Genomic DNA, 57,671 nt, shown 5'->3' on the forward strand with positions numbered 1-57,671 from the left:
GTTTGAAAGTCCGTTCCGACGCTGATTCATGACTTCCTCCCGTACTATTAAGAATGGCTTACAACTCCCATTATATCTTGCCGATTCATAATGATAAACCGAAATATCATTGACAAAAATGTTAATAAGGACCCCAATTGATCAGGACGCCTATGCAGATAAACACGAGACCGATGACAAACCAAATCAGCGCCAGCGGAATCATGAAGCGAAGCCACTTTACGTACGGAATGCCGCTGGCAGCAAGTACGGCCATCAGCACGCCGGAAGTCGGATTGACACAGTTTACGACGCCTTCTCCGAGCATGACCGCTTCAACCGCGACCTGTCTCGTGATGCCCATCAGATCGGCAAGCGGCGCCAAGATCGGAATAAATACGACCGCCTCCCCTGAGCCCGATGAAATCAGAAAATGAAGCAGGGCGCTGGAAATATACATTCCGATGGCGCCTGCCATCGGGCTGAAACCGTGCAGCAGTGACGCTAGTCCATTGACTACCGTATCAAGCAGCTTTCCATGTTCCAGGATAACGGAAATGCTTCTCGCCATTCCGACGATCAGCGCACCGTAAACGAGCCCCTGACAGCCTGTAATAAACGTTTTTGCGATATCATTTGCCGCCATTCCCGCAATCAGGCCTGACACGATTGAGATAAAAATGAACACGGCGGCCATCTCTGAATCAGACCAGCCAAGAGTAAGCGCGCCGTATAAAAAGCCGGCAAGCGACAAAGCCGCAACAGCCAGAATCAATTTATGGCGGACGGTAAACGGGACATGCTTGTCCTCCGGCTCAGAAACCTGCGGGAGTGAACCTGCCGCCGGAAACCAATCGTTCCCCAGCAGACTGGCGTCCTTTGCTTTTCTGAGTTTTCTCGTATACCGATAAATATATAAAATAGATGATAACAGAAAACAAATGTAGACGGCAATCCGCAGGCCGATACCGGAAAACAGCGGCAGCTCCGCGATGCTTTGTGATAACCCGAGCGGTGAAGGTGATAAAATCGTCGCGTTAAACCCGGCATAGCAGCCGATATAAATGACGGCCGCTCCGGCCACGGCGTCCCATTTCAGCGAGCGGGCGACGATCAGGCCGATCGGAATAAAACCGATCACGGAATTAACGACGATGCCGGTTGTGCCGAGGATCGAAAATAGAGATCCGACAATCGCAATAAACAGCAGCTGTTTTGTGCGGAACGTACTGATGACATTACTGATCAATCCATTGATGGCGCCCGTTTTCTCCAAAATCGCAATGGTGCCGCCCGTAAACAGGATTAAAAAAATAATCGGCGCAGAACTTGTCATCCCTTCCTGAATCGCGGTAAAAAAAGCGATCGGGCTGACAGGAGACTGGTCTAAAGAATGATAGCTTCCCGGGACGGCGGACGTCACACTGCCCTTTGTCACCCTGTCAAATTCCCCCGCGGGAACGATGTACGACGCTATCGCGCATAGTAAAGCGACAATGAACAGCAGCACATAAGCATCAGGCATCACAAACAATTTCTTCTTTTTCAATACAGGTTCGGCCTTCGGCACAGCCATAACATCACCATCCCGCTTTAAATTTATAAACTATTCAGAAAATACAGATATGTGCTATATTATATACAGACCGATTGCCTGTTTTCAATATCAAAAATAAAAAACAGACAGCTTTTGAAGGAGGACTTACGGCATGAACAGACTCACAGCGCATGAAAAGCAAGTCATTATGGATATTTTTGACCACCTGCACGCCAATCCCGAAGTAAGCTGGAAAGAATATCAAACAACTGAATATCTGACTGAAAAACTGAAAGAGGCCGGCTGCCGAACCCGCACGTTTGATGATTGTACCGGTGTTGTCGGCGAAATCGGAGAAGGCTCGCCCGTTGTGGCTGTCCGGGCGGATATTGACGCGCTGTGGCAGGAAGTGGACGGTGTCTTTCAGGCGAACCATTCATGCGGACATGATTCACATATGACGATGGCGCTCGGCACGATGATGCTTTTAAAGAGTCAGCCGAAACTTCCGAAGGGCACCATCCGCTTTATTTTTCAGCCGGCTGAAGAAAAAGGCGGCGGAGCGCTGAAAATGATTGAAAAAGGCGTACTGGATGATGTTGACTTCTTATACGGCGTGCACGTGCGCCCCGTACAGGAAACGGCAAACGGCCGATGCGCACCGTCCATTCTGCATGGCTCAAGCCAGCATATAGAAGGCCTGATTATCGGAGAAGAAGCCCACGGCGCGAGACCGCATCTCGGCCTTAACAGTATCGAAATCGCCGCTCTTCTCGTCCAAAAACTCAGCTTCATTCATCTTGATCCCGGCATCCCGCATTCCGTGAAGATGACAAAGCTTCAGGCAGGCGGTGAGAGTTCCAATATCATTCCGGGAAAAGCATCGTTCAGCCTTGATCTCCGCGCACAAACCAATGCCGCCATGGAGAAATTAACCGCCGAAACCGAAAGAGCCTGTGAGGCGGCGGCTGCCGCATTCGGCGCAAAAATCGAACTGCAAAAAGAACACAGCCTCCCGGCAGCCGAGCGAAACAAAGAGGCGGAAGCCATCATGGCATCTGCGATAAGCGGCATTCTCGGAGAAGAACATGTGGATGAACCTCTTGTGACAACCGGAGGAGAGGATTTTCATTTTTACGGGTTAAAGGTGCCGAACTTAAAAACGACGATGCTCGGCCTAGGATGCGGTCTGGAGCCGGGGCTTCACCATCCCCAAATGACATTTGACCGAAGCGCCATCTTTACTGGCGTTGAGATATTAACGGCTGCCGTCCTCAAATCGTTTGAAGCATAAAAAAAGCAGCCCGTTACAGGGCTGCTTTTCTTCGTTATTTCTTCAAATCTTCAATTGAATTGACGTTTTTCATATACTGAGGAACGACCAGACCCATCTTGACGCCTGTCAGACTCGTTCCTACATCTTCATATTTGCCTTTATATTTAGACGCATATGCCTTATGGGTATTCGGAAGCCAAGCAGACAATGACGCATCCGCGCTGCCTGTCGCAATAGCAGTCCACATCGGTCCCGCCTCCACTTGCGTCAGCTTCACGTCATAGCCGAGGTCTTGAAATACTTTTCCGATTACATTCGTACTTGCGATTTCACTGTCCCACGCCACATAAGCCAGGTTGATTTTATCCCCTTTAACTTTATGGGCGCCTTTTGTCCATTGAGCCACTTGGTCTTTGTGTTTTTTCACATATTCAGCTGCGGCTTTGGCCGGCTTTTCGCCTTCCTCAACGGCAATCATGACTTCTCCCATATCGTCCTGCGTCCATTTGAACTGGCTGAGAACTTTGGCCGCGTTAGGCTGTTCCTTACTGAAGCCGGTTCTTGTAATTGTATGAATCTGCTCGGCAGTTCCGTACGTTTTTTTCGGATCATCAAGGAACTTCAGCTTGTATCTGGAGAACATCCAGTGCGGCGTCCAGCCCGTTACGATGATCGGCTTTTTCCGGTCATATGATTTCTTCAATGTCGCCGTCATGGCAGCACTTGACGCCGTGACGACATTCCAGTCTTTCAATCCGTAATCCTTCACGGCCTCATCCGTCAGGGCCATGATCCCCGATCCCGGATCAATACCGATAATGGTTTTGTTCACCTGGTCCGCAGCCGTTGCCTTACCATCAGTCTGCGAACCGCAGGCAGCCAAAGAAAGAGCCAGCGCAGCGGTAACGCCGACACCGATGATTTTCTTAAGCATCAGGCATTCCCCCTGCTCTTCTTCTTCACTTTAATGTTTTGCGTGATACGGTCGAGTGTAATCGCTACGATGACGATCGCGATACCCGCTTCCACTCCGACACCGGTTTTCAACTGTGTCACGGCGCTGTATACTTCAGAACCGAGGCCCGGCGCACCGACCATGGCCGCGATAACGACCATTGATAAAGCAAGCATGATGCTTTGGTTAATACCGGCAAGAATTGTTTTTGTGGCAAGCGGAAGCTGTACCTTGAACAGACGCTGAGACGTCGTTGAACCGAATGCTTCCGTAGCTTCGATCAAATCAGCCGGAACTTGTTTAATACCGAGAACCGTCATGCGGATCGTCGGAGGCATTGCGAAAATAACAGATGCCACGACGCCTGGCACAACCCCGATATTAAAGAAGAAAATCGCAGGCAGCAGGTACACGAAAGCCGGCATGGTCTGCATTAAATCCAGAATCGGTGTAACAATGCGGCGGACCGTTTCTTTCTGAGACGCCCATATGCCGATCGGAACCCCGATAATAATGGAAATCAAAACAGATGTGACGACAAGCGCCAACGTTTGCAGCATCGGCGACCAATAGCCCAAATAATCAATAACAAGGAATCCGATTAACGTAAAGAGTGCAATTCCTCTCGTACTGATCCACCAAGCGAGAGCTGCAAAAATAACAGTCAATAAAATAGACGGGATGAAACCCAAACCGCTCACAATCGCGTTTACGAAAGCGGCCAAACCGTTTGAGATTCCGTCAAAGAAACCTCCGAACGTCATGGTAAGCCAGTCAACAAACCGGTCAACGATATCTGCTAACGGAATTCTAGGCAATCTGTCCATTTACTTCACCCCCTGAACAGAAGAATCCTGAGCTTGTTCAGCAGAATCTTCAACATTTATATAATCGTTATTTCCTGAAAGCGCGCCGATTAATGCGCCTTTTACGACAATGCCTTTCATGCGGTCCTTATCGTCCGTGACGGCGATCGGAATATTCGCATCAGACACGACATCGAAAATTTCCGTCAAGTATGTGCTTTCGTGCACAGTCGTAAATTCAGTATTTAAAATATCCTGAAGCGATAAGTCGGATTCCACCGCTTTTTTCGCATCCGCCGCGTGAATGACGCCGAGAAGCTGTTTCTGTTTATCAACGGCGTAAATAGAAGAAATACCGAGATTCTTCATGAGCTGCAGCGCTACACGAGGCCCTTTGTCAATCCGCACGGTTTCAGCGCGCTTCATGATGTGGCCCGCTGTCAGAACTTTGGATAAATCAACGTCCTCAACGAATTTCTCAACGTATTCATTGGACGGGCTCATCAGAATTTCTTCAGGCGTCCCGATCTGAACGATGTTACCGTCTTTCATCAGCACGATTCTGTCGCCGATGCGCAATGCTTCATCAAGATCATGCGTGATGAAGATGATCGTCTTGCCGACAGAGTCATGAAGGTCTAAAAGCTCATCCTGCATGTCTTTGCGGATCAGCGGATCAAGCGCACTGAAAGCTTCATCCATCAGAAGAATGTCAGGATCATTCGTCAATGCGCGGGCAAGTCCGACACGCTGCTGCATTCCTCCGCTGAGCTGATCTGGGAATTGGTGTTCAAAGCCTTCAAGACCGACAAGTTTAAGCGAATCAAGCGCTTTTTGCTCACGCTCTTTTTTGTCGACGCCTTGAAGCTCCAGGCCGTATTCCGTATTTTCAAGAATCGTTCTGTGCGGAAACAGTGCAAATTTTTGAAAGACCATGCTGATTTTTTTCCGGCGCACTTCCCGGAGCTGGTCTTTTGACATATTTGTTATCATGTCACCATCAATATAAATATTCCCGGCAGTCGGTTCAATAAGCCGGTTTAACAGCCGAACTAAAGTTGATTTACCGCTCCCCGATAGACCCATGATGACAAATATCTCCCCATCATATACATCAAAGTTTGCTTGATTGACACCAACGGTTGATCCGGTTGCTTTCAGGATCTCTTTTTTGTTTTTTCCGCTGGACAGCATCTGAATGGCTTTTTTTGTCTGTTTTCCGAAAACCTTAGATACATTTTCGACTTTTATCTTAATTGGTTTCTCATCCAAATTCATATTTTCCCTCCATAATAAGCAATCTTTAATACCGTAACACGTTTGTAATAAGTCAAACAAACATCATAATCCCTTTTTATTTTGTATCATTACTTTAAAAACATCCCTGTGTCTTATTTTCCTCTGGTATGCTTCTAAATACTCTCTAATCCTCCTTATTGAGGATAAATTATAAAGGAAACCGGGCTTTTATCAGGCTTGAGAACGTTTCCACCGAATGTGCTGCAAACTGACTTCCTATCCTTTTTTTACAAAAACAAGAATTTTTTCGCGACATTGTCCTGAAAAAAGAAGTTTTCCCCTCCTAAAAATAAGGAATATTAAGGAAAAATATAGGTCTGTCAACAGACCGCTCACTAAAAAAAGCACCCCAAAAGGGTGCTCATTGCGCAAGCTCTGTCTGTTTCGTTTCTTTTCCGAGAATAATAATGGTGATGACGGCAATCAGGATGGCCGCACAAAAGACGGCGAAAATCACTGTAAACGAAACGTTCCGGGCTGCAAGCGATCCGACGAGAAGCGGACCGAAAATGCCGCCGATTCTGCCGACGGCCGCCGTTGTGCCGGAACCGGTCGCACGGATCGCCGCAGGATACTGCTCCGGTGTATAGGCGTAAAGCACGCCCCATGCGCCGAGATTGAAGAAGGACAGCAGCATGCCCGCTGTGAGCAGCATGGCCAATGAATCCGCGGCACCGAAGAAATAAGCGCTGCCCGCCGTTCCGAGCAAATAGATGACTAAGATGGTCTTCCGCCCCGCTTTTTCGATCAGCCACGCCGCAGAGAAATATCCGGGAAGCTGGGCAAGTGTCATCAGAAGGACGTATTCGAAGCTCTCAATCATGCTGTAGCCTTTCATCAGCATCACGCTCGGCAGCCATAAAAACATGCCGTAATATGAAAAGACGACGCAGAACCAAACGACAGACAGCAGCACCGTCGGCCGGATATACGGTTTCGTCCAGACACTTCCCGCCTGCCCGCGTATGCTTTTTTTCTGCGGCAATGCCTGATGCGCCGGTGATTCCGGAAGGCTTCTCCGCAAGTACAGCGCATAAAATGCGGCCAGCGCCGTTAAGAGCAGCGCGGCCTGCCAGCCGAATGACGGTATGACAAAGTAGGAAATCACCGCCGCAAGAAGCCAGCCCGCGGCCCAAAAGCTCTCAAGCAGCACGATGATCCGTCCCCGCTTTTCGGGAGCGGACGCTTCTGACACGAGCGTTGAGGCGACAGGCAGTTCCCCGCCAAGCCCCATTCCGATCAGAAAACGCAATATGAGAAAAACCGTCAATCCCGTTGCGAAAGCGGATATGCCGCTTCCGACAGAAAAGAATAACAGCGTGATCATAAACACTTTTTTCCGGCCGATCCTGTCGGCCAGCATTCCGAATACAAAGGCGCCCGCTGCCATACCGATGGAATTGACGCTTCCGATCCATTTCATTTGATCGGGTGTTAAATTCCAATCAGTGTGAAGCGCGGCGATAATAAACGATAAAATTCCGACATCCATCGCATCAAACAGCCAGCCCATTCCGGCAATCGCCAGAAGTTTTCGCGGAGTGACGGCAGGTTGTTTGTTCATAAGCAGCACCTCAAATCGAAAATGATTACCGTATAAGTTTACACCTGTCTTTACACATTGTCATTATCTTTTTCGAAAAAAATCCCGCTTGCCGTAAGCAAGCGGGGTGTGTTAATTCTTTAAGACTGCGTTTTTAATATTATCCTGAAGCTGTTGAATCCGTTTCGCGCCGTCTTCTCTGATACGTCTGTTCTCTTCTTCGATCTGTTTCGTTTCCTGCATACCGCTGACAATCGTATTCCAAGACGTTTCAATCGTCTCAATGTCAATACTCGGACGGCCTGCCATACGGGCAATTTCCACGCTTTGGTTTGAAATATTTTCAGCGTTTCGCTTCAGCATTTCATTCGTGCGGCGGTCCAGCTCGCTCATTGAATCAGCCACAAGCTTTTGCCGTTTGACTGTGACAGCCTGAATGATGCCGTTTTTGAAAATCGGAATCGTAATGACGAAAGCGGAATTGATTTTCCCGATGAGCTTCGTATTTCCGCGCTGAAGGAGGCGGATCTGCGGCGCCGTTTGCAGCGCTACCATCCGCGCCATATCTAAATCATAGACACGTTCCTCAAGCGCCTGAAGCCCGTCACGCAGCGTATCAAGCTGCATTTGCGCAAGCTGGTTTCCGCCGGCCGCTTTTTCTTCATAAGAAGGAATGAGCGCCTGCATTTCCTCAAGCTTCATCTGCCCGGCAACGACATACTTTTCAAGCTCCATGTAGTAGTTAATGTTGTTTTCATACATCTCTTCCAGCGTATGGTTCGTCTTTGCCATTTCATCTTTGTATTTTGAAATTTCGACGTGGATTTTTTCAATTTCTCCGCCCAGGGTGCGGTACTTTTGAAAAATCTTTTCAATCATGCTGTTGCCGCGTTTGAACATTTTAGCGAGAAATCCTTTTGGTTCATCGAAATCATTTTTGTCAAAACGGTCCATGATTTTTCCGAGCTGCGTCAGCATTGTGCCTGAATCCGTGACACTTGTTGTTTTCATCATATTTAAGATGCGGTCGGAGAACTTCGAGATTTCAACTGCCGGTTCTTTTCCGTACTCAAGCAGCTCCATTTGGTTTTTCACGTCAATCTGCTGTGAAATGCGCTGCACCTCAGGGTCTTGGCGCAGCTGCACCCTGATGTCATCTGCTTTTTGTTCAGAAATCTCTTCATTTTTATCAAGAACAAGCGGATTTTGATTTTCTGTCATGTTTATTTACTCTCCCTGCTTTTGCGTAATGGTTCTAAACAGCTTTCTTACGAGTGACGGCTCCTTATATTCCTGCCGAAATACCATGTCCTCCAGCCAATGGACATCAAATTGGCTTTCTTCAATATAATGCTCAATGTCTTGATGCCCCGGCGGATTATACAAGATGATATCGACGCCGAATTTATTTAAAAACAACAGAGCGGCGGCGTCAGAACGTGTGAGTTCGCCATTTTGTTCCGTATGATATAAAACGAGTTTCGGAACGGTTTGGGCGTAATCAAACGTCTGAATCAATTGCAGCAGCGAAGCGGGCAGGTTCGTCGCCTGGCGGAACAAATAGATTGCGGCATCCCTTGCCTGCTCCCCGGGCAAAGCCTTCAGCCCTGGGTTTCTGCACATGTCAGAAATCACATTGGCGATGGCGTTCTGCACGCCTGACGGGAGATGCTTGTACTGCCAGATGTTGCTTCTTTTCAGCCTGTCCGCGTCAATCGCTCCTTCTTCGTTCAAAACCTGACTGTAGTGATACTGGTAGTTGGCTTTCAGCTCTTCCGTAAACGGAAAACTGCGGATCATGTGTGTCTCCTGATAGTCTGCGGCGGTATGGAGTCTATTCCAATATTCTTTCGTATCTTTGGAAACCCCCATCACTTTCGCAAAAAGGTTCGGAACGGCCACCCGCTCCCTGTCCGCTTTAAATTGCGGCCGGATAAACGCCCGCTCCTTCGCAATGAGAAATAACTCATCATACGTCGTTTTTAATGTCACGGACTGCGGGGTATGATCCCTGAACTGCCAAGGCTTATACATCATAGATTCCTCATGGTTCAGCACATGCTCAATTTCTTTCGTTGACCGGTAGGCCGTCGTGGACGTTCTGTCCGGCTTTTCTTTCGGGAATGGCTCAAGGCCGCCTGTTGCGGGGAGCTTTATCACAAAGCTGAGTTCCTCATCCGGATCAATCAAGCTGAACGGATCTTCCGCAGCCGGATGAAACAATAGGACGTCACAGCCGATCAGCATGAGATAATAGAGAAAATAGAGCTGGCTTTTGGTAGCGTCTCCATACCACACCACCCTCGGCATCTCACGCTCTATATCGGCTTGTTCGAGCCATGGATTCAGGTGGTTCAGCGAAAACTTTGACACATCCAAGAGCACACGCCTGAAATCGGGATGATTCAGCCCGTTTTCATGCCGGTCCGCAAAGGTTTCCAAAAGCGTCATAAACGCGGTTCTCAGCCGGCGGTGCATAAGCGGATCAGCGTGTTTGGCAAGCAGCCTGCCCCCATCGAGAAACGCGACAAATCTGGAAACCGAAAGCCCTTTCTCTTTTTGATTGACCGAATGGATGTGCTGGAGCGCCTGAAACGTTTCAGGCGCGATGGTCTTATCCAGCGTCTCGCTTAACACATGGATGTTTTCATGAGAAGACAGCTCGAAAAGCTTATTGTAATACTCCGTCTCATCATAAGGAGTGCCCAAAATCCGGACGGCAAGCCGGGTAAACGCCAGCCCGTTTTCCCGCTCGTAACCGGGACGTTCCGGCAGCGGCCGCAGCAGAAACGTTTCCCAGTCATCGTTTTCCGGCTCTGCCTTTCGGATCACCAATTCTTCCTGCCTCATCATTTTCCTCCTTTCTCTTCATGATCGGTACAAAAAAGGAAGGAAATGAACTCTCCCTCCTTTTTTGTTTTATTCTTCTTTAGATGCAGCCGTTTGCTCCTGAACCTGCTTTTGTTTGTTGAAATAGTGGATAATAAACGTTACCACAAACGCAGCGATGATGATTCCGAAGAACACCACGTGCGGCATTTCATAATCAAAGGCGCTCGCCGCCATTTTCACGGCGATAATCCCGATCAGCACAAAAGCCGTATTTTCAAGCTCAGGGATTTTATCAATTAAAACAAGGAATACTTTTGCGACTGTACGCATCATGAGAATGCCAAGCATACCGCCGATCAAGAGCACCCACACTTTTTCCGATACCGCAAACGCGGCCAGGATGCTGTCAACAGAGAAGGCCAAATCCATTAACTCAACTGAAACGACAGTGGCCCAGAAAATTCCGAACGTACGGACCATCCATGAATTTTTCTTCATGCCTTCCGTATCGTCATCACCTTCTCCGATCCAGAAATGCTTAATGACGAGCCAAGCCAGGTACAGCGCGCCAAGCACTTTAATCCACCAGAACTTAATGAGCAGCATTCCGATCCCGATAAAGATAAAACGGAAAATATATGCCCCGAACAATCCGTATGTTAATGCTTTCTTCCGCTGTTTTTCAGGCAGATGCCTTACCATCACCGCAAGCACTAACGCATTGTCGGCCGACAGCAGCCCTTCCAGCAGAACCAAGGAACCGATCAGCCCCCATGATACAGGGTCAGTCAGCACCTCACCCCACATTTTCCAATCAAAAAAGGAAGCGTAGGTCGACATAATATGATGTAGAAAATCCAAGTTTTTTCCTCCTATTTAGTAAAACGGTAATTTCCTGCTTACACCTGCAAGCCGTAATTCCGGCAAAGTGATGCCAGACCGCCGGAAAACCCGCTGCCGATGGCGTTAAACTTCCACTCAGCCCCATGTCGGTAAAGCTCACAAACGACAACCGCCGTTTCAATCGAGAAGTCTTCTCCTAAATCGAAACGAAGCAGTTCATTCTGGCTGTTTTCATCGACGACGCGCACGAACGCGTTCGAAACTTGTCCGAAATTTTGGCCGCGCGCTTCCGCATCATGAATCGTGACGGTGATGCCGATCTTTTCAATATTTGCGGGTATTTTTGAGAAGTCGACGATAATTTGTTCATCGTCTCCCTCGCCCTCGCCCGTCCGGTTGTCTCCCGTATGGATGACGCCCCCGCTTGGGTGTTCCAGGTTATTGTAGAAAACAAAATCAAGATCATTTACACAGTTGTCATGGGCATCGACAAGAAAAGCCGACGCGTCAAGGTCAAAGTCATGCCCTCCGGAGTACTTGTTCGTATCCCAGCCTAAACCGATCACCGCTTTTGTAAGGCCGGGGTTCGTTTTTGTCAGATCAACACGCTGTCCTTTCGCCAATTGAATAGCCATGTGCCGTCTCTCCCTTCTGTGTTTGATATGGTTCAGCCGATTTGCAGGCCGTAATCTGTCGCAATACGGGCCAGTCCGCCTTGGTAGCCTGAGCCGATCGCGGAAAATTTCCATTCGCCGTTATGTCTGTAAAGCTCCCCTGCGATAATGGCTGTTTCAATTGAGAAATCTTCAGCCAGATCGTAGCGGATCAGCTCTTCATTTGTTTCTTCATTGACAATGCGCACGAACGCGTTGGAAACTTGTCCGAAGTTTTGGCCGCGCGCTTCCGCTTCATGAATCGTGATGACGAATGAAATTTTGTCAATAGCCGCGGGCACCGCGCTCAGGTTGACTCTTACGCTTTCGTCATCGCCTTCGCCCTGGCCTGTCAGGTTGTCGCCTGAATGTGCGACAGAGCCGTTTCCGCCTTCAAGCTGATTATAGAAAATGAAATCATCAGGCGACGCGCATTTTCCTGCTTCATTTAATAGAAAGACGCTGGAATCTAAATCAAAATCATGTCCGCCGTCGTATTTGTTTGTATCCCAGCCAAGGCCGACAACGACTTTAGAAAGACCCGGATTTGTTTTAGTCAAATCTACTTTTTGTCCTTTTGCCAATGAAATTGCCATGTGTGCACTCTCCTTTTTTTCGTTTAGGCGTATCGGTTAACGATATCGCCGATTTTCGTATCGTTTGTGCCTTCACCTATCGCAGCGAATTTCCACTCGCCGTCCTCGCGGTAGATTTCAGCCGCGATCAGGCTCGTTCTGCCTGAATAGTTATCTCTTAAATTGTAAGTCACCAGTTCTTCGCGGTTAGCCTGATCAACGACGCGGATAAACGCGTTTTGAATCATGCCGAAGTCCTGTTTTCGTCTGACGCAGTCGTAAATATTGACGACAAACACAAGTTTATTAATCTGAGCGGGGACTTTCGCCAAATCGACGAGAATTTGTTCATCATCGCCGTCGCCTTCTCCCGTCAGGTTGTCACCCGTGTGTACGACACCGCCGCATCGGCTTTTCAGATTGCCGAAATAGATGACGTTTTTACTGTCTGTCATTTTATCATTTTCAAGCATCAGTACGGAAGCGTCACAGTCGATATTGGCACCGCCTCCGCCGAACAGCTTTCCGAAAAAGCCCCCGGATGATACAGGGTCCCAGCCGAGTCCGACCAGCAGTTTTGACAGACCGGCTTTTCCTTTTGTTAAATCAATCCGCTGTCCTTTTTGTAAAGAGATCGCCATATGATTCACTCCTATTCTGTAAGGGTGCCGCTAAGCACGCCGCAAGTGCGCATTTTTACTAAATTCCGGGACAAGAATCCCGGTGTTTATTAAGATATACGTCTTTTATTATATCAAAGTTTCATAAAACATAAGAATTTTTGGCGAAAAACGGCGAAAAATTACTTCCTATATTCTCCTTCTTTCCGGAGAGAATAGAGAAAACAAAGAAATTGACGAAGACTGAACATTTTTCCTATCCTTGTATCAATACATGTCAGGAAAGGGGCAGACGAGTGATTGATTTAAGCATACTTGATCAGGCGCCCGTATCCAAAGGAAACGGGCCGCACGAGACGCTCCGCCGTTCAGCGGAGCTCGCCCGCCTCAGTGAAGGATGGGGCTATAAGCGGTACTGGTTTGCCGAGCATCACGGCACAAGAGGGCTCACAAGCGTTTCGCCGGAAATTATGATCGCTCATACCGCCGCAGCCACAACGTCCATCCGTGTCGGATCAGGCGGCGTGCTGCTGCCGCAGTACAGCCCTTATAAAGTCGCGGAAACTTTCCGTCAGCTTGAGGCGCTGCACCCGAACCGGATTGACCTTGGGGTCGGACGCTCGCCGGGCGGTACAACGAAAATCCGGCTCGCCCTCACAGACGGGGTAAAGAAAAGCATGACCGAGTTCAACAGGCAGCTTCAGGATTTATCATCCTTTCTGACAGATTCGGTTCCCTCGGACCATGCTTATGCAGGAATAAAAACAGCGCCTTTGATTGAAACAGCCCCGCAGCTTTGGGTGCTCGGCCTCGGGGAAAACAGCGCCAGACGCGCCGCTCTTCAAGGTGCGGGCTATGTCTTCGGCCATTTCATTAATCCGGAACGCGGGGAAAAAGCTTTTCAGATCTATCGGGACCATTTCCGGGCCTCCGCCCATTTTTCCGCTCCCGCCTCGCTCTGTGCCATTTTCGTCATATGCGCGGCTACGGATGAGAAAGCGGAAGAACTCGCCTTAAGCCAGGATTTATGGCTTCTTCGTGTCGGAAAAGGCGCCGACAGCCGCGTGCCGAGTGTGGAAGAAGCGCAGGCTTATCCGTATTCGCCGGAGGATCGTAAACAGATAGAAGAAAACAGGAAGCGGATGGTGATCGGCTCTCCTGCCGCAGTGAAACGCCGTCTGCTTGAACTTTCCGAGCGGTATCAGACAAAAGAGATGATGGTGCTGTGCAACGTCTTTGATTTCGAAGCAAAAAAAGAGTCATATGAACGTCTCGCTGATTTATTTCTGTAAAAAAAAGCCGTCAAACGGAGCAGCAGATGAGACTGCTGCACCGCTTAACGGCGGTTTTTTCGTTCTTTTCCTTTTTTAAACGCATTCCAAATCCCCTGCAGCGTAAACCCGAGCAGAAGCAGAATGATTAACAGTAAAGTGATTGACGGCCCCGGAGGCGTTCCGAGCTGGTACGAAGACGTCAGCCCCATGAACACACTGAAAAGAGAAATAATAATGGCTGCCGCAAACACCCATTTAAACCCTTTGGCGATACGGATTGCAAAAGCCGCGGGCAGTACGAGGAGCGCGGAAACGAGCAGCACGCCGATAATCGGAATAATGACCGAAATCGCCAGCCCCGTCACGATGCTGAATGACATTGACAGGAGGTTTGTGTTAATGCCTGATGTCTTCGCCGTCGCCTCGTCAAAAGTAAGCAGATAGAGCGGTCTGTTTAATATAATGAAATAAAGCAGAATCAGCAGGGTAATGCCTCCGATAATATAGACCTGCTGCTGGCTGACCGTGACAAGCGATCCAAATAAATATTGATCGATGCTCATCGACGCGCCGCCTTTTGACAGGCTGATCAGAAACATCGCAAACGACAGCCCGGCCGCCATTAAGATTGCGATAGATACCTCGGAATATGTACGGTACGCCCGCCGCATGTATTCAATGCCGATCGCTCCGATCGTGACGACAACGATGCTCGCCGCCGTAATATTGGTACTGAGAAAAAAACCGATGGCCACGCCCGACAATGAAATATGAGACAGCGTATCCGCCATCAGCGCCTGTCTTCTCAGCACGAGATATACGCCTAATATCGGCGCCATAATTCCGATCATGCTTCCCGCTAGAAAAGCTCGTCGCATGAATTCCAAGTCAAACATTTCCATCCGCCTTTTTCCCCCCTTTCAAGCCGTATGACTTTATCCAGATACTGCTGTACTTCGTTTTGTTCGTGTGTCACCATGACGACGGTGCGGTTGTGATTTTTCACCTGATGGTGCATAAATTCGTAGAAACCCTGTCTGCTTTCATAATCAACCGCGGTTGTCGGCTCATCAAGCATCAGCAGATCCGGATTGCTCGCAAGCATTCTCGCAATGCAGATTTTCTGCTTCTGTCCGCCGGATAAATCGCCGATTTTCCGGTGGCGGAAATCCCACATTTCCACCATCTTCAGCGCGTTTTCCACCTCGTGGTGATCCGTTTCGTTCAATCGTTTAAACCATTTTCCCTTCGTATAACGGCCTGATTGCACAAGCTCCAGAACCGTGCTTGGGAATCCTGCGTTAAATGAAGAAATCTGCTGCGGAACATAGCCGATTGTCAGGCGTTTTCCGGCTGCGTTTTTTTTACTGATCTCGGCCGTTCCTTCCCAAGGTCTGAGCATGCCGAGCATGACTTTCATCAGCGTCGATTTTGACGCGCCGTTCGGTCCTGTAATGCCGACGAATTCGCCGCTTTTGATTTCCAGCGACACGCCGTCAAGCACGGGTGTATGCGAATAACCAAAAACGATATCCTGTAATGTAACGAGATTCATGCTGACCTTCCTTTCCCGCATAGAAATAGTGTGCACCCCGCGGCGCACACTATGTTATTTAACCAATAGCGAATCTTTCAGTGCATCAAGGTTTTTCTCCATAATGTCGATATAACCGATGCCTTTATCCCGTTCTTTTTGGCTTAAACCTTCCAGTGTATTGAGCACTTCCGTTTTCGCGCCGATTTCACCGGCAAGCGTATCTGCAACTTTAGGCGATGCAACTTCTTCAAAGTAGATGATCTTCACATCATGCTGTTTGGCAAACGTTTTGAGATCCGCCAGTTTGGCCGCACTCGGCTCTTCTTCAGGAGAAAGGCCTGCAATCGCGACTTGTTTTAAGCCGTATTCTTTGGCGAGATAGCTGAATGCCGCGTGCTGTGTGATCAATTCTTTTTTCGCCGCTTTATTTAATGTTGTACGGTATAGTTTATCAAGATCCTGCAGTTTTGCAATATATTCTTTACTATTTTTCTCATAGTATTCTTTATTCTTCGGGTCCTGTTTTACGATCTGCGCCGTAATGGTTTTGACCTCTTTTTGCGCAAGAACCGGGCTGAGCCACACGTGAGGGTCCATGCTGTGGCTGTGGTCATGACCGCCGTGTCCATGTTCCTCTTCCTCTTCATCCGAACCTTCGAGTAAGTCAATTCCTTTCGACGCCTTTACAAACTTCGCATGATCAGAGCCCATGCTTTTTTCCGCTGAAGGAACCCATGTCTCCATATATTCGCTGTTGTATACGAAAAGATCGGCGTTTTGAATGCCGGCGATATCCTTCGGCGTCGGCTCCCAATCATGGGGTTCGACCGAAGACGGGATGAGAATGTCTACATCGCCTTTGTCTTTGACAATTTGTTTCGTGAATTCGTACATAGGATAAAAGGTCGTCACGACGTGCAATTTGCCGCTTTTTGAAGAACCTGACGAACCTTTTGAAGATGAATTGCCGCAGCCCGCCGCAATTAAAAAGCATGCCGCAATGACAATGATTCCGCTCCATTTTTTAAACAAGCCGTTTCCCCCCTGTTCTGTAAATCAGAATGATGACGATTTCCAAAGCGTACTTTCTCGTTCATTTGTTACCTATACCATAATAAAACGAAGTAATTACGTTTTGCAAGATATTTTTTTCTAAATTGATATCCAATTTACCTAAAAAGCCCCCGCCATGTATGGACGGGGGCGTCCTATCACATATCAGGCAAGCAGATAAACTCTTGTTTCATAAGGACGGAATGTGATGCGGGATTCCGCGCCGCCATTTTCATAGTTGCTGAGAAGAAGCTCGGCGCTTTCAGGTTTGGAGCCATCAGGCCAATAAAAGACGGCTTCTTCTTTCGATACGTTGCTGATGGAGATGAGCTTTTGTCCGTTTGCTTGTCTTTCATATACAAACAGCTGCGGGTCATCAGGAAGCAGCAGCGTGTAGCTGCCTTTTATGACATCAGCATACTGTTTTCGCAGGCGGATCAGTTTTTTGTAAAAGTTCAATACAGAATCGGGATCATCCTGAGCCTCGGCCGCATTGACGGTTTTGTAATTGGGATTGACCGCGAGCCACGGTTCGCCCTCCGTAAACCCGGCATTCTTGCTGCCGTCCCACTGCATCGGTGTACGGGCATGGTCACGGCTTTTCGCCATAATAGACGCCATGACTTCTTCCCTGTTGCGGCCCATTTCAAATACCCTTTTATGATACATATTGACGGTCTGAATATCTTGATAATCCTCTATTCTGTCAAACGGAGCGTTTGTCATGCCGATTTCTTCCCCCTGGTAAATGTACGGCGTGCCTTTCATGAAATAAAGCAGGACGGCAAGCATTTTGGCGGATGCTTTGCGGTATGTGCCTTCGTCTCCGAAACGGGATACGATCCGGGGCTGGTCATGATTGCACCAATACAGCGTATTCCAGCCTTGATGTTCCAGTTTTTCCTGCCAGTCTGTGAGCACTTTCTTCAAATCGGACAGCTCAAGCGGTTTTACATCCCAATGCTCTTGGCCCGGCTTTTGATCAAGCTCCATATGCTGAAAATGAAAAATCATATTCAGTTCATGCTCATCGGTTCCCGTGTAGACCAGCCCTTCTTCAGGCGTCACTGATCCGGCCTCACCGACCGACATCACGTTATATTTGGAAAATACCTCTTTCGTCATTTCTTTTAAGTAATCGTGTATCCGTGCCCCGTTTGGCCGAAAAGGCTTCGGATCGGCCCGGCGGGCGATGTAATCTTCATATGGCGGCAAATATTCTTTTTTTGACAGAAGATGGAGCTGGTCTATACGCAATCCGTCCACACCTTTATCGAGCCAAAATCTCATCATCTCGTATACTGATTGCCGAACCTCGGGATTTTCCCAATTCAGATCGGCTTGTTTGACGGCGTTCATATGCAGGTAATATTCGCCCGTATGTTCTTCGTACTGCCAGACGGATTGTCCGTAATCCGACACCCAATCGGTCGGCGGGCCGTCCGCGGTGCCCGGCCGCCAAATATAATAATCGCGGTATTTGCTGTCCGGATTCATTTCCGCCTCTTTGAACCAAGGATGCTCCGTGGAGGTATGATTTAAGACGAAATCCATCACAAGCTTTAATCCGCGGCTGCGGCATTCTGTAAGCAGATCGTGAAAGTCCTCCATCGTTCCGTAAGATTCCATAATCGCTTGATGATCCGTCACATCGTAGCCGTTATCGACGTTTGGCGACGGGTAAATCGGGCAGATCCATATCACATCAGCGCCAAGTTCTTTTATATAATCGAGACGCGCGATAATCCCCCGCAGGTCGCCTATACCGTCGCCGTTCGTATCTTGAAAGCTTCGCGGATAGATTTGATAGACAACGGCGTCTTTCCACCAGTCATTCGCCATCTTGCGGCCCCTCCTGTTTTTTAGAGAACCATTTCCTTTATAATCCTTCCCTAAACAAAAAAGAGAAGGTTTCCCCTCCTCTTTTAACTTTCCAGCTGAGACGGATAAAGCGTCATGCCTCCGTCGACGAAAAGTGTTGTTCCGGTCACGTAACTCGCTTCTTCCGACACCATCCATGCGGCGGCCGCGGCGACTTCTTCCGGTTTTCCGAAGGCGTTCATCGGAATTTTTTTCAGCTGGGCCTGTTTATGTGTTTCATCTTCCAGATCCTTATTGGACTCCGTGGCGATCGTGCCGGGAGCGATGGCATTCACCCGGATGCCTTTGTCTGCGTAATTGAGCGCCATCGTTTCCGTCATCATTTTGATCCCGCCTTTGGATGCCGAGTACTGCACGTTTTCAGGACGCGGTATTTGCTGATGAACGCTCGATATGTTTAAGACCGTTCCTTTTTTGCCGCGCTCGAGCATATGTTTCAGTGCCGCTTTCGCCCCCAAAAAGGTGCCGGTCACGTTGACGTCGATGACCTTTTGCCAATCCTCCAGGCTCATTTCATGGGGCATCGCTTCGGCCCCGTTAAAGCCGGAATTGTTGACCATCACGTCCACACCCCCGAAATGCTCCTGGGCGGCATCAAACAGCGCCTGAATCCCTTCTTCTGAGGATACATCGGCTTTTACGGTGACGGCTCTGCCTCCCGCTTTCTCAATGATGTCCGCCGCTTCTTCCGCTCCGGCGGAATCACCGAGGTAGTTCACAACCACATTCATCCGCTCCTTGCCGAAGCGTTCGGCAATGGCTTTTCCGATTCCTTTCGAAGAACCTGTTACGATTGCTGTTTTTCCCTGTAAATCCTGATACATTGTCTCTTTTCCTCCCTGATGTTAATACAGAGCATGTACCCGGTTTTGATCGGCCGAAAACAAAAGAGATCATAAAAAGAACGATGAAGCCGAAGCTCCCTCGTTCTTTTTTTCATTATGCGTAGTTGTTCATTTGCAGCCTTTTTTGCACGCCGACAAGCCTGCTGAAAAAATAAGATGCCGCTTTGTAGTTCTCCCGTTTATGAAAGAAATGAGCCGCGTCCTGAAGCAGCTCCTCTGTGTCAGCCAACAGCTCTTTTGATTCCAGAATGTCAAAATACTCTTTGAGCGAATCCTGTCCGCCTTCCCCCTGATAAAGCTCTTTAATCAGACGGAATTTCGTCATATAGATCTCATCTTCCCACTCCGCCGCGCTTCTCATGCCCCGCGCGCAGCTGGCGGCGGCTTCACTGTATTTTTCCGTTTTAAAGTAGATATGCGTGAGTGAAAAAACAGCCTGGATGACCTGCCGGAAGCTGTGTGCTTCAAATCCGGCAGCCGCCCGTTCAAAATCCTCCGCCGCCTTGCAAAAGTCACCCAGACTGTACATACAGTGCCCGATATTATAATAGGCCGCAGCAATCATATATTGATCATCAAGCCGCTCCGCGTGTTCCAAGGCGCATTCGAGGTATTCCAGCGCTTTTTTATGCTGCTGAGCGTCCATCAGATTTCCGGCAATGATAAATTTGCACTGCACCCTTCTCATTCCGTATAATTCATATTTCTTGTAAATATCAAGCGCCTGCCCCGCGTAATTCATCGAAAAGAAAGTCTGCTTGATGTGATAGTACACCTCAGAAATTTTATACAGAAACTCGGCTTTCTCTATGTCATCTTCCACATATTCAAGCTTTTCCTCAGCCCGCTTATAATGAGAAATCGCTGAGATGAAGTTTTTCTGCTTAAATTCATACATTCCCCTGAAATAGTAAAAATAATATTCCAGTAAGCCGGTCAGCTTTTGCTGGTTCATCTCAATCTCAGTGAGCATTTCAGAGAACGGAGGCTGGCAGTCGCCGTCTTTCATGGGTTTTAATTTATCCAGCATGATGCGGTGCCGAAATTCCATCAATGAAAAATACAACAATAAATCCTGGTTCTCTTCCATATCTTCGAGTTCATATTGAATCTCCCGCTTCAGCGCTTCAGCTTGATCGGCTTCAAACGCGCGGATCAGCTTATACCATTCATTCATCTTTACGGCCACTTCTTCAGATGGAATCTTGGATTTCATAGATTTGCCTCCTTCCTCCGGCTACTAATTATGTTATATTTTATCATAGCAAATTTATGGCAGTGAGCAAACAAAGATTTTAATCAATTAAAGAAAGAGAGAATTCACCATGAAACGACCAGTCAGAATTGCACTGCTTTTGATCCTCTTCTTTTCCGCAGACCTATGTTTTTCCTATGTGCAGAAAGAATTGAGGCCGCAGACGGCATTACAAGACAGAGCCATTCCAAGCGCTCTTCATCCGCTCGTGAAACAGAATGCGGAGCTATTGCAGACGGCCGCTCTGAAAAAAGGCATCACCGTCGTTATCACAGAGGGTTTCAGATCAATTGAGGAACAAAACGAATTGTACCGTCAAGGACGTTCAAAAAAAGGAAATATCGTCACCTACGCAAAAGGCGGGGAATCTTACCACAATTACGGCCTTGCGATCGACTTCGCCCTGCAAAAAAAGGATGGAAGCCTGATTTGGGATATGACGTACGACGGAAACCGAAACGGCACGCCCGATTGGCTTGAGGTCGTATCGATTGCCAAAACGCTCGGTTTTGATTGGGGAGGCGATTGGAGAGGCTTTAAAGATTATCCTCATTTACAAATGATCCCTGGCTAATAAAACCTTTTCTTTTTTCGCTTTTGCGCATCAATGTACGGAGGATAGACAGGCCTGTACACAAGCTTATATCCTTCATTGCCGGACGGCGTAAAATCGCGCTGCCACTCCAGCCGCAGATGGAAATCGGATAAAAAAGCGGCCTTTGCTTCTTCGGGAGTAACGGCCGGCACCGGATTGATCTTCTCCAGCTGCTCCGGGTCAATGTCAGGCGCCATGTAAGCTTCCACAAGCCCCGTTACGGGACTGACAAGTATTCTCGCAGCGCCGAACCGCAGCGGAATATCCTGATGCCATATGGAAAAATGGAAGCGGAACCTGCCCCTTCCGTCCGTTTTCAGCGGGTTCATTTTAAAAAACTCGTCCGCTCTCGGATAAAGCTTGTATAAAAATTGAAGCGCGACGGCCTCACACTCTTCCGCAGAATAAAAGGCCGGGCCCTGATGCTCAATAAAAGATTTAAAGGCTGTCATTTTCCCTGTCTTTTTGTCCGTTTTCATCTTCATTGTATTTTTGTTGCTGCTTTCAAAATAGCTTTCGATACTCAAATCTTTCCGTTCCGGAACCGACCCTTTCCGCCATGTCGTTCCGATCTCATCCCCGAGATCGCGCCGGCGCGTCTGAACCATATCCGCGGTAAACCCCATTAATTCATCCAGGCTGATTTCCCGTTTATGTTCAAACGCGGGAAGCGGTTTTGCCGGCTCATTCCTGTCTTCGCAAAGCTGCTGATCCGGCACGATATCATCTTCACCGGCCGGATAGCTGTAAGCCGGCAGAATCGGTTCATAGACGAGACGCGGTATTTTCTCAAAATTGACCACATCATAGACGAGACTGAATGTCAGCACACTCATGTAATGCGAGACGACTTTTTCCCGATCGACGAATGTTTCCGGGACGGGCGCTTCACCCTTATCCCCGTAATAGATAAACTGCACGACGAAGCCGCTCCTGCTTACATCAACGAAAAAACCTGAATCGGGAAGCGGCCGGCCGAGCACTTTTTTTGTATAGATAAATCGGATGCACCCATTGCGTTCTTCCCTCGCCTGAAAGATGAAATTCATAAAAGTAAGCGGGCGGTGTCTCGCCGCAAACCGAAGAGCCGTCAGCTTTAATTCGGCGTCTGACAGCTGCATGTCTGAACCTGGACAGTCGTTGCGTGAATAGGTAAGCAAAGATCCGTCGTCGCCCAGCTCAATCGTGACCGTTTTATCCGGCTGGTTACGATCTTTCCATATATAATAGGCTTTCGTTTTTTGTTTTTCATCATAATCTTCTATTTCAAGCTCATAGTCCGGCGGTATGTTCCCGATTTCCAGCGCTTTTTTTCTCAGATGTTCTTTCAGCAATGGGGTCATCCTTTCAGAAGAGTGTATAAAAAAGAACTGTTTTTTATTATATAAAAACGTCCTTATCCTTTTAAAGGGAAGAAAGTGCCTTTTATGTGTCTATTTTTAGCAAAGAGGGAAAAGAGCCGTATTCAGAGCGGCTCTTTTTCATACAAATGTCACATTCCCCGTGAAAGCCCCGGGACGAACGCCCTTGACTTTCAGCCTATTAAACTCGTGATCGCTTCCCCTGTATGAGCCTCAATAAACAGCGGGAAAACCGGCTTGTATACGAGCCTGTACACTTTTCCGCAGCTGTCGTCATCGTAACAACGATCCCAAGCGAGCTCGGCTTTGATGGCCCGGCGGATCGCGTCTTTCGCCTCTTCCATTGTCAATGAAGGAACGGGATCGATTTCCTGGAGCTCTTTCGGATCAATTTCCGGCGGCATATATACAGTGACAAGACCCGTCTTTTTGCTGACACAGATTCTCCCCTCTCCGAATCGCAAATCAACGCCGCCCGAACAAGCCTTATATGTAAGTCCCACGTTTTCTCCTTCATCATCCGGCTCATCATATTGAACCCGGAAATACTGATCCGCTTCCGGAAACATGGCGAATAAAAAGCGAATGGCCATGTGATGGCATTCTTCCTCGGAAAACCTCGGTTCGCCTTCAACTTTTATAAATGACATCACCCCAGTGAGCCGGCCCGATTCTTTATCATGCATTGTTTTCAATACGTGTTCATTCCGTTCTTTAAACAGACTTTCAAAGCTTTTATCTTCCCGTACGGATTTTGTTTTTTCAGGACGCCAGGCAACGCCGATACAGCCCTCTCCAAGATCGCTTTCCCTCTCTTTATAAAAACCGTCGTGCAGCCCGATCATGTCATTGATGCTCATCTTTTCCGCTTCAGGTGCAGGGCGTGAAATCGGGACATACGGCCGCGTGTCGTCTTCCAGCTCTTCATATTCGTCTAATTCTGCATTCTCTTCCTTCAGGTCGGCCGATATCGGCCGCGTCGGAGACACGATTTGATAGACGAGATGGGGCTTGTCATCCCCCTGCACATAGACGGACTGATGCAGGACGGTGAACAACAGCTCTGCTTCAATATGTTTGACAAAGTGAGCCAATGCTTCCCGCTTGTCCGCAATTGTCTCCGGTCTTAACAGATCATCGGCCTTCCCATGGTAAGAAAAGCCGGTTACTTCCCCTGTCACAGCCAGGTCGATGTAAAACCCGGTCAGCGGAAGCGGCAGACCGTCAGCCATCTGAACATAGGAATATCTCACATCGCCATCATTGGCGGAGCCGCTGTTTTCCAATTCGAACTCAGCCAATGCCCCAGGACGATGGGTTTCTAAAAACGCCCGCATCCGTTTTTTTATGTCCGATTCCGAAAGAGCCGGCAGATCAGTCTGGAAAGCCGGACGGGATAAGTATTTCAGTTTTCCGTCCCGGTCTAATTCGACCATGATGCCGGCTTCCGGATCATTCTTATCTTCCCACCAAAACAGAACCTCATCTTCCCGGTATTCTTCCACATTACTCTCGTAGCGGGCAGGTACGTTTCCGATTCGGAGAGCCAGCTGTTTCAATTCTTCTTTATTCATCATAACACTTCCTTTTCTTCCAAAAAGATTGATGATTACCAAGACTCTTTTATACAAAACTAGTATAATTAACCTGTCCATCTTCATGACTATCGAATTAATCATTAACAACAGGGGGTAAACCAGATGTCCATCAAAAAAATGAGCGCCGTGTTTTTCATTCTGCTTCTCACGGCATTTACCGCCGCGTGCAGCAGCGAAACGAGCGGCGGCCAGGAAAGCAGCACGGCGAAAGTGAAAATAAAAGAGACAGCATGGGCCGCTTCAGACGATACTGAACATCCGGCCGCGCTGAAAGTAACGGTCACCGTCAAAAATACGGGCAAAGACCCGCTTACCGTCAAAAGCAGCGACTTCTCGCTTTATCAGGATGACGCGAAAACAGCCAAGGCCGATAAGGAAGACTTGATGCAGAGCGGCACGCTTCATGCGGGTAAGACAGTGACGGGCAATCTGTACTTCACGGCTGACGAAGGCAAATCCTATGAATTGGTATATCAGCCGCAGGCAAAAGACGCGAAGCCTTTATCTTATAAACTGAAAGTCAAAGGCACAGCCTCCAACGCAAAACCTGACCCGGCGGACGCATTATCCGCATACATTGATGTGATGCTGTACGGCAAGCACAATAAAGATTTCACCCGCCTGACCGGTGTAAATGAAAAAATGACGGCCGCCGCATATCAGGAATCGGCGAAAGCCAGCTTTATCGCTTCTGCAGGCATTTCACAAGAACAGGCGGACTCAAAAGCCATTTCCGCTATTATTGACGCCATGTCATCAGCGCTTCGGGATAACACAGAGCTCAAGGTGCATACCAAATCCATGTCAGGCAAAAAAGCCGTCCTTGAAGCAAAAGTGACGCCGCTTGATATGTCTCCCCTTGCGGGCCAGCTGCAAGACCGCGTGCAAGACTATGCCGGAAAGCACCCTGATGCTGATGAAAACGAAATTGTCAGCCACCTGCTTTCTGTCTATCCGGAAGAGTTTATGCTCCTGAAACCGGCTTCTTCTTCTGTTACAAGAGAAATTGAGATGAAGAAAAACGCCCGCGGCCAGTGGTATCTGGATACAGACGCCGATCTGGAAGGATTGACAGAAGCGTTTTTGAAAACGTCCTGACAACAAGAAAGGAAATAGCGCAGGCTATTTCCTTTTTTTATTTTCACTTAAAGATGTCACTGATATATTGAACCTCATCCTCGGTTAACTGCACATTAAGCGCGTCCAGATTGTGTTTCAGCTGGTCGGGGCGTTTGGCTCCGGGAATGATCGCATCCACTGCCGGCTGCGACAGAAGCCACGCGAGTGCGATATGCGCTGTCTGCGCCCCTTTTTCCTCCGCAACGGCCCGAAGCTTATCCACTCGCTCCAGATTTTGGTGAAAAGCTTCTCCCTGAAACGGCGGCCTGTTCTTTCGGCTGTCCTCAAAGACTGTGTCTTTTGTAAACTTTCCCGTCAGCAAGCCGGAAGCAAGCGGGAAATAAGGAATAAAGGAAATGCCGTTCTTTTCACAATAAGGCAGCAGATCATGCTCCGCCTCACGCTGAATCAGTGAATATTCCGATTGAAAAACCTCTAAATAGCCGTCGGCGTTAAACTCCTGCAATTGCCGGAAGCTGAGATTGGACGCGCCGATTGCTCTGATTTTCCCTTCGTCCTTCAGTTCTTTTAGCGTGCCCGCCACTTCGGAGAGCGGTGTTTTGCCGTCAGGGAAGTGGACGTAATACAAATCAATCACGTCTGTTTTCAGCCGCTTCAGGCTGTTTTCCGCCTCACTCCGGAGAAATTCACGGCTGTTGTCCAGCTCGATTTGTCCGTTGACTTCTTTATGCGCGCCTTTTGACGCAATCACGAGGCTGTCCCGCACGCCGCGCTCTGCGACAACTTCACCGATTAACTCTTCGGAACGCCCCAAACCGTATATAAACGCCGTATCAATAAAATTGACGCCGCCGTCCAATGCTGTGCGGATGAGTTCTTTTCCCGTTTCATCATTAAGATTCGGAAACAGATTATGTCCTCCGACCGCATTTGCGCCAAAACCGATACGCTTTACCCGTAAATCCGTCCTGCCCAGCGTACGTGTCTCATCCATGGCTCAGGCTCCCTTCCTTTTATCGCTCTGTTTAGTATTAGATAGACGGTAAGAATTATCCTGCCTGAGAGCCTCTCTACAGAAAAAACCTTGAAAAGCGTTTGCCCTTCAAGGTTTTTTTGGCTGTGTATTAAGATGTCAGAGCTGCGGCGAAGCGTTCGGCTTCATCCGTGAGAGCACCCTCGATTTCCTTATAGCGGCTGGAAATCGTTGAGGCGCTGACGCCGTACTTCTTCGCCAGCTTGGCTTGAGAAACGGACGCGCCGTTCAGAGAAATGCTGTTTACGTAATATTCGACCGCCGCCGCGAAAGCTTCAGGCTTTCTGATCGTCGGTGTTTTTTTGACACAGAACGTTTTCCACAGATCAATTACGGCCGGAACCAGCTCAGCCGGGTATTCATCCCCGCTCAGGCCTTTTTCAATGGCGTCTGCCGTTTCCTTCTCCATGTCGTTGGCCCACTCTGTCTGTTTTTCTTCAGCAGCCTGCTCAGGCTCTTCCGCCGTTCCTAAAAGAGCGGCCAGCACAATGTCGAAGTTTTCCTGCATAAAGCGCTCAGGCGATTTTCCTTCCGCAAGGGCCGGGGCCGCCGCCTTTTTCACTTTGCTGATTAGAGCTTCGGCCCGCTTCACAGGGAAGATCGTAAATTGCATGAAGAACTCCGCTTTTTCCGCTTCGTGGATTGGATAGCCGAGAATCAGGCTTCCCGCCGGCGGAAGATCCTGCTGGCTGACGTCCATTTCCACTTTGAATTGTTTTTTCGTCATCACATCTTCAAAGTGAATCATTCCTTCTTTCACATCTTCAAGCACCATAACGGCAGGTGTCATGCTTTTCCATGATTCAACGATTTCCCGTGTTTTCGGGCGGTTGATGCCGCCGGCTTTTTTCTGAAGATATTCTTCAAAAATCGTCTTGCCGCCTGCCAGCGGACGGAAGAAAATTCCCCAGATGCCGAGGTTGAAGACTCCGATGTCTTTTGTCTGTCTGTCCAGCTCCGTAATGAACGCGTGCTGGTTAATAAATGATGATATGCCGTCTCTATGTGCTGTAAAGGCGTACTCCATTAGGCTTTCCTGAATCTGTTTCGCTTCTTTTGCCGCGATGTCTGCCGGAATGGCAGCTTCTTTGCTTCCGCAGCATTTTTTATATTTCTTCCCGCTGCCGCATGGGCAAGGGGCATTTCTTTTCACTTTTCCCACAATAAACCCTCCGAATTCTGATATAACTTTATTATTTTAACAAAAATAACTTCAGAGGGCTTGGTTTACGGCGAAAAAAGAATATGGAAGAAAAAAAGCCCCCGGGATATTCTCATTCTCCGGGGCTTTGAAACTGTTAATTTGTATTTTGTCCGCCGCCGTTCAGACCTTCTTTAATCAGCCCGTTTACTTGGCTGTTCATCAAAAGTCCGATGTGTCCGACACCGTGAATCTGCACGTTTTTCCCGCCGATCAGCCGTGACAGCGGGTTCAGGACGATTAAGTCCGCTGAGCTGTAAATCGATGTATATAAAATCTTTTGGTTCGGATCAGTCCCCGGAAGCGCCCGGTTGGTCACAAGGCCGTTCGCTCCGCCGAGTGTGACGACGTTTGCGATTTTGTCTCCGCCGTCAAGATTTTTAATGTAATAGAGCGTGTTGGCTCCGCCCATGCTGTGCGCGACGATATCGACTTTTTTCGCACCTGTTTCGCTGAGCACTTTTTTCACGTAATTGGACAGTCTCGGCGCATTGTGTCTGTTGTTTCCGGTTTTGTCTAAGAAATCGATGGCGTACATCTCTTTTCTTGACCAGCCTTGGGATGCCAAGTATGTTTTGATTCCCGCGAAGTTAAAGGACGCCCCGCCGATTCCGTGGACCATGACAACAGGGTTATGCCCTGAGGAGGCTTTCGATACGGTCGGCTGGAAGGCAAATACGGAAATGACGGACAGCATACAAACTGTAAGGACAACTAGAATTTTGCTTTTTATATGTTTCATGAACTTTCCTCCTGCTATGTAATATTTTTGCAGTTTTTATTCTATTAGAGAAGAAAAGGAAAAAATAGTGTATTTTTTACTGTTTTCAACAATTAAAAAAAGAGCGGAAAAATGAGAAAGACGTCCCTTTCCCGAAAGCACGCTTATGCTTTAATACGGCATAACAAAAAAGGAGAGAACACCCGGTTCTCTTCTCCTAGTACTCATTGAAATAGGTTTGAATCCGCTTAGGGTCATGCGTTTTTGTCAGCGCAAGCATCAGAAGAATCCGCGCTTTTTGAGGGTTGAGAGAGTTTGAAGCTGTCAAATGGTCTTTTTCATACTCTCGATTAGGTGTTACCGTTCCGTTTCCCGTCCTTGTGGAGCGGACGACCGCCAGCCCGCTTTTGACCGACTTTACGGCGCCTTTTTGCGCCGCATCAGACATTGAGCCGTTTCCCGGGCCTGCAAAAATAATGCCTTGCGCCCCTGATTTTACGGCAGCTTCAAAGAGATAGCTTCCGTCATTTTGATAGCCGTATATAATATCGACCTGCGGCAGTTTATCAAGTTTATCTATCTTGAAATCTGTATCCTTCGTATGCTTTCGGGTCATGATGTTATTAAAATAGATGTCATCAGCAATTGTTCCGATATAACCCATTTCTTCCGATTTGAATGTGTCGGCCGCGGTTGTATTGGTTTTTGTCACATAGCGCGCCGAAGCGATTCTGTCATTTAATACGACAAGCGTCCCCTTGCCTTTCGCATCAGGCGCAGCCGCTGTTTTTACAGCGTTATATAAGTTGGATGGCCCGTCCGCTCCGATCGCCGTGGACGGCCTCATTGACCCGGCGACAACAACGGGCTTGTCACTTTTGACCGTCAGATTGAGAAAGTAGGCGGTTTCCTCAAGTGTGTCTGTTCCATGTGTAATGACAATGCCGTCTGTATCATCAGACTTGAGCAGCTTGTTTACCCGTTTTGCAAGTTTCAGCAGTGTCTCGTTATTCATATTCTGGCTGCCGATATTCACAACCTGTTCTCCGCTCACATGCGCGACCTCTTTTATCTCCGGAACGGCCTGAATCAGGGCATCAACTCCGATTGCCCCCGCCGTGTACTCCGTAGCGGACGTCTTTGAAGGAGCAGCGCCTGCAATTGTGCCGCCGGTGGCAAGAATTTTAACATTCGGAAGTCCGTCTTTTTTCGCTGGGGCTGCGGCTGCCATCCGGGGCGGTGTTTCTTTCGCTTGAGGAGATTGGGAGCAGCCGGCCGCGATGAAGAGCAGAGCCGTGATAAATGTAATGAAGGGCATAAATTGTTTTTTCATTCTTTTCTCTCCTTTTCTTTATTTATGAAGATTTTCCTCGCACCGGTCAACGCGCTTGTCAGGCAACCTCCCGAAGAAAATAACCGTTAAAAAACCTTGACACCGTCATGTGAAATCAAGATAATAGACCAGTCACTATATTTTAAATTTGTCAAAAATCAGTAAGGTGGGAACATTATGAGCTATGGAGATTCTCGTGAAAAAATCCTCGCCGCGGCAACCAGGCTGTTTCAGCTTCAGGGGTATTACGGCACGGGGCTGAATCAGATTATTAAAGAAAGCGGTGCCCCGAAAGGTTCTCTTTACTATCATTTTCCGGACGGCAAAGAGCAGCTCGCCATTGAGGCTGTCAATGAAATGAGCCATTATATCCGTATGAAAATAAAAGAAAGCCTTGATGCCCATCCTGATCCTGCGGAAAGCATTCAAGCGTTTTTACAGGACTTATCAAGCCAATTCACATGTCCGGAGAACTTTGAAGGGTTTCCTGTCGGTTTACTGGCTGCCGAGACTGCTTTAAAGAGCGAAAAGCTCCAGCAGGCCTGTCAAAGCGCTTATCAGGAATGGGAGAATCTGTTCGCGGGCAAATTGAGATCAGCCGGTTTTTCTGATGAGAAAGCGGCGGAAATCAGCACTGTTTTAAATGCCATGATAGAAGGCGGCATCATTGTGTCCTTAGCCAAAAAAGACAAAATGCCGATCCTCCATATTTCTAAACAAATCCCGAACCTGCTGAAGACATAAAATACGAGAGACATGTACGTATAGAAAGAGAGGAGAATGATTTTGGAAAACGCTCAGCCTTCCATACAATATAAAGTCATGCCGATCATGATTTCTTTACTGACGGCAGGGTTTATCGGCATGTTCAGTGAAACGGCGCTGAATATCGCCCTGACTGACCTGATGAAGGAGTTACATATCACTCCTGCGACCGTCCAGTGGCTGACGACGGGCTATCTGCTCGTTCTCGGTATTCTTGTCCCGGTATCGGGTCTGCTTTTGCAATGGTTTACGACGAGACAGCTGTTTATCGTTTCACTTGCTTTTTCCATTATCGGCACGCTGATTGCAGCGCTTGCGCCGAGCTTTCCGTTTCTTTTGGCGGCGAGAATCGTGCAGGCTTTAGGAACCGGGCTGCTGCTGCCGCTGATGTTTAATACAATCCTCGTCATCTTTCCGCCGCATAAGCGCGGAGCGGCAATGGGGACGATCGGGCTTGTCATCATGTTCGCTCCTGCGATCGGTCCGACATTTTCAGGGCTTGTGTTAGAGCATTTGAACTGGCATTGGATTTTCTGGATTTCCCTGCCGTTTCTTGTGTTGGCTCTTTTATTCGGCATCGCCTACATGCAGAACGTGTCTGACATTACAAAACCGAAAATTGACGTGCTTTCCATTATTCTGTCTACGATCGGGTTTGGCGGCATCGTATTCGGATTCAGCAATGCGGGCGAAGGATCAGACGGCTGGTCAAGCCCGACGGTTATCGGTTCGCTCACTGTCGGTGCGATCGCGCTCATCTTATTTTCCATCAGGCAGCTGACAATGAAGCAGCCGATGATGAATCTGCGCGCTTTCCGCTATCCGATGTTTGTTCTCGGTGTCGTGATTGTATTTATCTGTATGATGGTTATCTTATCGACAATGCTTCTATTGCCAATGTATTTACAAAGCGGACTGATGCTGACGGCGTTTACGTCCGGGCTCATCCTGCTGCCGGGCGGTATTTTAAACGGCTTTATGTCTCCGGTGACGGGGCGCCTGTTTGACAAATACGGCCCGAAGTGGCTTGTCATTCCCGGGTTTGTCATCACGGCCGCCGTACTTTGGTTTTTCTCAAACATTACCGGCACTTCAACGGCCATTCTCATCGTCGTGCTCCACACATGCCTGATGATCGGCATTTCCATGATCATGATGCCGGCGCAAACGAATGGCTTAAACCAGCTGCCGCCGGAATTTTACCCGGACGGAACGGCCATTATGAATACGCTCCAGCAGATGGCCGGCGCAATCGGCACTGCGGTGGCGGTCAGCATCATGGCAGCCGGGCAGAAGAATTATATGAGCACCGTGAAAAACCCGAATGATCCTTCCGCATACTCTCACGCGCTGATTGCGGGCGTCCAGCACGCCTTTATCTTCGCGATGATTGTCGCCGCTATCGGCTTGATCAGCGCCTTCTTTATGAAACGGGTCAAAGTGAATCACTCATAAGAAAACAGCAGGCTCCCCGTGAGTCTGCTGTTTTTTTATATACCGCGCGCTTCAGCCAGTTCATCAATCGCATACATCAGATCATCGGCCGTGTTATAGAAATGAGGCGCCAGCCGGATGATTTGTCCGCTGGGTGCGCATACGATGTTTTTCCGCCTCAACAGCGCAGCCGTTTCCGCCGCTTTTTCATCCCGTATGGAAATCATGCCGGGTCTGTCATCGGCAGACGGAGGCCCTGTGAGATTCAATCCTTTTTCAGAAGCGTATTCATACGCAAATGCGCTGAGTTTTTTTACTTCCCGGTGAATGCGGTCTGTGCCGGCATCGTTTACTAGAGATAAAGCCGCCTGTGCCGCATATATGCTGATAAATGCCGGGGTTCCGGTCTCAAAGCGTTTGGCTCCGTCCGCATAAGAAAAACGGGTTAAATCCAGCATCGACGCCCGCTGCTGCCCGAACCACCCGGTGACTTTCGGCTTCAGCCGTTCGGCAAGTTCCTTTCTGACATAAAGAAACGCCGTTCCCGGTATGCCGAGCATATACTTTCTCGCACCCGCGGCCAGCATATCAACTCCCCATTCTTTTACATCAATCGGGATGTGCCCCGCTGATTGATAAGCATCGACAAAAAGAAGCGATCCCTTCTTTGCGGATATCTCGGCAATGCGCTTCATATCCTGGACAAAACCGGACGTATAGGACACATGGGGCACACAGGTGAAAAGCGTCTGTTCCGATATGTACGTCTCATACCGCTCTAACGGGATCATTCCATCTTCAGACGGCACGACTGAAAGCTCCATCTCAGTCTGTGCCTTCAAAATGTGGGCGATCGCCGGAAAATCCAATTCCGTATACACCGCCTGTTTCTTTCGGCAATCCGGTAAAGCAGAAACGACGGCAGAGACAGCAGCCGTTACTGAAGGTAAAACGGCGATTTCTTCAGGATGGGCGCCGATCAATTTCGCAAATTCACACCTTGCCCGCTCCGTTCGTCCAATGGCTTCTTCCCAGTTTCCGCCATGCTGAAGCAGGCTTTCCTGATAGTCATTGATCGCTTTTGAAACCGGCAGGGCAAGAGCGCTTTGAGAGCAGCTGGCGAGCATCGTATGTGTGCGGAGCGTCGGAAATAAAGATCGGTATTGCACCAGAGGCGAATTCAAGACGTGTTTCCCCCTTCGGCAGGAATATATGTCCATTATAGAGTATGGTAAAAAGAAAAGGAGGGTTTTATATGGAGAAAAAAGTATTGCTGACAGGCTTTGACCCCTTCGGCGGGGAAACGGTCAATCCTTCATGGGAAGCGGTCAAACGGCTGAATGGTGCCGCTGATGGCCCTGCCTCTATCGTATCTGAACAAGTGCCGACCGTTTTTTATAAGTCTCTTGCCGTGCTGCGCGAGGCGATCAAAAAGCATCAGCCTGACATTATCATCTGTGTCGGACAGGCAGGCGGCAGAATGCAGATCACGCCGGAACGGGTCGCGATCAATCTCAATGAGGCGCGCATACCGGATAACGAAAGAAACCAGCCTGTCGGGGAAAACATTTCTCAAGACGGTCCCGCGGCCTATTGGACCGGCCTTCCGATCAAACGGATCGTTGAGGAAATCAAAAAGGAAGGCATTCCCGCGGCTGTATCCTACACGGCGGGGACGTTTGTATGCAATCACCTCTTTTACGGGCTGATGGATGAAATCAGCCGCCATCATCCGCACATCCGCGGCGGGTTTATACACATCCCGTACATTCCGGAGCAAACCTTGCAAAAGTCTGCGCCGAGCCTCAGCCTGGATCTCGTGACAAAAGCGCTCAAAATCGCCGCGGTGACCGCCGCGGCGCATGAGGACGATATTGAGACCGGCGGAGGCGAACTTCACTAAGCTGCAGACGGCGCCTCGGCCCATTTCTTCCGGTAAACGATGCGGGACAGCGTCACACTGATTTCATAGAGGACGAGCAGCGGAATCATGACGAGAAAGTCAGACATAAAATCCGGAGGCGTAATCAGCACCGAGACGACGATCAGCACAAAATACGAAAGCTTCCGCGCCTTTGCCAGCCGGGTTGGATTCACGATTCCGAGCCGTGTCAGAAACATGACGGCCAGAGGCATTTCAAACAAAAATCCGAACGGCAATGTAAGATTCAGCATAAAGGTAAAATACTTGTCCGCCGTAAATACCATGTCAAAATGGCCGGCGGATAATTGTGTTAAAAATCCGAGCACAATCGGAAACAGCACAAAATACCCGAAGGAAATTCCGATAATAAACAAAACCGAAAGCCCCGGAATGTAAAGCAAAGCGGCGCGGCGTTCAAACGGGGTCAAAGCCGGCACCGTAAAACGCCAGAGCTGAAAAGCGGCAACCGGAATCGTTGCCGTAAGGGCGCATATTCCCGCAATCATCATATACACCCATAAAATCTCGCTCGGCCCTAAAACGGCCAGCCTGCCATCCAAATCCTTGATCAGCCAGTCATAAATATCCTGCACAAACCAGCAGGCGCCGATAAAAAACACGAGAAAGGCGATAACGGTTTTAATGAGACGCTGCCGGACTTCCTCTAAATGCCCGATCAAGTGGGTTTCTTTTTTATCCAATCGTACATCCTCCTTATAGAGAAAGAGGCAGAAACGGATTCGTCTGCCCCCATGTCAGGATTCAGCCTGCCGTTTTGTCTTTCTCAGCCGTCTGCTTGTCCGGCTCTTCATTTGAGACCAGTGTTTTTGCGGCGCTTTTAAATTCAAGCAGCGTGCGGCCGGCGGCACGGCCGATTTCCGGAAGCTTTGAAGGCCCGAAAATGATGAGAGCGATGACGAAGATCAGGATCAACCCGGGAATGCCGATATTAGAAAACATGAGTGTGCCTCCTTATTGTGAGATTTTGGCCCGTTTCTTTCTCATTTGCTTTTCATGCGCATTGTTATGGGCGAAGAAACGATCCTCTTCCACCTCGTTTGACTGCTTTACACCGCCTGCAACCGCAGCTTGAGAGACCTTCCGAATCCCCGTCTGGTCTTTCTGATAAATGAATGAAGCCCGCGTGGATACCTCAGCCCCCGGCTCCGTCACGTACGGCACCACTCTGTAATCCGCTCTCCATTGGGCAGGGGTCACCGTACAGCGGACATAGCCGCGGTAATCGTTGAAAAACTTAATATGCGGGTTTTGTTTTAAGATCTGATCCGTATCGGCCCGTTTATCCGCCCCGTTTCCTCCAGATGTAATGGAGGTCCCGACGAATTCGGCTCCGAAAATCTTTGAATTCGTTTGATTAAAATCGGTATGCAGGTTTGACGCCCAGCTTGCGTGAACATCACCCGTCAGCACGATGACATTGTTCAGGTTTTTGCTTTTTATAAAATTGATGACCCGCTCCCGCTGAGCCGGGTAGCCGTCCCATGAATCCATGCTGTATATCGGATTGGCGGTTGTTCCGAAATTCCATTGCGCGAAAAAGATTTGCTGCGCCAGCACATTCCACTTCGCTTTTGAGGCGGCTAAATTTCCGAAGAGCCATTGCTCCTGTTCTGTCCCCATCAATGTACGCTTCGGATCTCTCCACTCATCAGAAGGCGGCTTATTCCCGTCGCCGTTGGCCTGATCATCTCTGTACTGTCTTGTATCAAGCACATTGAACGATGCTAAATTGCCATAAGAAAATTGCCTGTACAGCCGCATATCAGGACCGTTCGGCAATGACATGCGCCTGAGCGGCATGTGTTCATAATAAGCCTGATAAGCTGCGGCCCTCCTGAGCACAAACGCTTCAACGGATTGGCCTTTTTCAGGGATAATATTGGCATAATTGTTTTCCACCTCATGATCGTCCCACGTCACGACCCACGGAAATGCGGCGTGGGCGGCTTTCAGATTGGCATCAGAGCGGTATTGGGCATGACGGTTGCGGTAATCTGACAGTGTATACACTTCAGCGCTGCTGTGCGTCCTGACATTTCCCGTTTTTGACACATATTCGTTCGGTCCGTATTCATAAATGTAATCTCCGAGATGGAACACGAGATCAAGCTTTTCCTTCGCCATATGTTTATACGCCGTATAATAGCCGTGTTCATACTGCTGGCATGAGGCAAATGCAAACGTCATGGCGGATACGTCAGCACCGGGAGCGGGCAGCGTTTTCGTCCGGCCGACGGGACTGAGCTCATGCCCGCTTTTAAACCGGTAATAGTACACTTTATTGGGCTTGAGCCCGTCCGCCTCGACATGGACGGAGTGTCCGAGATTCGGCTTGGCCATTTCCGTTCCGCGTTTGACGATGTGACGAAAATGTTCATCAGCGGCGATTTCCCATTTTACCGGCACGGCCTGCTTCGGCATGCCGCCCCCATTCAGCGGGTCAGGGGCAAGACGCGTCCAGAGAATGACGCTGTCAGACAGCGGGTCGCCGGAAGCTACGCCGAGGGTGAACGGATAGTTTGAAAATTTCGGAGCGGCATTCACTTCAAACGCGCCGATGGATTGCGCGATCGCTAACCCGAGGGAAAGACCGGCGATTTTCCCGGCGCCCTGTATAAATTCGCGGCGGTCAAACGTATTGTTCTGAAAGCTTTTGTTCTCCAATTCCTTGATCCATTCATCTAAACGGCCGTCATGTGTCATGTCAGTTCCCCTTTCGTCTCATTGATCGCCCTTATTATAAAAAAGAAATGTTAAACCGCTATGAAGAAGTGTGAAGGGTTTGTAAGGCTGAAAAATGGACGGCGGGAGACATTTTTCACATTGTTTCGACAAACCTTGCCCCGCCGGGAGAAAACCCCCTCTGTTTCTTTTTGGCTTGTCATCCGTCAAGCGAACTTTTTTCCTATTTTTCTTCACAAGAAATTAAAAAAACACCGTTCATTCTCAGAACGGTGCGCCCGGGATTAAAATGTATTGTACACGTTTTCGCACGTTTCACCTGTCGGCTGATAGAAGCAGTGGGATTTGAATCTCGCGACAAACGGCTGATCATACCAAGTCGGCGGGCAGTTTCCCGGCGGCTTAAAATACCACAGACTGAACTTAGCCGGCCAAAACCGTTCTCCGTTAATCGTCCGGCGGGCAAGCCTCCGCTCGGATTCACGCGGTCTCTGGTAAAAGTATCCGTGAGTCACCGCTTCAAACGCGTGCGGCTGAAACACCATCTGCCTGATGGTGCGCAGGCCTTTAAAATCAGAACAATTCGCCCGCACCCGATTGATTCCCACATTGCCGACCAAAAGCATTCCCTGCTTCCCTTCGCCTTCCGCTTCCGCCCTGAGCAGCCTTGCCATTAGATCCAGATCGGCGCTCGACGCTTTTACGACTGCCATCATGACACCTCCCGTATTTTCTCCCTTCATCATATTCAGCCGCGGCCCAGTGATGACAGACAAAAGCCAGAAAACAAATGTTCACGAAAAAAGGGTTTATATTTCACGTTATGAGGAAACATACTAACATGATTTCCATAAGGAGGAATTCGCATGGAACACATTAAAGCGCTTGCCATCAAAGGCATTATGACCATCATTATTCTGTATCTGATACTCGGCTTAGGTTTTCGCTTTACATTCGGCGACGTGCTGCTGATGACCATTGTGCTGGGAGCCGTTTCTTACTTTACGGGCGACCTGTACGTGCTGCCGAGATGGAATAACATCACGGCGACGTCCGCTGATTTCGGAATCGCGTTTCTTGTTGTCTGGCTGATGGGAATGCCGCTGTCCATGGGCATTTCCGGAGGAAGACTGGCGTTTGCCGCTCTTATTTCCGCCGTCATCATCGCCGTCGGAGAATATTTTTTCCATATCTATCTGATGAGAAAAGACTTGGGCGGGTCCCGTTTTTTAGAACCCCGGTCCGAATAACGTAAAAAAGGCCGGATAAAAGCCCCTTTAAAGGGGGCTTTTTATTTGTAAAGTATAAACGCTTTATACATCTTGATATAACTGATAAACCCTTTTCAGCCTTTCTTCGAGCTGTTCAAAATGAACAAAGCGGGCTTCTCTCAGAAACTCAGTCCCATCAATGAACAAAAGAAGCACGGGAACAGTGAAGACTGAAAATCTGCCGGCCACCTCTTCTACCTCGTCAGCATTGATATGCCCCAATTTGATATTCGGAAACTGATCCAATACTTTTCTGAGCTGCGGCAGAACAGCGTGACATACTGTACAGGCGGGTCTTGAAATGTAGATAAAACTGAATTGATGCTGTTTAATAAAATTCTCGATAGAATCTAATGAATGTAATTCTGCCATCTCTTTCAACAAAACCCTCCTCCAAATCGGCTCGTCTTTCATGACCAAGCTCATCAATACTCTTACATTCACTATACACATTTATATTGAACATATCCGCTTTTTTGCTATTCAGAGCACCTGAACGTTGTGCTTAAAAAATAAAAGAACAGTTACCGCTTTTCAGTAACTGTTCTTAGATACTTATATTAAAAATGCAAAGCATACGCCCCTGAACCGATGAGTGCAACTCCGATGGAGACTGCAATCAGCACCAAGTTATATTCAAAACCGCCGGCACCGTTGGCAAATCCTTTCGCTCCATGGACTTTTACGATGGCACCTAACATAATAATCGTTATAATAGCAGCTCCGAGCGGGAGGAAAACACCTAAAATAAATAGAATTCCGCTTGCGAGTTCCCCGAGACCTGATAAAGCGGCCGCGGCATTACCTGGTTTAACTCCAATTGACTCGAACCATTGTCCGGTTCCTTTAATTCCGTATCCGCCAAACCAGCCGAATAATTTTTGTGATCCATAAAACAGAAACACCACACCAATCATGATTCGAATAAGTAATAGTCCTGCATCTTCCATTTTTATCTCTCCTTATTTTTCATATTATATGATGTCTGCAAGGCAGCTGTTTACCAACAGTCGCTTCCAGCAAACATCTGTTAAATGTATGTCTTGTTATTTTTCTTCATGCTTCACGTTCATCTATCAATCAATCTAATTCTCTCACTTCAAACGGCAGCAGCCCTTGTTCAATTTGTGCCCGGTGCGGTTCATACTGCTCAGGGAGCATCAGTTTTCCGCCCATTGTTTCTTGTGACTCATCATGGGCAAAGCCCGGCGGATCAGTTGCGATCTCAAATAAGATTTCCCCATGTTCTCTGAAGTAAACCGCATTAAAATAGTTTCTATCCTGAACAGGAGTCACACCATATCCGTGCGCAGCAATGAACCTTTGCCAATCTAATTGATCTTCGTCATCCTGAGCCCGCCAAGCGATGTGATGGACCGTGCCGACACCCATTTGCCCGCGGCCGATAGGCGTTAACTTAAGGTCAATCACATTTCCGATATCACCGGCAGAACGATAACGAACGAAGTCTCCTTCTTTACCGACTCGCTCAAGCCCCATGATGTTTTCTAGCAGTTTACCTGTTTTTTCAGGCTGTGCTGATAACAGGGTCGCACCGCCAAAGCCTTTAATGGCAACATCCGGGGTTACGTCTTTGAACGTCCACGTATTGGCTTCTCCTTCTTCTCTTTCCACGATTTCTAAGTGCAGACCGTGCGGGTCATCAAATTCTATATACTGTTCTCCAAAACGCTCAATTTTTGTGTATGGAATGTTGAACTTTTCAAGTCTCTTTTCCCAAAACGCCACGGCACCCTTCGGCACGGCGTAAGATGTCACGCCAACCTGTCCGTCTCCAATGATGCCTTGGCGGGCGCCCGCCCATGGAAAGAATGTGATGATTGTTCCCGGCTTCCCGCCTTCATCCCCAAAATAAAGGTGATACGTACCCGGATCATCAAAATTGACCGTTTGCTTGACCAATCGCAGCCCCAGCACTCCAGCGTAGAAATCAGCATTCTCTTGAGGGTGACCGACAATTGCTGTAATATGATGGATGCCCATCGTTTTTTTCGCCATTTTTATTTGCTCCTTTACAAATAGTTAAATATACTCCACAAACTCATTCACAGGCTTTCGGTAGCCGCGCGGCCTTCTGCTTTCTATTTTTTCTTTCCCGATTGTAATCATCATGACGACCTCAAATTGATCATCTATATTCAAAATCTGTTTCACGGCTTCAGCATCAAACCCTATCATCGGACAGGTGTCCCAGCCTTTTTCCTTAGCACTCAGCATAAACATCATCGCAGAAAGTGAAGCATTTCTTATCGCCTCATCTCTCTTAAATGGTTCTCCCCTGTTTTCATAAAACGAAACGGTGTCTTGAACCATGTGATCATACTCTTGTTTATTTAATACCCCCAGCATCTTCAATCCTTCATAGATGTCAGCCGCTTGCTGATATGCCTGCTTATCCCCTAAAACCAAAAGAACAGCTGATGAGCTAAACACTTTATATTGTCCGTTTGCGGCCTGCTTCAGCTTTTCTTTTACATCCGGGTCAAGAACCGTCACATATTTTGTGTGCTGCAAATTAAAAGCTGATGGAGCCAACGCAACCAATTCAAACATTTCGTTGAGTTCATCTCTTGTGATTGGATGTTCTGGAAGAAAGTTGCTTGCAGATCTTCTTTCATTCACTAGCTGTACAAATTCAGCCATTTCCCTCGTACCCCCTTTATCTCGAATTCGAGATATTATAGTATAAAAAACCAAATAACATATGATCAAAAAACGAAACGTTCTCTTCACTGATCCTTTCGTGATTCAAACGATTGGCAGGTTCTTATCCTGCACTCTAATTAAATTATCTTGAATTAAAATATCTTGAATTCGAGATAATAATAAAAGATAAACACTCAAATGTCAACAGTTCTTTTTTTAATTCAGCCCCATTTTGTCTGTGTACTGTTTAGCCCTGCTCCAACTTTTTTTCTGTCACCTTATTTATTAGTAAACAGGAAACAACCTTGCTATAGACCCACTCGAAACTGAATTGGTACGATAAGCAAAGTGATTACACAAGAAAGGATACGGAGAGCGAATCAAAAGCGCCTCTATTTTTTTGTGCAGTTTTATAGGAGGAAAAAATGACAAGTGAAAGAGAACAAATAAGCAAAAAAGTTGCTTTGATTGCATTGATAGCCAATCTGATCTTAATGGCAGGAAAGATCTTTTTTGGACTGATAGGCGATAGTGAAGCAGTTTTTGCCGACGGTATACATTCTGCAGCGGATGTCGTGGCTTCAATTGCTGTCCTGGCCGTCATCGGCATTTCTAATAAGCCGCCCGATCAAGACCATCCTTTCGGGCATGGCAAAGCTGAGGTCATCAGCGAAGCGATTGTAGGAATAATATTAATGCTCGTTTCCGTGTATATTCTGATAGAAGCGATTTCGTCCTTTGTTGAAGGTCCAAGCATCCCGCAATACAGCGCATTGTTTGCGGCTCTGATATCCTACGCGGCTAAGCAGATCTTATATCGTTATTCGATCAAACAAGGGGAAAAATGGAACAGTAAAGCGATTATAGCGATTGCATACGATCATAAAGGCGATATCGTTGCCTCTCTTGCCGCTTTTATCGGCGTCCTATTGGCGATTATCGGGAACACACGCGGATGGTCCTATCTGTTGTACGCCGATGCAATTGCCAGTGTCATCGTGGCGTACCTCATTTTTAAGATTTCAATGGGATTAATCAGGCCGTCTGTTGACGTTCTCATGGAAAAAAGTGTTGATCCCGAACTGATAGAGGAATATAAAGCCGTTATTTTGCACTGCCCTCAAGTCAAACGGCTCGATAAAATCCGAGCAAGAGAACACGGCCACTATAAATTGCTTGATGTCCGGTTATCTTTGGATCATGATTTGACGATTAAGCAGGGACACGATATTGCCCGCGAAATCCGAAATGAAATCCAAAGACACTTTTCAGATGTTGAAGAAGTGCTCATCCACGTGAATCCTTATTTTGAAGAATAAAAAAGCAGCTTGTAGAGAAAACGATGTTTTTTCTGCAAGCTTTTTTGTTTTGTGCTGTTTCTTTACATATTCATTTGATTTCAGGTGCAGAAAAAGCACTCCCACATGCCTAGCTTTGCTTGGCTGGGTATGTGGCAATCTTCAACATCATTTTGAATAAGATCAGCGGATCAAGTGAGGGATGGTCTTTATTTTCACTGCAGTAAGGTTTGACCTTTTCAACGATGAAAGAGAAGTCTATGTATTTATCAATTTTTCGAAGAAGGTGATCCTCTTCGACGAGTTGGTCAAACAGAACGAATTCGGCTCTGTTTTGAGAAAAATTTCTTGTGTGGAACATGAGAAAGAAACCGTTTTTTTCAGTCTTTCTTTTATTTTATGACAAGGGAAAAATAAAGGCTGTCGAGATTTTCTCGACAGCCTGAAGGCCGGATAACGGCCTTTTTCGTTTGATTTCACTGATCAATATGCTTTCTGATAAAATGCAGCAGCGTGTTTCCTTGAGCGGTCAATATGACGCCCTTCGCGCCGCACTTCGGACAGGGCGTCCCTTCTTTCTCCTCGCCGGTTCCTTCACAATGCGGACACGTGAGCTCAAGATCGTCGGTTGCGATCACCATGAATATCCCTCCTTTTTTGATTGTTTGTCCGTCTCCAGTCACTTTCCATGGCCATCACCTCCTTAACAATACAAAAAAACCCCGTCCATCAAAGGACGAGGTTTTCGCGGTGCCACCTTTATTAACGGCTGAAGAGCCATTCGCTCAAAAAGTACAGAAACACACGGTTTCAATACTCCTTTCTTGATAACGGGGAAAGAATCCCGGCACCGCCTACTGTCATTTCAGCGCAGCAATTCAGAAGCCCATTCGGCACCGGACGGGGATCGGTTCACAGCGGCCACCGACTCTCTGAACCCCGCGCGCTGATGCGTACTTACTCTTCCTCAGCATTGTTCATCCGTTCTTTTATTTTAAAATGTATCATACGCTGTCATCCGGCGGAAGTCAATAACCTTTCGGATCGGTCAGGCCGAGCATGTCCCGCGCCATTTGCATATGCTCCTCTTGCCCCGTCTGAAGCGCAAACTTCGCCGTTTCCACAGGGTAAGCGGCCTGCCATTCTGTCACATGCTGATTTTCGTTTACAAAAATATGCGGAGGGTGCAAGCCATGGATCAGCGCGGAAAAATCAGGCCAGTACGAACTGTCATTTATCCACGTTTGTCATCTTTTCCAATGCCAGCTTACCGGCTGCCTCCGCTGACAAATTTTGATCCCTCGCGTAAATCTTTCACCTCCAAAAAGAAGACGTGAATGAATTTTTTCATATTCACTTTAACCGGAGAAAGCGGCACGGTTTCCTTAGCCTGCATTTCTTTCATTCTCTTGCTGACAGCGGGGAAATCAAAGAATTTCGAGGCGTAATATTCAAATTTGGGGTTTGAAAAATCAGTTGTGCCCAATGAAGCGAAATGGTTTAACGAATGAATGACGGCCCTTCTGATCCGCTGTTCCGAGGCTTTGATTTCCCTGTTAACCTCGGCTTGTGCCGCCGCAGGCCCCAGCTTCCGGATGGCGACGTTTGTAAACATCTGCTTTAAAGACGGGATGTTTCTTTCCGCCTGTTCATCCTCAAATAAATAGTGAAGGACGGCCATGAGGTCATGCGCCCCGCTTTCTCCCACGATGCCTAATTCCGATAAAAGAAATTTTCCTGTTTCTTTGATTGATTTCTCGCGCATCCCCCCCGGCCCGCTTTTTTTCGGCTCATTCCGCTGAATAAGACGGCTTAACGAGTGTTGGATGTCGCCGATCGAGGTTTCCAGTTCAATCCGCTCTTTTACTTTTCGCAAAACGGTGACGATCTCGATTTTGTTGATCGGTTTGTGAATGAAATATTCGATGCCGAGAGAATAAGCTTCTCCCACCATTTCCTTTGCCTCCACCTGCGATATCATCACCGCTTTTCCGTTGTACGATCCCTGAAGATGCCGGATCGTCTCAATCCCGTCCCGACCCGGCATCAGCAGATCAATTAATAAAATATCGACTTGTTTAAAATGGAGATAATGCCCTTCAATCTGGCTTCCGTCCTCTGCCTCACCGACGACTTCTCCTAAGTCCTCGTCCTCGATCATCTGTTTTAAAATGGAACGGATCGCCCGGTCATCATCAGCTATAAAAAAACGCATATTATGAGTTCATCCTTTCTGCAATCAAATGCTTCACCGGCAGTTTAATCGTAAATATGACGCCTTTTGGCTTGTTATGAAAGGAAATGTCTCCGTCAAGTTCAGTTACAATTTCCTTCACGTAAGTAAGCCCGATGCCCGTTGAAGGTGTGCCGAATTCATCGTATTTGGACGTAAACCCGGGATCATAAACGACCTCTCCGATTTTTTCCGGAATGCCGGGACCGTCATCTTCCGCCTGAAATTCAGCCTTTTCTCCTTCCGTCCTGCGCAGCGCGAGGCGGATCTCACCCCTGTCTCCCATGGCTTCGACGGCATTAGCGGTCAGGTTATTTAAGATCGACAGGACGGTAAAGACGTGATAATCGGGATGTTCTCCTTCAATCACACTCCGGAATTGAATGTCCTTGCCTAAAGATTCGGCGTATTTTTCATTGATTCGGATGACGATGCCGACCAGAGCGGCGGCATTCATGTAATCCCGGAATCTCTCATTGGAAATCAGCTTCGACAAACCGGCGAATATTCGCTGATTGTCTTTTTTCACTTCATGAATTTCTCCCGCAAGGCGCAGCATTCGGCTCCCGAGCTCCCGGTCGTTCCCGCTCATTTCCCGATATAGCTGATAGGATTCTTTCGTCACATGCTCCGTCGTTTTCAGCGTTTTTTTCAAATGAATCGTTTCTTCATATAAGTTGGACACAATCATCAGCATGTGCTCATGCTGCTTTCTCGTTTGTTTTTCCCTGACCTGAGATTCGTGCAGCTTCATCACGTTGAAAAAACTCAGCACAATAAATGTGTGAGAAACAGCGATAACCGCAATATCCGCCAGCTTGTCCGGCATCATAATCTGCCGGCCGCCGGAAAACTGAACCGTCATTTCAACGACATCGGACGCAATTTCAATGAGAAAACCGAGAAACCCGATCATCAGCGGCCGATCCCAAAAAAGCCTGACCTTCAGCACATAAAACAAGCAGGCATATGTAAAGTAAAAAAAGAAACTGGGATATTGGCTGAAAAAAACCTCCGTAAAGCCGGCATGCTCTCCTCCCCAGCACGCCAGGCCGATCCGGAATGCCACAACGGCTGCACCTGTCAACAGCCCTGACAATACTGCCGGCACATGCCGAAGCAGCAGCAGAAAAAAGAAAAAAGCCGGGGCGCCGAAGCTGATCCGATATACCTCATTCAGGGGGTAAAATTTCAGTTCCCCCGCCAGCGGCACGGTGATCAGCATAAGGGCGAAAAGATAGCCGTCTTTTTTCAGTAAATAGTCGAGCCTGATCATAATCACTTCCTTCTTCTGTCTATTTTGAACAAGACCGATACAGTCCGCAAATTTCTTTAGACCCGAATGACGGGACGCTCCGGCTGATTTATAAATCTATCGGCTTATTTTAAGAATGATTTTGTCGTATTTTGTATGATTCTGTAGATGTCATTATACATTAACATGGAACACGCTATTTTTGAAAACGTTTTCCAAGACCGGTTTCCGCTTCGGACAGGCTTGCAATAGAGGAGGAATGTTATGAAAGATATGGTCAGAGAGCGCCTTGAAAAAGAGGAACTGGCTTCACTTTTACAAGATTGGGTCGAGCATTACCGACCGTTTTCCGTCAATGGAAAAAGCGCAAATTATATACCCGCCCTCGGAGAAATCAACGACTCTCAGCTGGGCATTTGCATATTAGAGCCGGATGGCTCAATGATTCATGCCGGTGAATGGAATGTCCCGTTCACATTGCAGAGCATCTCAAAAGTCATCAGCTTTATTGCCGCCTGCATGAACAGAGGCATTTCTTACGTGCTGGATCGTGTGGACGTGGAACCGACGGGTGATGCGTTTAATTCTATCATCCGGCTTGAAATCCATAAACCCGGGAAGCCCTTCAACCCGATGATCAATGCCGGCGCCATTACCGTCGCCTCGCTGCTTCCGGGTGAAACGGCGCATGATAAATTAGAATATCTCTTTTCCGTTTTTGAAAAATTAATAGGAAAACGCCCACACATTCACGAGGAGGTCTTCCGTTCTGAATGGCAGACCGCGCATCGGAACCGAGCGCTCGCCTACTATTTAAAAGAAACGAACTTTCTCGAGGCGGATGTGGAAGAAACGCTTGAAGTGTATTTAAAGCAGTGCGCCATGGAGGGTACAACCGAGGACATCGCTTTAATCGGATTGATACTTGCGCATGACGGATACCATCCGATCCGACGGGAACAGGTCATTCCGAAAGATGTCGCGAAACTCGCCAAAGCCCTGATGCTGACGTGCGGAATGTACAATGCGTCAGGCAAATATGCGGCTTTCGTCGGCGTCCCGGCCAAAAGCGGGGTATCCGGCGGCATTATGGCATTGGTTCCCCCAAGCGCCAGAAGAGAACAGCCTTTTCATAACGGCTGCGGCATCGGCATTTACGGTCCGGCCATTGATGAATACGGCAACAGCCTGACCGGCGGCATGCTGCTGAAACATATCGCACAGGAGTGGGAGCTCAGTATTTTTTAATCAAACGAACCAAGAGGTGATTGGATGCAGGAATTCCTTGAAAATGTAATCGGCTCGGCAAATGATTTTTTATGGTCAAAACTGTTAATCGTACTGCTTCTTTCTCTGGGACTGTTTTTTACGTTCAGATCAAAGGGTCTGCAAGTCCGCATGCTGAAGGAAATGATCCGGGTTTTGAAGGAAGGCGCGGCCGCCCGGACAAAAAACAGCATTTCCCCGTTTCAGGCATTTTGCATCAGTATGGCGGCGCGTGTCGGAACCGGGAATATTACCGGAATCGCCATTGCGATCTCACTCGGCGGTCCGGGCGCTATTTTCTGGATGTGGATTATCGCAGTCATCGGTTCGGCTTCAAGCTTTGTTGAAAGCACGCTGGCCCAAATTTATAAAGTAAAAGATCAAAACGGATTCCGCGGGGGCCCGGCCTATTACATGGAAAAGGGCCTGAAGAAACGCTGGATGGGCGCGCTGTTCGCCGTATTAATCACACTGTCATTCGGGGTTGTTTTTAATTCCGTTCAATCCAATACGATCAGCGTCGCCTTTCAAAACGCATTCGGCACCAGCCGGCTTACATTGGGCATTATTTTAATCGTGGTTTTCGGCGGCGTGATTTTCGGCGGCGTCAAACGAATTGCGAAAATGGCGGAATACATCGTAGTCGTCTTGGCCGTTTTATATATCGGTGTCGCTTTCTTTGTCATTCTGACGAACATCACCCAATTGCCCGGCGTTCTGTCGCTAATCGTAAAAAATGCGTTCGGCATTGATCAGGCAGGGGGCGGCGCTTTAGGTGCGGCCTTGATGCAAGGTGTAAGACGCGGGATTTTCTCAAATGAAGCGGGTATGGGAAGCGCTCCGAACGCGGCGGCGACAGCTACAACGAGCCACCCGGTGAAACAGGGGCTCATTCAGGCATTCGGCGTCCTGACGGATACGCTCGTCATTTGTACAAGCACGGCGCTTATCATTTTATTTTCAGACGCGTATCACCAGCCGGGACTGAGCGGCATCGCGCTTTCTCAGGCCGCCTTGAGCGATCATGTCGGCGCATGGGCGTCAGGTTTCCTTGCCGTCTTAATGCTTTTGTTCGGCTTCAGCGCTCTGATGGGCAACTATTATTACGGAGAAACCAATATCGGATTTTTAAGCCAGAACAAAAAATGGCTGTTCATTTACCGCATCTGCGTGCTCGGAATGGTACTGTTCGGCTGTATTTCCAAAGTCCAGCTTGTGTGGGATATGGCTGACTTGTTCATGGGCTTAATGGTGGTCGTGAACTTAATCGCGATTTTCCTTCTGTCGAAAAAAGCGTTTGCCGCTTTGAGCGATTATGCCCGGCAAAAGAAAGCCGGAAAGGACCCCGTCTTTTACAGAGATGTGCTCCCTGATGATGACGGGATCGACTGCTGGGAGTATTCAGACATCGCGAAAAGTGCGAAAGGCAAACACATTTCCTAAACAAAAGGTGTTCGGGCAGCGTCCTGAACACCTTTTTTCTGCCGGTTCATTGACAAAGAGAATAGCATCCATTACCCTTTTTATATATTTTCAGTAAAGTCAGAAAGGAAGGCCTATGAATCCCATTACACAAATATTAAATGAATACCCGGTTATGATCATAGACGGCGCGATGGCAACCGAGCTTGAGCGGATGGGCTGTGATTTACATGACGATCTGTGGTCGGCCAAAATTCTTTTGGAGAGGCCAGAACTGATCAAACAGGTGCATGCAGAATATTTTGCCGCCGGCGCTGATTGCGCGATCACCGCCAGTTATCAATCGACAATCGAAGGATTTGCAGCGCGCGGCATCCCGGAAACCGATGCGATACGTCTCATTCAGACATCTGTTGAACTTGCCGCACAAGCACGCGATGAATTTTGGGCGCATGAAGAAAACCGTTTACACCGGCCCAAACCTTTGGTCGCCGCTTCTATCGGACCTTACGGCGCGAGCCTCGCTGACGGCTCAGAATATCGCGGGCATTACGGACTGACGGAGGATGAGCTGATCAGCTTTCACCGCCCCCGGATGAAAGCCCTTATAGAATCCGGCGCCGATCTTTTGGCCTGTGAGACCATTCCGTGTCTGTCAGAAGCAAAAGCGATCACAAGGCTGCTGGAGGAATTCCCCGGCACTTATGCATGGATGAGCTTCAGCGCCAAAGACGGACGGCATATCAGCGAAGGCACGCCTATTTCCGAATGTGCGGCCCTGCTTGACTCCTGCAGCCAAATCGCAGCGATCGGCATCAACTGCACACCGATTGAACATATTCCGCCGCTGATAGAAGAAATCAAACGGGCAACGTCCAAACCGATTATCGCCTATCCGAACTCCGGCGAACAATATGACCCGGTGACAAAAACCTGGAAAGGCGCAGCGTGCGAAAACCATTTCGGAAAAAGCGCGCAAGGCTGGTACGAAAACGGCGTGAGCATGATCGGAGGCTGCTGCCGGACGAAACCTGCGGACATTCAGGCCATTGCCGATTGGGCCAAGACCTTAAAAACAACTTGACTAATCGGAATAGTTTGTATATTCTATTCAAAAAGCCGGTTCGCCGGAATCTCGTGCCGTTCGCCGGCATGAGATTTTTTATTAGAACGGCCTTCGCAGAAAGTTGGAAAACAATGAACAACAAGAACGAGACGAATTTTCAGAGAAGTATGAAAAGCAGACACCTCTTTATGCTATCACTCGGAGGTGTGATCGGAACGGGGCTGTTTTTAAGCTCTGGGTATACCATTCATCAGGCGGGTCCGGCGGGCACCATTTTCGCTTACCTTTTGGGCGCGGGCATCGTCTATCTTGTCATGCTTTGCCTCGGTGAACTGTCAGTGGCCATGCCGGTGACGGGCGCATTCCACACCTATGCGAAAACCTATATCGGGCCCGCGACAGGCTTTACGGTTGCATGGCTGTACTGGCTGACGTGGGCGGTGGCGCTGGGCTCTGAATTCACGGCGGCCGGGCTTTTCATGCAGCGTTGGTTCCCGCATACTTCGGTTTGGATGTGGAGTGCGGTATTCGCTCTTTTCATCTTTTTATTAAACGCCTTCTCCGTGAAATTTTTTGCTGAATCGGAGTTTTGGTTCTCAAGCATTAAAGTCTTAGCCATCTTACTGTTTATTTTATTGGGCGGAGCGGCGATGTTCGGCATCGTCCCGATGAAAAGCGGTGAGGCCGCACCTATGCTGTCGAACTTTACGGATGGCGGCAGCCTTTTTCCAAATGGCTTTTTCCCGATACTGATGACGATGCTTTCAGTAAACTTCGCTTTTTCAGGGACGGAATTGATCGGAATCGCCGCAGGGGAAAGCGCCGATCCGGAAAAAACCGTTCCGCGCGCCATTAAGACTACAGTCTGGCGGCTGGCGCTTTTCTTTATCGGAACGATTTTTGTGCTGTCAGGGATGATCTCCATCAAGGAAGCCGGTGTGATTGAAAGCCCGTTCGTCACGGTATTTGACAGAGTCGGCGTGCCTTATGCGGCCGATCTGATGAATTTCGTCATTTTAACGGCGCTTCTGTCTGCGGCCAATTCAGGGCTGTACGCGTCATCACGCATGCTGTGGTCCCTGTCTAAAGAAGGGGAGCTTCATCCCGCCTTTGCCAGGCTGACCTCTAAAGGCATTCCTTTTAACGCTCTGATCTTCAGTATGATCGGCGGCATTCTGTCGTTGTTGTCAAGCGTATTTGCAGCGGATACAGTCTATCTTGTTCTCGTCTCCGTCTCAGGATTTGCGGTAGTGGCTGTGTGGATGAGCATCGCCGCATCGCAATTTTTGTTCCGAAGACGGTTTCTTACAGAAGGGCACCAGCTTTCAGACTTGAAATACAGGACGCCGGGATATCCGGCCGTACCGATAGCGGCCTTTCTCCTGTGCCTCGCCTCCTGTATCGGCATCGCTTTTGATCCGAACCAGGCCATCGCCCTTTATTGCGGAATTGCATTTATGGCCGTTTGCTACACCGCTTATTACTTGAAAAACCGGAAAAGCAGAGCCCGCGTGCAAGCCGTAAAATCCCAATAACCAAAAAAAGAACCCTGCAGTGCAAGGGTTCTTTTTTCATTTATACTTCAACCACCCATCTGAACGAATCCCGCACCTTCCCGACTTGGATGCCGGCAATCGTTTCATAGAGCCTTTCTGACACTTCACCGATCAAACCGTTATTCAGTTCAATCGTTTCTCCGTGAATGTGCAGCGCGCCAACCGGCGAGATGACGGCCGCGGTTCCCGTACCGAATACCTCTGACACCTCGCCTCTCATCGCAGCCTCATAGATGTCATCAATGGCGACCTGTTCTTCCCTGACGCGGATGCCCCAGCTTTTTAACAGCTCTATCACAGATGCGCGTGTGATGCCCCCGAGAATGCTTCCGTTTAACGCCGGCGTTACGGCCTCTCCGTTTATGATGAAAAAGATATTCATACTCCCTACCTCTTCGGCATATTTCTTTTCCACCCCGTCGAGCCAAAGCACCTGATCATACCCCAGTTCTTCGGCTTTCCGCTGAGCCTGTAAGCTGGCCGCATAATTTCCGGACGTTTTGACGTCGCCCACTCCGCCGGTGACGGCACGCACATACTCATCCTCCACATAAATACGGATCGGTTTCAGCTGATCGCCGTAATACGAACCGACAGGCGTCAGAACAACCATGAACTTGTAACGCTTTGACGGCCGGACGCCTAAAGAAGGCTCAGTCGCAATTACAAACGGACGGATATATAAAGAGGTTCCTTTTTCTATCGGTATCCATTCCTGCTCCAGCTCCACCAATTGTATCAATGCCTCCAGCGCCAGCTTCTCGTCAAGAGGCGGCATGCTCATCCGCAGTAACGATTTATTCAGCCGTTTTATATTTTGGTCAGGACGGAACATCAATACCCGGCCGTCTTCTGACCTGTAAGCCTTCAGCCCTTCAAATACGGCCTGCCCGTAATGGAAAACCGATGCGGAAGGATCCAGATGGACCGGTTCATAAGGGGTGATTCTCGGATCATGCCAGCCTCTCTCCTCTTCGTAATCCATGACAAACATGTAATCTGTGAAGTACTTGCCAAACCCCAATGAAGCGGAGTCCGGTTTTTCTTTTCTTGCTGTGACCTTGCGTCTTTCAATCAGTTGATTCAACAAAAGCACACCTTTCTTATAATTGTTCAAATTTTCAGTCTTTTGTAAGCTGCCTGTTTTCTCTGCCTGAATCGTGTATGCACAGATATATGAGGATGCAGTTGACCGTATCATATCAAATATACCACTTATAAGAGGATAATTATCAAAATTTTTGATATTTTCAAGCGAAAATCTAACTTTATTTTATTCTGCTTGATTTTTTTCAATGAGGACTTTCTGTCATATTAAATGATTGCGCTTACATAATGTAAAGCAATCCTTTCTTTCGCACAGTCAATAATGTGACAAATTTATGGCGAATAGGAAGGTGGTTGCCGCCTGCTTCACGAATTACGTATGAAATGCGCAAGTAAAAGGGGGATTCGCTTGAAAAAATTTATCGCATTCCAGATTTTGATCGCTTTAGCCATCGGAGCATTGATCGGCCACTTCTTCCCGGATTTCGGGATGGCGCTGCGGCCCGTCGGAGACGGATTTATCCGCCTGATTAAAATGATTGTCGTGCCGATCGTGTTTTCGACCATTGTTATCGGAGCCGCCGGCAGCGGCAGTATGAAAAAGATGGGCAGTCTCGGCATCAAAACGATTATTTGGTTTGAAGTGATTACGACGCTTGTTCTGGCGCTCGGTCTGTTATTGGCGAACGTGCTGAAGCCGGGAGTCGGACTTAACCTCTCTCATCTTGCTAAAAAAGATATTCACGAGCTTTCCGGCTATACGGAAAAAGTAGTCGACCTGAAACAAATGCTTCTTGATATTATCCCCGTTAACATCATTGACGTCATGGCGAAAAACGATCTTCTCGCCGTCATTTTTTTCGCGATTTTATTCGGTGTTGCCGCAGCCGGCATCGGCAAAGCCTCCGCACCTGTCATGAGTTTCTTCGAATCCACGGCAAATATTATGTTCAAGCTGACGCAAATGGTAATGGTCACCGCTCCGATCGGCGTTCTCGCCCTGATGGCCGCCTCTGTCGGGCAATTCGGAATCGCGCTTTTGCTTCCGATGCTGAAGCTGATCGGCACTGTGTTCCTCGGGCTGTTCCTGATACTCTTCGTTCTGTTTCCGATCGTGGGGCTTATCTTTAAAATCAAATACTTTGAAGTGCTGAAAATGATTTGGGATCTGTTTTTGATCGCTTTCTCCACGACAAGCACAGAAACCATTCTGCCTCAGCTGATGGATCGGATGGAGAAATACGGCTGTCCGAAGCGGGTCGTCTCCTTTGTGGTTCCGTCAGGTTTATCGCTGAACTGTGACGGCTCAAGCCTCTATTTATCGGTGTCCTGTATTTTTCTGGCGCAGGCGTTTCATGTGGAGATGCCGCTTTCTCAGCAGCTTCTGATGATGCTTGTGCTCGTCATGACAAGCAAAGGCATTGCCGCCGTCCCGTCAGGCTCACTCGTCGTGCTTCTGGCGACAGCGAATGCCGTCGGTCTCCCCGCGGAAGGCGTCGCCATCATTGCCGGTGTCGACCGCGTCATGGACATGGCGAGAACCGGCGTTAACGTGCCCGGCCATGCGGTCGCCTGCATTGTCGTGTCCAAGTGGGAAAAAGCATTCAAATATAAAGGACCCGTCACGGCAGACCAGACCGCCCGGACAGAAAGTATGTAAACACAAAAAAGACCACCTTATTGGTGGTCTTTTCTATTAATCAATCGCCGCATGATCCTCTTTTTCAATCAAAGCAAGGCGTTCATTGATTTCTTCCTGGGTCATTTCGTGCTCTTTCACATACATGTTGCGTTCGTTCGTACGGCATTCGTGACTGCAGCTGCGCATGTATTTGTATTCATTCTCAGGTGTGCAGATCATTTTTTTATTACATGCCGGATTTGCGCAGTTCACATAACGCTCGCACGGCTCGCCCGTGAAATAATCTTTTCCGATGATAACGTGCTCTACACGGTTGACCGGTACGCTGATTCTTTCGTCAAACACGTAGCACTGTCCGTCCCACAGTTGCCCTTTCACTTCAGGATCTTTACCGTAAGTGACGATACCGCCGTCAAGCTGGGACACGTCTTCAAAGCCCTTCTTCAGCAGCCAGCCGGAAAATTTTTCACAGCGTACGCCGCCTGTGCAGTACGTGAGGATTTTTTTGCCTTCAAGCATGTCTTTATGCTCTTCAATCCAGTCCGGCAGCTCACGGAACGCCTCAATATCAGGTCTGACCGCTCCGCGGAAATGACCGAGGTCATACTCATAGTCGTTTCTGGCGTCGATCACGATCGTGTCAGGATCCTGCATTTGCTCATAAAAGTCTTTCGGTTTCAAATGCTTGCCCGTCGTGACATTCGGATCAACATCATCTTCGAGACGAAGCGTCACCAATTCTTTTTTATGGCGCACAAACATTTTGCGGAATGCATGTCCGTCAGCCTCGTCAATTTTGATCGGCATGTCGGCAAAGCGCGGATCAGCTTTCAGCGCATTCATGTATTGTTCCGTCTGTTCAACCGTTCCGGACACCGTACCGTTAATGCCTTCCTCAGAAATCAAAATACGGCCTAACAGACCGAGCTCCTTACAAAACTTCAAATGCTCAGCCGTGAACTCCTCAGGCTCATCAATCTTTACATATTTATAATAAAGTAAAACTCTATATTGTTTTTCCATGATTTATACACCCTGTTCAATTATATTAATGATTGCACACTCTACTATATCATACAGGAAAACGGGCGAAAGATGAACATTTCCGTCCGTACTCTTTCTTCCAGTCACGCTTCGCCTTTTAAAACCTGCTGAAAATAAAACCGATACGTGTTGCGCAAAAAGGTCTCAAGCGAAAGGCCGGCCGCGGTCTGATACTTGCCGATAATAAACGGAAAACGGTCACGGCCTTTTGCCCGCAAAAGATAGGCGCTGTCTTCAGCCAGTTCTGAGATGAGCGCCTCAACGACAGGCCGGCATGCGTCCCGCACGGCTTCAAGAATTTGCTGATCCCCTGTATGCTGGTACTGCTCTATCAGCTTTGCCAAATCCTTTCCTTCCATAATATTCACTTCCTTACACCATATAAAAAAGAGGAGCAGCTTTTATAAAGCGGACGCCTCCTCCTGTGACTCCGCATAACCGATGATCTGGCCGACCTGTAATTCACGGCCTTCAGTCAGGTTATCCGAAGGGGTAAACATATCTTTCTCGAATACTAAAATAACGGTCGATCCAAATGAAAAATAGCCCAGCTCTTCCCCCGTCTCAAGCCTGTTTCCGGTGTTTGTCTGAACGATCGAGTTAATATTCATCGCACCTACCGGAATCATGAGCATCTGCTGGTCAGCACGGGTCAGCTCGTACACATAACGGTAATTTTTTGAGAGCACATCTTTCCCGTACTTTAACCCCATCGTATTAACGGGATAGGAGCGTTTCCCCAGCTCGGCCAGCTTCTGATACGTGCAGCTGACGGGAGAATGGAAGCGGTGGTAATGTCTCGGGCTCAGGTAAAGCACGGCAAAACACCCGCCGTTATACTTGTGATCGGCGCTTTTAAACCCCGTCAGTTCGGCGAACGAATAATCCTTCCCTTTTACCATGAAAGTTTGATTGGGTTTAATCATGCCAACCGTCTGAACGACACCGTCCACCGGGCTGACGATGGCGTTCTTCTCTTTTGCCACGGGGCGGAGATTCAAATTAATATCACGAATGAAAAATGACGCCAGTGAATCAAAGTCAGAAGCCGTGCGCTCCGTTTCATTCCAGTTGATGCGATAGTGTTTGGAAAACAGCGGAATCATCGGCTTGCTCAGTTTCGATTCACAGAAGTTTTTAATGAGATAAGACGTCAATCGATTATTAGTCAGTTCAATCAATGAACGGTAAAGAACTTTAGCGGCAGTATTAAACATTGATTACTCCTATGAATTTTCCTATAGTAATAAAAATAAAACACCATAAAAACGCTCCGATGGCGGCGAAGCATAAGTAGGTTTTGAATTCCATTCTGCCGATTCCGGAAAAGTAGCAGGTCACGTGTCTGATGCCGGGGATGAAATAACCTAAAATAATGGTGTACGGCCCGTACTTCTTCATCCACCTGTCTACTTTCTCCATCCTCTTTTCCTTCAGGCCGACCCATTTCCCGAACTTATTAATAAACGGCCGGCCGGCTTTTCTGCCGATGAAGTAGCTGATAATCATCCCCAGGAGCGCTCCGATAAAGCTGATCAGAATGGAGAGCCCGTAATTCAGCACGTTTAAATGAGCGAAGTAGCCTACAAGCGTCATCATGACTTCATCCGGAATAGGCAATCCGATAATACCGAGTGTCAGCATAAGAAAAATCGCGATATATCCGTAATCGGATATTAATTGCTGAACTAATTCCATCTTCTGCTCTCCAGGTTTTCAGGCGCCTGTTTTTTAAAGTGCGGAAATTTAATGTTGCTGACCATTAAATAACCGAGCGCGATCGTTCCCGCCCCCAGAAGAAAAGCGTTATTGATAAAGCTCAAAATGACAAGACACATACCCGCAAACGGAATCGGCATCCCGATAAACGTCGGCAGCTTGCTTTGTTCAATATTAAATCTGGAAAGACGGATCATCCCGCAGATACTGTAGGAAAGCGCGATTAAAATTCCGATGAACGGAATCGTATATAGTGAAACACTGTAAGCGAGCATGGACGGCGCAACGCCGAACGTCACGAGATCAGCAAAAGAGTCAAGCTCCCTTCCCATCTCCGATACCGCGTTCAGCTTACGGGCGGCCAAACCATCAAAGAAATCAAGAAACATCCCGGTGAAAATAAAAATCACCGCAGAGTGTATATTATGATACAAAAGGGAATGAATCGATAAGAGCCCGCAAATAAAATTTCCAATTGTAATCATACTAGGTATATAATTCACAGTTTACACAAACCTCCAATTAAAACCATATCAAATCGGACTGCGTATGCATAAAGGCTCCATTTTACGGAAACATAAAATGAAATTCTTTCAATGCTATCATTCAAATTCTTTTATTATACAGCATTTGGTGTTATTTGAACAATCTAATCTGGTGATTTTTGTTTTTTCGCCGTTCATATTAAGGTAAGCAATCATGGATTCCTCTATTCCGGATTACCCTGCTTAAATATTCCATGCCGCGATCCGGATTGTCCGTTCTTGATGAATGAAAAGCCGTATGATGTATTGTTATTTCCTTCTCCGTGAAATGAGAACATTACATATAACGATTGCGGACATAAAAAGTTTCATGAATTAAAAAGCCGGCACAAAACGGCCTCATACATTATCTCACAACCCCGTTTTCCAGTATATAGTCTGCCAAACAAAAAAGGCGCCTTACCATTACGGTAAAAACGCCTTTTAAGATCATTTTATGTAATTGATAAATGACTGAGTGCTTCGGCCGCTCTTTCTCTGGCCTCTTCAACGGTCTCAGCTGCAGAAAGCGCAACCGCCATACGGCGTCCAACTTTCGTGACGGGTTTACCGAATACGCGGACCTGAGTGCTTTTTACCCCCAAAGCCTTCTCCAAACCTTCAACCGCGTAATCAGCAAGCTCTTTTGGCGCCTTCAGCGGACGGCTTGCCCCCGGCGACAGCTGAGTGATTTCCGGAATCGGGAATCCCAATACCGCGCGGACATGCAGCGCAAACTCTGACAAATTTTGCGTTACAAGCGTAACGAGCCCCGTATCATGCGGACGGGGGGACACCTCGCTGAAATATACTTTATCTTCAGTAAGGAAAAGCTCCACCCCGAACAAACCGTATCCGCCGAGCTCGTCCGTTATGCTTTTCGCAATGTGTTTCGCCTCTTTGATCTGCTGTTCCGTCATATGATGAGGCTGCCATGATTCAATATAGTCACCGTCTTTTTGTTCATGTCCGATCGGCGCGCAAAAGGACGTACCGTTCGCCGCGCGCACTGTCAGAAGAGTGATTTCTGATTCAAACGGAATGAATTCCTCAACGATGACCCGGCCGTTTTTCACCCGGCCGCCTTCCATCGCCATGTCCCAGCAGCTTTTCAGCCCGGAAGCCGAGCGGCACACGCTTTGCCCTTTTC

The 57,671-nt window shown here is 48.1% G+C and carries 57 protein-coding genes, 2 pseudogenes and 1 other annotated feature (2 of these 60 running past the window's edge); of the genes and pseudogenes, 14 read left to right on the plus strand and 45 right to left on the minus strand.

Annotated features, from left to right (window positions below; translation table 11 throughout):
- Positions 1-30, minus strand: partial view of a DUF6773 family protein gene (locus NQS30_RS12415; protein ID WP_007409054.1) — the 5' portion only. It extends 459 nt beyond the left edge of the window; 30 of the gene's 489 nt are visible here — the first part of the coding sequence; the start codon lies at positions 28-30; its stop codon lies beyond the left edge, outside the window.
- 91 nt (positions 31-121) lie between these two features.
- A complete protein-coding gene (locus NQS30_RS12420; RefSeq protein WP_007609251.1) occupies positions 122-1,555 on the minus strand; it encodes a YfcC family protein in 1,434 nt (477 codons plus the stop codon).
- A gap of 133 nt (positions 1,556-1,688) precedes the next feature.
- Between NQS30_RS12420 and NQS30_RS12425 the strand changes: the two genes are divergently transcribed.
- Positions 1,689-2,810: a M20 peptidase aminoacylase family protein gene (locus NQS30_RS12425; RefSeq protein WP_043021497.1), complete on the plus strand. Its 1,122-nt coding sequence runs from the start codon at positions 1,689-1,691 to the stop codon at positions 2,808-2,810.
- A 34-nt stretch (positions 2,811-2,844) separates the two neighbouring features.
- On the opposite strand, the gene NQS30_RS12430 is transcribed toward NQS30_RS12425, so the two are convergent.
- From NQS30_RS12430 to NQS30_RS12475, 10 genes are all read right to left on the minus strand, one after another.
- Positions 2,845-3,726 carry a glycine betaine ABC transporter substrate-binding protein gene (locus tag NQS30_RS12430; RefSeq protein ID WP_007409051.1) on the minus strand — a complete coding sequence of 294 codons (882 nt, stop codon included), beginning with the start codon at positions 3,724-3,726 and terminating at the stop codon, positions 2,845-2,847.
- Positions 3,726-4,574 (minus strand): glycine/proline betaine ABC transporter permease subunit OpuAB, encoded by an 849-nt coding sequence (opuAB, locus tag NQS30_RS12435; protein WP_003156639.1) that lies wholly within the window; start codon positions 4,572-4,574, stop codon positions 3,726-3,728. Before opuAB ends, NQS30_RS12430 begins: the two co-directional genes overlap by 1 nt.
- Positions 4,575-5,831 carry a glycine/proline betaine ABC transporter ATP-binding protein OpuAA gene (opuAA, locus tag NQS30_RS12440; protein WP_003156640.1) on the minus strand — a complete coding sequence of 419 codons (1,257 nt, stop codon included), beginning with the start codon at positions 5,829-5,831 and terminating at the stop codon, positions 4,575-4,577. It lies immediately after the preceding gene.
- Positions 5,832-6,213: 382 nt separating this feature from the next.
- On the minus strand, positions 6,214-7,416 hold the full coding sequence (locus NQS30_RS12445; RefSeq protein WP_025284192.1) for an MFS transporter: 1,203 nt from the start codon (positions 7,414-7,416) through the stop codon (positions 6,214-6,216).
- A 111-nt stretch (positions 7,417-7,527) separates the two neighbouring features.
- Positions 7,528-8,616 (minus strand): toxic anion resistance protein, encoded by a 1,089-nt coding sequence (locus NQS30_RS12450; RefSeq protein WP_007609246.1) that lies wholly within the window; start codon positions 8,614-8,616, stop codon positions 7,528-7,530.
- Positions 8,617-8,622: 6 nt separating this feature from the next.
- The gene (locus tag NQS30_RS12455; protein WP_218791476.1) at positions 8,623-10,245 is read right to left on the minus strand and encodes a YceG family protein; all 1,623 of its coding nucleotides are present in this window, start codon (positions 10,243-10,245) and stop codon (positions 8,623-8,625) included.
- 69 nt (positions 10,246-10,314) lie between these two features.
- Positions 10,315-11,088, minus strand: a complete 774-nt coding sequence (locus NQS30_RS12460) for a TerC family protein (RefSeq protein WP_003156644.1) — start codon at positions 11,086-11,088, stop codon at positions 10,315-10,317.
- A 38-nt stretch (positions 11,089-11,126) separates the two neighbouring features.
- The gene (locus tag NQS30_RS12465) at positions 11,127-11,705 is read right to left on the minus strand and encodes a TerD family protein (RefSeq protein WP_003156645.1); all 579 of its coding nucleotides are present in this window, start codon (positions 11,703-11,705) and stop codon (positions 11,127-11,129) included.
- 32 nt (positions 11,706-11,737) lie between these two features.
- On the minus strand, positions 11,738-12,319 hold the full coding sequence (locus tag NQS30_RS12470; RefSeq protein ID WP_007409047.1) for a TerD family protein: 582 nt from the start codon (positions 12,317-12,319) through the stop codon (positions 11,738-11,740).
- A 23-nt stretch (positions 12,320-12,342) separates the two neighbouring features.
- Positions 12,343-12,939: a TerD family protein gene (locus NQS30_RS12475; protein ID WP_043021499.1), complete on the minus strand. Its 597-nt coding sequence runs from the start codon at positions 12,937-12,939 to the stop codon at positions 12,343-12,345.
- Positions 12,940-13,214: 275 nt separating this feature from the next.
- Between NQS30_RS12475 and NQS30_RS12480 the strand changes: the two genes are divergently transcribed.
- Complete coding sequence (locus NQS30_RS12480; protein ID WP_218791475.1) at positions 13,215-14,210, plus strand: LLM class flavin-dependent oxidoreductase; 996 nt, start codon at positions 13,215-13,217, stop codon at positions 14,208-14,210.
- Positions 14,211-14,254: 44 nt separating this feature from the next.
- On the opposite strand, the gene NQS30_RS12485 is transcribed toward NQS30_RS12480, so the two are convergent.
- The 6 genes from NQS30_RS12485 to NQS30_RS12510 all read right to left on the minus strand — a co-directional run bounded on the left by NQS30_RS12485 (position 14,255) and on the right by NQS30_RS12510 (position 20,724).
- On the minus strand, positions 14,255-15,094 hold the full coding sequence (locus NQS30_RS12485) for a metal ABC transporter permease (protein ID WP_007409044.1): 840 nt from the start codon (positions 15,092-15,094) through the stop codon (positions 14,255-14,257).
- Positions 15,052-15,747, minus strand: coding sequence for a metal ABC transporter ATP-binding protein (locus NQS30_RS12490; RefSeq protein ID WP_003156655.1), 696 nt, complete (start codon positions 15,745-15,747; stop codon positions 15,052-15,054). Before NQS30_RS12490 ends, NQS30_RS12485 begins: the two co-directional genes overlap by 43 nt.
- Positions 15,748-15,801: 54 nt before the next feature.
- Complete coding sequence (locus tag NQS30_RS12495) at positions 15,802-16,761, minus strand: metal ABC transporter substrate-binding protein (protein ID WP_015239100.1); 960 nt, start codon at positions 16,759-16,761, stop codon at positions 15,802-15,804.
- Positions 16,762-16,947: 186 nt separating this feature from the next.
- Entirely contained in the window at positions 16,948-18,624 is a 1,677-nt protein-coding gene (locus tag NQS30_RS12500; protein ID WP_218791474.1) for a glycoside hydrolase family 13 protein, read from the minus strand.
- A gap of 83 nt (positions 18,625-18,707) precedes the next feature.
- A complete protein-coding gene (locus NQS30_RS12505; protein ID WP_218791473.1) occupies positions 18,708-19,487 on the minus strand; it encodes a glucose 1-dehydrogenase in 780 nt (259 codons plus the stop codon).
- A gap of 115 nt (positions 19,488-19,602) precedes the next feature.
- Positions 19,603-20,724 (minus strand): response regulator aspartate phosphatase, encoded by a 1,122-nt coding sequence (locus NQS30_RS12510; protein ID WP_007409040.1) that lies wholly within the window; start codon positions 20,722-20,724, stop codon positions 19,603-19,605.
- Positions 20,725-20,833: 109 nt separating this feature from the next.
- Between NQS30_RS12510 and NQS30_RS12515 the strand changes: the two genes are divergently transcribed.
- Positions 20,834-21,337: a peptidoglycan L-alanyl-D-glutamate endopeptidase CwlK gene (locus NQS30_RS12515; protein ID WP_011996280.1), complete on the plus strand. Its 504-nt coding sequence runs from the start codon at positions 20,834-20,836 to the stop codon at positions 21,335-21,337.
- Here NQS30_RS12515 and NQS30_RS12520 read toward each other — a convergent pair.
- Both NQS30_RS12520 and NQS30_RS12525 read right to left on the minus strand, forming a co-directional pair.
- Complete coding sequence (locus tag NQS30_RS12520; RefSeq protein WP_059366517.1) at positions 21,334-22,692, minus strand: YcdB/YcdC domain-containing protein; 1,359 nt, start codon at positions 22,690-22,692, stop codon at positions 21,334-21,336. The two genes, NQS30_RS12515 and NQS30_RS12520, sit on opposite strands and share 4 nt — an antisense overlap.
- A gap of 200 nt (positions 22,693-22,892) precedes the next feature.
- On the minus strand, positions 22,893-24,293 hold the full coding sequence (locus tag NQS30_RS12525) for a YcdB/YcdC domain-containing protein (protein ID WP_163113929.1): 1,401 nt from the start codon (positions 24,291-24,293) through the stop codon (positions 22,893-22,895).
- A gap of 126 nt (positions 24,294-24,419) precedes the next feature.
- Between NQS30_RS12525 and NQS30_RS12530 the strand changes: the two genes are divergently transcribed.
- Positions 24,420-25,415 (plus strand): DUF5105 domain-containing protein, encoded by a 996-nt coding sequence (locus NQS30_RS12530; RefSeq protein ID WP_218791472.1) that lies wholly within the window; start codon positions 24,420-24,422, stop codon positions 25,413-25,415.
- Between the two features lie 43 nt (positions 25,416-25,458).
- On the opposite strand, the gene NQS30_RS12535 is transcribed toward NQS30_RS12530, so the two are convergent.
- From NQS30_RS12535 to NQS30_RS12550, 4 genes are all read right to left on the minus strand, one after another.
- Entirely contained in the window at positions 25,459-26,391 is a 933-nt protein-coding gene (locus tag NQS30_RS12535) for an aldo/keto reductase (protein WP_025284185.1), read from the minus strand.
- A gap of 130 nt (positions 26,392-26,521) precedes the next feature.
- Positions 26,522-27,592, minus strand: coding sequence for a helix-turn-helix domain-containing protein (locus NQS30_RS12540; RefSeq protein WP_218791471.1), 1,071 nt, complete (start codon positions 27,590-27,592; stop codon positions 26,522-26,524).
- Positions 27,593-27,728: 136 nt separating this feature from the next.
- Entirely contained in the window at positions 27,729-28,373 is a 645-nt protein-coding gene (gene estA, locus NQS30_RS12545) for a lipase EstA (RefSeq protein ID WP_025284183.1), read from the minus strand.
- A 196-nt stretch (positions 28,374-28,569) separates the two neighbouring features.
- Positions 28,570-29,685 (minus strand): type II asparaginase, encoded by a 1,116-nt coding sequence (locus NQS30_RS12550; RefSeq protein ID WP_011996274.1) that lies wholly within the window; start codon positions 29,683-29,685, stop codon positions 28,570-28,572.
- Between the two features lie 177 nt (positions 29,686-29,862).
- Here NQS30_RS12550 and lmrA point away from each other — a divergent pair, with 177 nt between their 5' ends.
- Together lmrA and lmr(B) are read left to right on the plus strand one after the other, a co-directional pair.
- Positions 29,863-30,429, plus strand: a complete 567-nt coding sequence (lmrA, locus tag NQS30_RS12555) for a transcriptional regulator LmrA (protein ID WP_007409030.1) — start codon at positions 29,863-29,865, stop codon at positions 30,427-30,429.
- Between the two features lie 36 nt (positions 30,430-30,465).
- On the plus strand, positions 30,466-31,905 hold the full coding sequence (gene lmr(B), locus NQS30_RS12560) for a lincomycin efflux MFS transporter Lmr(B) (protein ID WP_218791470.1): 1,440 nt from the start codon (positions 30,466-30,468) through the stop codon (positions 31,903-31,905).
- Between the two features lie 35 nt (positions 31,906-31,940).
- Here lmr(B) and NQS30_RS12565 read toward each other — a convergent pair whose 3' ends face one another.
- Positions 31,941-33,068, minus strand: coding sequence for an aminotransferase class V-fold PLP-dependent enzyme (locus NQS30_RS12565; RefSeq protein ID WP_218791469.1), 1,128 nt, complete (start codon positions 33,066-33,068; stop codon positions 31,941-31,943).
- Between the two features lie 71 nt (positions 33,069-33,139).
- Here NQS30_RS12565 and pcp point away from each other — a divergent pair, with 71 nt between their 5' ends.
- A complete protein-coding gene (gene pcp / locus NQS30_RS12570; protein ID WP_169510046.1) occupies positions 33,140-33,787 on the plus strand; it encodes a pyroglutamyl-peptidase I in 648 nt (215 codons plus the stop codon).
- Here pcp and tatC read toward each other — a convergent pair.
- From tatC to NQS30_RS12590, 4 genes are all read right to left on the minus strand, one after another.
- A complete protein-coding gene (gene tatC / locus NQS30_RS12575; protein WP_069007459.1) occupies positions 33,784-34,509 on the minus strand; it encodes a twin-arginine translocase subunit TatC in 726 nt (241 codons plus the stop codon). The two genes, pcp and tatC, sit on opposite strands and share 4 nt — an antisense overlap.
- 61 nt (positions 34,510-34,570) lie before the next feature.
- A complete protein-coding gene (locus NQS30_RS12580) occupies positions 34,571-34,768 on the minus strand; it encodes a twin-arginine translocase TatA/TatE family subunit (RefSeq protein ID WP_003156681.1) in 198 nt (65 codons plus the stop codon).
- Positions 34,769-34,780: 12 nt separating this feature from the next.
- A complete protein-coding gene (locus NQS30_RS12585) occupies positions 34,781-36,532 on the minus strand; it encodes an alkaline phosphatase D family protein (protein ID WP_218791468.1) in 1,752 nt (583 codons plus the stop codon).
- Between the two features lie 263 nt (positions 36,533-36,795).
- Entirely contained in the window at positions 36,796-37,224 is a 429-nt protein-coding gene (locus NQS30_RS12590) for a cell wall hydrolase (RefSeq protein WP_011996267.1), read from the minus strand.
- Positions 37,225-37,377: 153 nt separating this feature from the next.
- On the opposite strand from NQS30_RS12590, the gene NQS30_RS12595 reads away from it, so the two are divergent.
- Positions 37,378-37,761 (plus strand): DUF2512 family protein, encoded by a 384-nt coding sequence (locus tag NQS30_RS12595; RefSeq protein ID WP_218791467.1) that lies wholly within the window; start codon positions 37,378-37,380, stop codon positions 37,759-37,761.
- A gap of 63 nt (positions 37,762-37,824) precedes the next feature.
- Here the strand turns inward: NQS30_RS12595 and NQS30_RS12600 are convergent, their stop codons facing one another.
- The 4 genes from NQS30_RS12600 to NQS30_RS12615 all read right to left on the minus strand — a co-directional run bounded on the left by NQS30_RS12600 (position 37,825) and on the right by NQS30_RS12615 (position 40,446).
- Positions 37,825-38,163, minus strand: a complete 339-nt coding sequence (locus NQS30_RS12600; RefSeq protein ID WP_007409022.1) for a thioredoxin family protein — start codon at positions 38,161-38,163, stop codon at positions 37,825-37,827.
- Between the two features lie 179 nt (positions 38,164-38,342).
- Positions 38,343-38,732 (minus strand): DoxX family protein, encoded by a 390-nt coding sequence (locus NQS30_RS12605; protein WP_007609195.1) that lies wholly within the window; start codon positions 38,730-38,732, stop codon positions 38,343-38,345.
- 130 nt (positions 38,733-38,862) lie between these two features.
- On the minus strand, positions 38,863-39,801 hold the full coding sequence (locus NQS30_RS12610; RefSeq protein WP_114354892.1) for a ring-cleaving dioxygenase: 939 nt from the start codon (positions 39,799-39,801) through the stop codon (positions 38,863-38,865).
- Between the two features lie 24 nt (positions 39,802-39,825).
- Entirely contained in the window at positions 39,826-40,446 is a 621-nt protein-coding gene (locus NQS30_RS12615; RefSeq protein WP_011996264.1) for a nitroreductase family protein, read from the minus strand.
- Between the two features lie 428 nt (positions 40,447-40,874).
- Here NQS30_RS12615 and NQS30_RS12620 point away from each other — a divergent pair, with 428 nt between their 5' ends.
- Positions 40,875-41,768: a cation diffusion facilitator family transporter gene (locus NQS30_RS12620; protein WP_025284174.1), complete on the plus strand. Its 894-nt coding sequence runs from the start codon at positions 40,875-40,877 to the stop codon at positions 41,766-41,768.
- Positions 41,769-41,913: 145 nt separating this feature from the next.
- Here the strand turns inward: NQS30_RS12620 and NQS30_RS12625 are convergent.
- The 5 genes and pseudogenes from NQS30_RS12625 to glnK form a co-directional block, all read right to left on the minus strand.
- Positions 41,914-42,108 (minus strand): annotated as a pseudogene (locus NQS30_RS12625) (transposase); the annotation flags it as partial.
- Between the two features lie 115 nt (positions 42,109-42,223).
- On the minus strand, positions 42,224-42,388 hold the full coding sequence (locus NQS30_RS12630; RefSeq protein ID WP_007409016.1) for a tryptophan RNA-binding attenuator protein inhibitory protein: 165 nt from the start codon (positions 42,386-42,388) through the stop codon (positions 42,224-42,226).
- Positions 42,389-42,476: 88 nt separating this feature from the next.
- Positions 42,477-42,727, minus strand: a binding site (T-box leader).
- Between the two features lie 48 nt (positions 42,728-42,775).
- Positions 42,776-42,994, minus strand: a pseudogene (locus NQS30_RS12635) (hypothetical protein); the annotation flags it as partial.
- 20 nt (positions 42,995-43,014) lie between these two features.
- Positions 43,015-43,962, minus strand: coding sequence for a glutamine utilization two-component system response regulator GlnL (gene glnL / locus NQS30_RS12640; protein ID WP_218791466.1), 948 nt, complete (start codon positions 43,960-43,962; stop codon positions 43,015-43,017).
- Position 43,963: 1 nt separating this feature from the next.
- Entirely contained in the window at positions 43,964-45,256 is a 1,293-nt protein-coding gene (gene glnK / locus NQS30_RS12645) for a two-component system sensor histidine kinase GlnK (protein WP_160223407.1), read from the minus strand.
- 243 nt (positions 45,257-45,499) lie between these two features.
- On the opposite strand from glnK, the gene NQS30_RS12650 reads away from it, so the two are divergent.
- The 4 genes from NQS30_RS12650 to NQS30_RS12665 all read left to right on the plus strand — a co-directional run bounded on the left by NQS30_RS12650 (position 45,500) and on the right by NQS30_RS12665 (position 50,524).
- Complete coding sequence (locus NQS30_RS12650) at positions 45,500-46,483, plus strand: glutaminase (protein ID WP_007409011.1); 984 nt, start codon at positions 45,500-45,502, stop codon at positions 46,481-46,483.
- Positions 46,484-46,507: 24 nt separating this feature from the next.
- Positions 46,508-47,944 (plus strand): alanine/glycine:cation symporter family protein, encoded by a 1,437-nt coding sequence (locus NQS30_RS12655; RefSeq protein ID WP_218791465.1) that lies wholly within the window; start codon positions 46,508-46,510, stop codon positions 47,942-47,944.
- A gap of 115 nt (positions 47,945-48,059) precedes the next feature.
- On the plus strand, positions 48,060-49,007 hold the full coding sequence (gene mmuM, locus NQS30_RS12660) for a homocysteine S-methyltransferase (RefSeq protein ID WP_218791464.1): 948 nt from the start codon (positions 48,060-48,062) through the stop codon (positions 49,005-49,007).
- Between the two features lie 113 nt (positions 49,008-49,120).
- Complete coding sequence (locus NQS30_RS12665; protein ID WP_161620106.1) at positions 49,121-50,524, plus strand: amino acid permease; 1,404 nt, start codon at positions 49,121-49,123, stop codon at positions 50,522-50,524.
- 40 nt (positions 50,525-50,564) lie between these two features.
- Here the strand turns inward: NQS30_RS12665 and NQS30_RS12670 are convergent, their stop codons facing one another.
- A complete protein-coding gene (locus NQS30_RS12670) occupies positions 50,565-51,632 on the minus strand; it encodes a branched-chain amino acid aminotransferase (protein WP_218791463.1) in 1,068 nt (355 codons plus the stop codon).
- 369 nt (positions 51,633-52,001) lie between these two features.
- On the opposite strand from NQS30_RS12670, the gene gltP reads away from it, so the two are divergent.
- A complete protein-coding gene (gltP, locus tag NQS30_RS12675) occupies positions 52,002-53,252 on the plus strand; it encodes a glutamate-aspartate/proton symporter GltP (RefSeq protein WP_007409006.1) in 1,251 nt (416 codons plus the stop codon).
- Between the two features lie 36 nt (positions 53,253-53,288).
- On the opposite strand, the gene trhO is transcribed toward gltP, so the two are convergent.
- From trhO to purT, 6 genes are all read right to left on the minus strand, one after another.
- A complete protein-coding gene (gene trhO, locus NQS30_RS12680) occupies positions 53,289-54,257 on the minus strand; it encodes an oxygen-dependent tRNA uridine(34) hydroxylase TrhO (protein WP_052827005.1) in 969 nt (322 codons plus the stop codon).
- A 104-nt stretch (positions 54,258-54,361) separates the two neighbouring features.
- Positions 54,362-54,637, minus strand: a complete 276-nt coding sequence (locus NQS30_RS12685) for a hypothetical protein (RefSeq protein ID WP_160222813.1) — start codon at positions 54,635-54,637, stop codon at positions 54,362-54,364.
- Positions 54,638-54,679: 42 nt separating this feature from the next.
- Positions 54,680-55,495, minus strand: a complete 816-nt coding sequence (locus NQS30_RS12690) for a phosphatidylserine decarboxylase (protein WP_007409003.1) — start codon at positions 55,493-55,495, stop codon at positions 54,680-54,682.
- Entirely contained in the window at positions 55,488-55,976 is a 489-nt protein-coding gene (locus NQS30_RS12695; RefSeq protein ID WP_003156711.1) for a DedA family protein, read from the minus strand. The genes NQS30_RS12690 and NQS30_RS12695 overlap by 8 nt, the downstream gene beginning before the upstream one ends.
- Positions 55,967-56,500, minus strand: coding sequence for a CDP-diacylglycerol--serine O-phosphatidyltransferase (gene pssA, locus NQS30_RS12700; RefSeq protein WP_007409002.1), 534 nt, complete (start codon positions 56,498-56,500; stop codon positions 55,967-55,969). Before pssA ends, NQS30_RS12695 begins: the two co-directional genes overlap by 10 nt.
- A gap of 476 nt (positions 56,501-56,976) precedes the next feature.
- Positions 56,977-57,671: the 3' portion of a phosphoribosylglycinamide formyltransferase 2 gene (purT, locus tag NQS30_RS12705; RefSeq protein WP_032870218.1), read on the minus strand. Its footprint extends 460 nt past the window's final position; the window shows 695 of its 1,155 coding nt (coding positions 461-1,155); its start codon lies off the right edge, out of view; the stop codon is at positions 56,977-56,979.

The organism is Bacillus sp. B1(2022) (assembly GCF_040259625.1).
GTDB classification, from domain to species: Bacteria; Bacillota; Bacilli; order Bacillales; family Bacillaceae; genus Bacillus; species Bacillus velezensis.

Excerpts from the sequence above, each read along its gene's own strand:
- NQS30_RS12420 (WP_007609251.1), bottom strand. The coding sequence starts at position 1,555 with ATGGCTGTGCCGAAGGCCGAACCTGTATTGAAAAAGAAGAAATTGTTT.
- NQS30_RS12425 (WP_043021497.1), top strand. The coding sequence starts at position 1,689 with ATGAACAGACTCACAGCGCATGAAAAGCAAGTCATTATGGATATTTTT.
- NQS30_RS12430 (WP_007409051.1), bottom strand. The coding sequence starts at position 3,726 with ATGCTTAAGAAAATCATCGGTGTCGGCGTTACCGCTGCGCTGGCTCTT.
- opuAB (WP_003156639.1), bottom strand. The coding sequence starts at position 4,574 with ATGGACAGATTGCCTAGAATTCCGTTAGCAGATATCGTTGACCGGTTT.
- opuAA (WP_003156640.1), bottom strand. The coding sequence starts at position 5,831 with ATGAATTTGGATGAGAAACCAATTAAGATAAAAGTCGAAAATGTATCT.
- NQS30_RS12445 (WP_025284192.1), bottom strand. The coding sequence starts at position 7,416 with ATGAACAAACAACCTGCCGTCACTCCGCGAAAACTTCTGGCGATTGCC.
- NQS30_RS12450 (WP_007609246.1), bottom strand. The coding sequence starts at position 8,616 with ATGACAGAAAATCAAAATCCGCTTGTTCTTGATAAAAATGAAGAGATT.
- NQS30_RS12455 (WP_218791476.1), bottom strand. The coding sequence starts at position 10,245 with ATGAGGCAGGAAGAATTGGTGATCCGAAAGGCAGAGCCGGAAAACGAT.
- NQS30_RS12465 (WP_003156645.1), bottom strand. The coding sequence starts at position 11,705 with ATGGCTATTCAATTGGCGAAAGGACAGCGTGTTGATCTGACAAAAACG.
- NQS30_RS12470 (WP_007409047.1), bottom strand. The coding sequence starts at position 12,319 with ATGGCAATTTCATTGGCAAAAGGACAAAAAGTAGATTTGACTAAAACA.
- NQS30_RS12475 (WP_043021499.1), bottom strand. The coding sequence starts at position 12,939 with ATGGCGATCTCTTTACAAAAAGGACAGCGGATTGATTTAACAAAAGGA.
- NQS30_RS12485 (WP_007409044.1), bottom strand. The coding sequence starts at position 15,094 with ATGGAAATGTTTGACTTGGAATTCATGCGACGAGCTTTTCTAGCGGGA.
- NQS30_RS12490 (WP_003156655.1), bottom strand. The coding sequence starts at position 15,747 with ATGAATCTCGTTACATTACAGGATATCGTTTTTGGTTATTCGCATACA.
- NQS30_RS12500 (WP_218791474.1), bottom strand. The coding sequence starts at position 18,624 with ATGGCGAATGACTGGTGGAAAGACGCCGTTGTCTATCAAATCTATCCG.
- NQS30_RS12505 (WP_218791473.1), bottom strand. The coding sequence starts at position 19,487 with ATGTATCAGGATTTACAGGGAAAAACAGCAATCGTAACAGGTTCTTCG.
- NQS30_RS12510 (WP_007409040.1), bottom strand. The coding sequence starts at position 20,724 with ATGAAATCCAAGATTCCATCTGAAGAAGTGGCCGTAAAGATGAATGAA.
- NQS30_RS12515 (WP_011996280.1), top strand. The coding sequence starts at position 20,834 with ATGAAACGACCAGTCAGAATTGCACTGCTTTTGATCCTCTTCTTTTCC.
- NQS30_RS12525 (WP_163113929.1), bottom strand. The coding sequence starts at position 24,293 with ATGAATAAAGAAGAATTGAAACAGCTGGCTCTCCGAATCGGAAACGTA.
- NQS30_RS12530 (WP_218791472.1), top strand. The coding sequence starts at position 24,420 with ATGTCCATCAAAAAAATGAGCGCCGTGTTTTTCATTCTGCTTCTCACG.
- NQS30_RS12535 (WP_025284185.1), bottom strand. The coding sequence starts at position 26,391 with ATGGATGAGACACGTACGCTGGGCAGGACGGATTTACGGGTAAAGCGT.
- estA (WP_025284183.1), bottom strand. The coding sequence starts at position 28,373 with ATGAAACATATAAAAAGCAAAATTCTAGTTGTCCTTACAGTTTGTATG.
- NQS30_RS12550 (WP_011996274.1), bottom strand. The coding sequence starts at position 29,685 with ATGAAAAAACAATTTATGCCCTTCATTACATTTATCACGGCTCTGCTC.
- lmrA (WP_007409030.1), top strand. The coding sequence starts at position 29,863 with ATGAGCTATGGAGATTCTCGTGAAAAAATCCTCGCCGCGGCAACCAGG.
- pcp (WP_169510046.1), top strand. The coding sequence starts at position 33,140 with ATGGAGAAAAAAGTATTGCTGACAGGCTTTGACCCCTTCGGCGGGGAA.
- NQS30_RS12580 (WP_003156681.1), bottom strand. The coding sequence starts at position 34,768 with ATGTTTTCTAATATCGGCATTCCCGGGTTGATCCTGATCTTCGTCATC.
- NQS30_RS12585 (WP_218791468.1), bottom strand. The coding sequence starts at position 36,532 with ATGACACATGACGGCCGTTTAGATGAATGGATCAAGGAATTGGAGAAC.
- NQS30_RS12590 (WP_011996267.1), bottom strand. The coding sequence starts at position 37,224 with ATGGCAGTCGTAAAAGCGTCGAGCGCCGATCTGGATCTAATGGCAAGG.
- NQS30_RS12595 (WP_218791467.1), top strand. The coding sequence starts at position 37,378 with ATGGAACACATTAAAGCGCTTGCCATCAAAGGCATTATGACCATCATT.
- NQS30_RS12605 (WP_007609195.1), bottom strand. The coding sequence starts at position 38,732 with ATGGAAGATGCAGGACTATTACTTATTCGAATCATGATTGGTGTGGTG.
- NQS30_RS12610 (WP_114354892.1), bottom strand. The coding sequence starts at position 39,801 with ATGGCGAAAAAAACGATGGGCATCCATCATATTACAGCAATTGTCGGT.
- NQS30_RS12615 (WP_011996264.1), bottom strand. The coding sequence starts at position 40,446 with ATGGCTGAATTTGTACAGCTAGTGAATGAAAGAAGATCTGCAAGCAAC.
- NQS30_RS12620 (WP_025284174.1), top strand. The coding sequence starts at position 40,875 with ATGACAAGTGAAAGAGAACAAATAAGCAAAAAAGTTGCTTTGATTGCA.
- NQS30_RS12630 (WP_007409016.1), bottom strand. The coding sequence starts at position 42,388 with ATGGTGATCGCAACCGACGATCTTGAGCTCACGTGTCCGCATTGTGAA.
- glnL (WP_218791466.1), bottom strand. The coding sequence starts at position 43,962 with ATGCGTTTTTTTATAGCTGATGATGACCGGGCGATCCGTTCCATTTTA.
- glnK (WP_160223407.1), bottom strand. The coding sequence starts at position 45,256 with ATGATCAGGCTCGACTATTTACTGAAAAAAGACGGCTATCTTTTCGCC.
- NQS30_RS12650 (WP_007409011.1), top strand. The coding sequence starts at position 45,500 with ATGAAAGATATGGTCAGAGAGCGCCTTGAAAAAGAGGAACTGGCTTCA.
- NQS30_RS12655 (WP_218791465.1), top strand. The coding sequence starts at position 46,508 with ATGCAGGAATTCCTTGAAAATGTAATCGGCTCGGCAAATGATTTTTTA.
- mmuM (WP_218791464.1), top strand. The coding sequence starts at position 48,060 with ATGAATCCCATTACACAAATATTAAATGAATACCCGGTTATGATCATA.
- NQS30_RS12665 (WP_161620106.1), top strand. The coding sequence starts at position 49,121 with ATGAACAACAAGAACGAGACGAATTTTCAGAGAAGTATGAAAAGCAGA.
- trhO (WP_052827005.1), bottom strand. The coding sequence starts at position 54,257 with ATGGAAAAACAATATAGAGTTTTACTTTATTATAAATATGTAAAGATT.
- NQS30_RS12685 (WP_160222813.1), bottom strand. The coding sequence starts at position 54,637 with ATGGAAGGAAAGGATTTGGCAAAGCTGATAGAGCAGTACCAGCATACA.
- NQS30_RS12690 (WP_007409003.1), bottom strand. The coding sequence starts at position 55,495 with ATGTTTAATACTGCCGCTAAAGTTCTTTACCGTTCATTGATTGAACTG.
- NQS30_RS12695 (WP_003156711.1), bottom strand. The coding sequence starts at position 55,976 with ATGGAATTAGTTCAGCAATTAATATCCGATTACGGATATATCGCGATT.